Source organism: Amycolatopsis sp. (genome assembly GCF_035276945.1).
Lineage (GTDB): Bacteria > Actinomycetota > Actinomycetes > Mycobacteriales > Pseudonocardiaceae > Amycolatopsis_E.
In genome coordinates this window covers 56876-114546 of sequence record NZ_DATELF010000185.1, presented here as the reverse complement: position 1 = coordinate 114546, position 57671 = coordinate 56876, and the positions used below count along the sequence as shown (strand labels likewise).

The following is a 57671-nucleotide window of genomic DNA, read 5'->3' as shown; positions in this document are numbered from 1 at the left end:
TTGCGGAGTCTCAGAAGCGGTCGGCGGTCCACGACGTCCTCACCAATCCCACCAGCGTCACGGTGGACGTGGCCTGACCAGAGCCTGCCGTCGGTCTACCCGGCCCGGACTCTCCCCCGCTCCTCGACTCCGCACGCCGGCCCGAGCCCGCCCGCACCTGACCCGGCACTCCACCGTGGCTGGGAAGAAATCTTCGGTCACGCGCAGCCGCCGCGGTTCGCGGCTCATCCGATCGTTCGACTGTTGGCCGGGTGATCCTCGCCCCGGCACTCCCGGCAGGTATCCATTCAGCTCCCGGTCCGCGTGTTCGCGGCGCGATCACGACGCTTTGTCGCCGCGTCAAAATGTTGCGAGTAATCCGCTTACCGAATTTGAGCGTGTAACGGTGAGCACGGACCTGACGACATCAAGCCGAACTGAGGCATGGTCTCGTTACTAACGGCGTTGACAGGGAGTCGAACATCTGATGCCGCCATTCGGGCGAGGTTTGCGAGAAAGGAATTCGGCGATGTTCCAACTGGAGATCGGACCAGGGGCCCGGGGGTCTCTCGTGGAGACCCTCCACAAGCTCAACGACGTGGCGGGACTCGTGATCACCGTCCAGGGTTCTGGCAATGTCGACGAGACGATCGGAGACATCGTGGGGGTGGCCCCGCGTCTCGCCGAGGACCACACTGTGTCCGCCGACGGCTTGATCGTCAGCCGCGCGGGGAGCTACCGGGTGTTGTGGGGTGTTGTCAGCTGGCCAGGTGGCAGCCTGGCGATGCTGACCCCGCTCGCCGGACACGAAGGGCAGGAGATCGGCGACTGGACGCGCCACTTCATGAAGGAGGTGCTCGACCCGGTCCGCGCCTTGTCCGGCCGCGGCTACTCGATCGGCGGTGGCGGCAACGGACAGGTGGGTGAATCCGAGTTCGCGCAGGCGTTCAGGGAAGCGTACGTCTGAGCGTTCGGTCTCGGTGCACCCGAACCGACCGAGGGCGAGAAGTTCCCGTCATTACCGCCCGGCGGTGACCCACCTCACGACTGACCAAATGCGGGTCGAGGACGGGTGTCCGGGGCTTGTCCCGGCTTGTCCCGGCTTGTTCGGGGCTCAGCGTGCCCAGCCTGGGGTCCATACGTCATCGCTGGATGTCGCCCGGTACCTGGTCCGGAGGTACTCGAGGAAGTTCGCGAGAACGGGGTGTGGATTGTCCGCTCGCCAGATCACGGAAAGTGGATAGACCGGGGTCGGGTTGACAACGGGGATCCGGCGGAGGTCGTAACTTTCCGGCCAAAGGTATCGCGAGCCTTCGCCGACGAAGGTGGCGAGCCTGGTCGAGTCAGCGATTTCGGCGATGAGCGCTTCGACGCCAAAGCTCGGCCCGATCGTGTCGATGGTGAGCCCGAACGCTTGCGCCAGATCGTCGTAGTAACCCATCGGCTCGGCGTCGGACATGCCGGGCATCCAGATGGGGTGGTCGGTGAGTTCGGTCAACGTTACGGTCTTGGCGTTCGCCAACGGGTGCCGTGGGCCGACCAGCAGTTCGTGCCGGTCGTCGATGACACGCGCTGACCGGAGCCCGGTCGGGACTTTGCGGGCGGAGGCGCGTAGGGATCGGAAGGTGGCGTCCAGGGTGCCGGCGCTGATCTCGGCCAGCGCCGACGCGGCGTCAGCGTTGGCCAGGGCGACGACATCGAGCTCGATGCCGGGGTGCTGCTGGTAGAAGGCGTGAAGGACGTTGGAGGGTGCGATCCTGCGGTTGACGACATCGATCCGAAGGGCCCTGCGCCCTGGCGTCACGGCCGCCGTGGCGCGCTCGGCGGCGCGGAGAAGTTCGCGCGCATGGGGCAGCAGTGCTTGCCCGTCGACGGTAAGCCGGACGCCCCTGGCCATCCGCGCGAAGAGCTGCACACCGAGTTCCCGCTCCAGGGTGGCTACTCGTTTCGATGCTGCCTGCTGCGTGACTCCCAGATCGTCGGCAGCGGCTTGGAACTGGCCGGTCTCGGCAACGGCGACGAAGGTACGAACCGCATCGAGATCCATGAGGCAGAACCTACTCGCACAACGATGGGTTGTGACACGCCGCTCGGCCTGTTGTTGGTGCCGGCGTCCCTCAACCGGCTTCCATCTCCCCTGACAGCAAAGGGTTCCCTGAGGGGTGAAGCGGAGTGCCGAAGATGTGGCGGAGGGTGCGCCTGGGCCGGTCGTTCGGGTGGTTGTGGGCCGCCTACGCGGTCAGCGCCTACGGGACCGGGCTCGGGTTCGGAGCGTTTTCGGTCGTTGCCATCAAGGTCCTGAACGCCAGTTCGGCGGAAGTGGCGGCCTTGTCGTCATCCGGGCTCGCGATCGGGGCGCTGCTGGCGGTCCCGCTCGGACCGTGGATGGAGTTTCGCGCCAAGCGGCCGGTCATGATCGCCATGGACGTGGTCCGCTTCGCGGCGTTGACGTCCATACCGCTCGCCTACTGGCTGGGCACGTTGTCGTTTGCGCAGCTCTTGGTGGTCTCCATCGTCGCCGCGGCAGCGAAGATCGCGTTCACGGCCGCCAGTGGCGCCTACCTCAAGACCATCGTCCCCGCCGACGGGCTTCTGGTGGCCACCAGTCGTTTCGAGTCGACCACCTGGTCGGCCACGGTCATCGGCCCGCCCGTGGGTGGCGCCGCTATCGGGCTGTTGGGGCCGGTGACCACCATTGTGGTCGATGCGGTGAGCTACCTCCTCTCGGCGCTCGGCATCGCCGCGATCAGGAAACCCGAGCAGCCCCCGAAGCCGAGGACGACCCGAACGCGTCGGCGGAGCGACATCGTCGAGGGGTGGCGTTACATCCTCACCCACCACACGCTGCGCCGGTTCTTCTTCAACGTCATGCTGGTCAACGGGCTGATCATGGCTACGGAGCCACTCTTGTCGGTGCTGATGCTCTCCCGCCTGGGGTTCCCGGCCTGGGAGTACGGGCTGGCGTTCGCTGTCCCGTGCGTCGGTGGCCTGATCGGGTCACGAATCGCCCGTCGCGTCGCGTCCCGCTGTGGCGAACAGACGGTGCTACGGGTCTGCGGCGCGCTACGTGCCTGCTGGCCCCTTGGGCTCGCGTTCATCCGGCCGGGCCTGGCCGGGCTTGTGATCGTGATGGTCACCGAGCTCGGGCTGATCATCTGCGCGAGCATCTTCAACTCCGTCTTCGCCGCTTACCGGTTGAACAACACCGCTACCGACCGCCACGCCCGGGTGCTCGCCGCCTGGTCGATCACCACCAGCACCAGCACCGCCGTGGTCACCGTGTCGTGGGGTCTCCTGGCACAACTCACCAGCCCGCGCGCAGCTGTAGCACTGGCAGGGGTTCTGCTCCTCGGCACGCCGTTCCTGCTGCCACGGCAGGTCACCACGCCAGAACCGGCCGGCCCGATTCCGCCGAATGAAGAGCCGGTTTTCCCCGGCGACAGGGCACGAGCATGACCCACGACGACATCGTCGGCGACCAGGGGGTGGCAGGCCCGTGACCCCGGCGATTTCGTCGGCGATTCGCTCCGCGATCACGGGCGGGGGCTTGTGGGTGGTGTCGAGGGTGAGCAGTGGATGGAAATGGTGCAGGGCAACGCCAGATCCCCCCGAACCGGCCAACCTCCGCCCACCTCGGCGAAACCGCCGCTGCCGCGCATACCGGACTGGAACGCGTCGGCAGCAGCCACTTACCTCTGCGGCATGGACCATACCGGCCTTTCCCGGTGCCCCAAACCTCACTCGAATACTGGGAGATCTTCAACTCGTCCAGCACGACAGTGCGCAACAACCGGAATTGCCGTCGAGGAAGGGCAAGGGATCGCGCGATCTTCTTGGCCGCGCACGGCGTCAACGTCCACTTGGCACAGTTGCGCGATCGGCCGCCGGCCCGGTCGTGTAATGCGGGGACGAGGACTCCCAAGGAAGGAATCGCGCAAAGTGGGCGAGTAGCGGAGGCGTCCGCGCGGAAGTGGCCACGGGCGCCTCCGTCACCGAACTGTCAGCTGGGCAGGCAGTCGTCCACGAAGGTGCGCAGGTCGGCGTTGAACAGGTCCGGCTGTTCGAGGAACGGGGTGTGCCCGGCGGCCTCGTAGACGTGCACTTGAGCGCCGGGCATCAGGTCGGTCAGGTGCGACGACGACGCCGGGCGAATGATGCGGTCAGCGGTGCCGTAGCCGATCGTGGTGGGTTTGCCGAAGCCTCGCCACACCTCGTCGTTGTCCTGCTCCCGCGCCAGCATGCCCGCCCGCACGTCCGGGCGTACGGACAGTGCCGCACCCAGGCGCTGGTCGGCTTCGGCGACGGGCCAGGCGTCGTTGCGGCAGAGGCCGACGAACTCCTTGCAGGCGGCCAGCGAATCGTCGACCTCGGTGGACAGCAGGCCCGGGACAAGACCGAGGAAGGTCTCGCCCAGCAGATCGAGCGCCTCCGCCGTGCCGATCTTGCGCAGCGGAGCGACCAGGAAAGCACCTGCGATCTTGTCGCTGCCGTAGCGATGCAGGTAGTCCGCCGCGACCATGCCCGCATAGGACCACGCCACCAGGATCGCGCTGCGCAAGCCCAGGTGCGTCAACACCGCGTGCAGGTCGTGCGCCCAGGCGTCGGGGTCGCTGTAGCTACCGTCGCGGGGTTCGTCGGATCGCCCGTGCCCCCGGAGATCGACCGTCACCGTCCGCTGCGCCGGGGCGATGGCCGCGACCTGCCGCTCCCAAATCAGGCCATTCGACGACAGGCCGTGCAGGAAGACCACCGCGGTATCGCGCTCGGGCCCGTACTCGGTGACGTGCAGCCCGCAGCCGCCGTGCCCGGCCACCCTGTGCTCACGGACCGCCAGTGGAGTAGACAGCATCACTGTGCCCGCGCTTCCTCGGCGAGCCCGATCCCCGCCGGGCCGTCCTCCCCGCGCATCTGCCGCAGCACGGTCTCGGTGTCGAAGTACACGCGTTCGGCGAGCAGCTTCCCGGCCTCGTCACCGTCGCCGAACAGATAGAAGGCGGCGAGTTCGAACGTGATCGGCCGCCCCTGCGGGGCGATCCCCAGGAATTCACCCTGATGAGTACCGGTCAACGTGACCTCGCGGATGGAACACCCGGGCACGTCGTACTCATGGGTGACCGTCAGCGTGAAATCCGGCACCGCGGCCTCGAAGGCGGTGTAGAAGTCCTGCACGCCGGAGAACCCCGAGTACCGGGTGGCGAACGGCATGACGTCGTACCAGGCTCGCTCATCCTGGATGAACGTGTCGTACACCTTGTCCCAGTCGTGCTCGTTCTCCCCCGCCATGTGCTGTGCGACTGTGTCCCGCTGCAGCTTGATGCGCGCGTCGTCGGTCAACGTCATTGTCGAACCCTTCCTCCTCGGTGCCGGCCTTGGCGGAGACCAGCGTGAGGCACGACCTGAGCTGCGACAATGGTCAAAAGGTGGAACACCTGGGCCGCCGTTCGGGGATACGATGGGCGCTCCGGGGAATCGGTCGAGGTGGATGTCATGTTGAGCGCACAGGACTACCGCGGGGTGCTGGACGTACTGCGGACCTGTGCCGAGGCCGACGGCACGGACGACGATTTCCGCGCCGTGGTCCTGCGCGCGATCTCCGAGCACCTGGGCTACGAACGGTTGACGTTCTTCCTGGGCCGGCACCCGGCAGCCCAACTCGGCTTGCGCAGTCCGGTGACCGTCGGCCTTCCCTCCCCGCTGATCGACCGCTACCTGGCGAACTACGCGCCCGACGACGTGTTCGCGGCCGGCCGCGCGCGCGGTCTGCTCCGCCTTCACGGTATGGCGTGCCTGCCGGAGCTGCTCGACGCCGCGCTCGCCCCCACGCAGGACGCGTACGCGGACGAGTTCCTGAACGGCAACGGAATCACCGACAAGGTCATGGTGTGGTTCGACACCGGCCTGCCCGTCCATGGTTTCCTGGGCGTCATCGCCACCGGTGAACGCGCTTTCGACGAGCGCGACCGTGCCCTGCTCAACGAACTCCGGCCCCACCTCACCTACCTCCTGCGGACCCACCTGCGCCAGGCGGGCCGGGTCGACACCGGTCCGCTCACGGTCCGCGAACACGAAGTCGCACGCCTGGTGGCCGACGGTTGGTCGAACCGCGCCATCGCCCGCCACCTCCGGATCGGCGAATGGACCGTCAAAAAGCACGTGACCCGGGTCCTGACCAAATGCGGCGTGCGGTCCCGCACAGAGCTCGCGGTGGTCTGGCACGGAACGAACCAAGCCGGTGAGATCGCCGTCGGGCAGCGACCTCACGGGCTCCCGGTCGCCTGACCACGGGAGGGCCCCGGCCGGATCGTAGCGGTCGTAAAAGCCGGTTTCCAGGTGTCGTGCCCGGCATCAGACGGTGAGCAAAGCGTCGATGGTGGTTTCACCGCGACGAACAAAGATCCGGCGCTTGCCGACCGCCCGCTGACCGAGTTGTCCGAAAAGGACGGAATCGCCAGCACTTGGCTACCCGGTGAAGGGACCGGTGTCACGCCCGCCAGAACACCGTGCGTCGCCGCTGGTCGTCGCGAACATCGATACGGGACACGATGACAGGCCGGGTCACGATGCGGCTGCGTGCTGTAACACCCTCGCGGAGCCGGCGACCCAGTGGTTGCTACAGGTTCAGGTTCTGTCGGGTCAGGCGCGCCGCCAGGAAGACGGCCGTCCCGAGCCTGGCCCACGGCCACTCGGGCTGCTGGTGTGGAAAATGGCGGGAGGAGACACGTGACCGATCCAGGCACAGCCGTGCATGTCGGCGGGGACGTGCGGGGGCAGATCGTGGTGGGGGACAACAACGTCACGGTCTGGGCCGAGCAGTCCGTGGTCACCGTCGTGTCCGGCACGCGGCGCCAGCCGAGCCGTCGTGACAAGGTTTTGTTGCTGCCGCGAGGGTCCACGCAGCCGATCGGCCGTGAGCGGGACGTGGACGCGGTGCTCCGGGCGGCCGCGAACGATCGTCTGGTCCAGATCTACGGCCCGGCCGGGTCCGGCAAGAGCACCCTGCTCCGACATGTCTGCACCGCGGACGGTGGCGACCGGACGGTGTTCCTCTCCGCCGCCGGCCGGGATGTTTCCGATCTTCTCCAGGACGCCTTCGAGGCGTGCTACGACACCGACGGATACCGGCCCGGCCCGGTGGAACTCCGGCGGTTGATGGCTGAGGTCGACGTCCGCCTGTGGCTCGACGATCTCAACGTCAGCGGCGAGGAACGCGACACCTTGCTCGACGGCGTGCCGGCCGCGTCCGTGGTGTTCACGTCCGTGGACCGGGCGGCTTGGGCGAACGGCCGGTCGCTGCAGTTGAACGGGCTCGATGCCGAGTCCGCACTCGCACTGCTGGTGCGCGCGCTGGGCCGGCCGTTGAGCGAGCGCGAACAGGTGACGGCCCTGGATCTGTGGCGAGTCAGCGCCGGTTCGCCGATGGCGTTGCTGCGCGCGGCGGCCGCCGCGCGGCCCGGCGAGGACGGCCGATGCGTACTGCCCCGGCCCGGCGAGCTCGCCGACCTGCTCCCCCGCCTGGTGACCGCGATGAGCCCCGCGGCCCAGGACGTTGCCACCGTCCTGCTGCTGGCCGGTCCCGCGGGTGTGTCCGCGAACGTGCTGCCACGGCTGGTCACGGACGCGGCCACGATGCCCGGAGCCCTCGACGAATTGCGCCGGCTCGCCCTGGTGCTCGATGCGGGCGGGATGTTTCAGCTCGCGCCCGGCGTCGAGGCCGCACTTCCGGCCGAACCGGACGTGGCCCGGTTGACCGGTATCGCCACGGGCTTGCGCGAATGGGCTGGGTCGGCGGAGACCCCACCGCCGGCGGTCGCCGCCCACACGTCGTTGATCGCCGCCGTGGTCGACGCGGCGGTGTCGGCGAACCGTCCGGAGTTGGGAGCGAAACTGGCGAAAGCGGCCGCCCCGGCGCTGGCCTGCTCGATGCGGCTGGGTGCCTGGGGCCGGATCCTCGGACGGGGCAAGGTGGCCGCCGAACGCGCCGGCGACCGGTCCATCCTCGCCTACCTCACGCACGAGGACGGCGTCCGCAGCCTGATCACGGGGAAACGCGCGGCCGCGGTGGCGGGGATCGGCGCCGCGGTGGCAATCTGGCACCAGCTCGGCGCAACCGCGCACCTGGCGCTGGCCAAGCACACCCAGGCGGTCGCGGGGCACGCCATCGCGCAACTCGGCACTACCGCCGCCCCGGCGCACGCCGCGGCCCAGGGCCTGTCGCAGGCAGCTGGTGGTCACCTCACCGCCGGCGCCGGGCACGGGGTCGCGGTCACGGCCAAGACAGCGGGAGTGGGTGCGAAGGCAGGGGCCGGGCTGGCCACCAAACTCGCCATCGCCAGCGCGGCCACCGTAATCGTCGGTGGTGGCGGGTACTTCGCGGTGACCGCCATCCTCCCTGCCGATCCGTCGCCACCAGCCAGCAGCGTCGTCGCGGCCGCACCACAGCTCACCAGCGCACAACTGGCCCAGGCCCTCCTGCCTGGCCAAGGCTTTCCGGCCGGATACCAGGTCATCCCCAGGTGCCAGACCGACTGCGCCGCTGCGCCGTCCACCCCGCCCAGGCATTCCGACACATCCGATCTCGCCACCATGACCTGCACCGACCCGCTGCCACCACACCGCCCGCTGTTCCCGTTCGCCTTCGCCTCCGACGGGTTCCCCGCCGGATTCGGCGAGACGGCCTTCGCCGGGGACGAACAGGTAGCCTCCGACGCCTCCGACGCCACCGACGCGCTCTCGCGCGGGGTCGACGACAACCTCATTTTCGACCAGGCGATCTACCAGTTCGCCACGGCCGCCGCGGCGACGGACTTCTTCAACGGCGTCCGCAAGGTCATGACGACCTGTACCGACGCCACGGGCAAGCCGACCGGCGCGACAAGCACGGTCGACGGCCGCCCGGCGATCATCGCCGACCCGATCGTTCTCCTGCGGGCGACCGCCGCCGCCGGCAACGTCGACTTCTACAGCACCATGGCGCCGTACTACGTACTCGACGGCAGCTACGTCTACGCTCTGGCCCCGGGCGCCGGCCGCGACATCGACCCCGCCCCACTGGCGACGATGGTGCCGAACCTGCCATCACTGGCCACCAAGCTCATCGCGAACATCGCCCGGCTCACCAGTCGGACACCGGCCGTGGGAGCCGGGCAGACACCCACGGCCACCAGCGCAACGGCCACACCCGCGGGCGATGGGGAAAGCGTCGTCAGGGCCTACGTCGCGGCGATCAACGCCAAGGACTACGCCCGGGCGTGGGCGCTGGGCGGCAAGAACTTCGGCCAGGACTTCGACACGTTCAAGGCCGGGTTCGCCGGGACCGACCACGACGACCTGACCGTCCGCGCCGTCGACGGCGGCCAAGTCACCGTCGACCTCGTCGCCACCCACACCGACGGATCTCGGCGGACGTTTCACGGCACCTACACCGTGACCGGCGACACGATCACCGGCCGCAACATCCGTTAGACGCCCGAACCGAAGGAAGGACTCGATGCCAGAACCCGAGCCCGGCCGGATCACCGTGCACGTCGGCCACGACCTCTCCGGGCAGATCGTCGTCGGCAACAACAACGTCACCCGGTCCCACACACCTGCCACGGCAGTGACCGGCGAAGAACGCGCCGAGCTGAGCACACTGCTCGACCGGTTGCGTGGCCTGGTCGCCGCCGCGGCCGGCGACCAGGCCGACCCCGCGCTGGCGAAGCTGGACGAACTCGGCGAAGCGATCGACGCCGAGACACCCGACATCGCCACCATGGAGCACGTCCACGGCTGGTTCACCCGCAAAGTCACCGCACTCGCCGGAGCCGTGCGAGACCTCATCCTCCACCCCATCGTCGTCAAACTCGTCGCCAGCGCCGGAGACACCCTCGCCGCCGAGTTCCAACGCCGATTCGGTATCGGCTAACCGCCCACACCCGCCCGACTCGCACCTCGTGCGAGTCCCCACCGGCACCGCCGGGTGCCGGGGCCGACACGGTGAGTGGGTAAAGTGTCGCGGGGAGGCCTGCCCACAGGTGAACGCGATCTTCGTGAACTTCCGCAACGGCGACGACAACTACGCCGCCGGAATGCTGTATCTGGAACTGGTGGCGTCCTTCGGCGAAAATCGTGTCTTCCGGTCGACGGACTCGCTGCGGCCGGGCGAGGACTGGGAAACGTCCATATTGGACAACGTGCGCGGCTGTCAGGTGTTTCTCGCGGTGATCGGCCGGGGCTGGCCGAACGCCAGCGACGACCACGGCCGGAAACGGCTCTGGCAGCGCGGTGACTGGGTGCGCCGGGAAATCGCGCTGGCCCTGCGCGAAGGCAAGGAAGTCATTCCCGTCCTCCTCCACGGGCGGGAACGCCTGAAAACCGGCCAGCTGCCGCCGAGCATCCGCGAACTGGCCAAGCGGCAGAGCGTCCGGCTCGACCATCGCCGGCTCCGGGCCGATCTGGCCGCGCTGATCGACGACCTCGCGCGGCGGCTGCCCGCGCGTGAGGCTGGGCAGCCGCCACCGGCCCGGGCAACCGCACTACCGGTGCGACCGTCGGGCGCCGTTCACCGTCGCGACCTGCTCGCCCGGATCGAGGACACGATGGCCGGAAGCCCTTGTCCCGTCGTGGTGCTGCACGGCAGGCCAGGAGCCGGCAAGACGCAGCTCGCCCTCGAATACGCGGACCGGCACCGGGAGGAGCACCACACGACCTGGTGGGTGTCCGCAGCGCATCCCCAGTTGGTCACCGAGCAGCTTCGCGAGCTCGCCCGGTTCGCAAGCGCCGAAGCCGAACCCGAACCACTGTTCGGAAAGCTCAACGACGGGGGCAGGTGGCTCCTGGTCCTGGACGGGGCCGACGACCCGGCGGCCGTGGCGCGGGTGCTCGCGGCCCGCCCGGACCGGGTGCTGATCACCTCGCGAGACGGCCGGTGGGCGCCCCCGGCGACCCTCGTCGGCGTTCCCGGGTTCAGCAGGACCGAATCGGTGGCGCTGCTGACCGGCTGTCTCGGCGACCTCGACCCCGCCGAGGCGGGCGAACTGGCGGAAGCGCTGGACGACCTTCCCCTCGCCGTGGCGCAAGCCGCCACGTTCCTCCGGGGTTCGACGCTGACCGCCGGCCGCTACCGGGCACTGCTGGCGACCCGCACCGGCGAGATGCTGGACCGCGGCATGTCCGCCGGCCACCCCCGTTCGCTGGCCGGTGCGTGGTCCCTCGCGCTGGACTCGTTGCGGTCCACCCATCCCGCCGCCGCGGAGCTGGCCCGGCTCTGCGCGTTCCTCGCCGCCGCGCCCGTCCCGGTCGACCTGTTCGAAACCGCCGCCCCGTCACTGGCCGAACCGTTGCGTTCGGTCGCGGCCGACCCGATCGCGCTCGACGACGCGGTGACGGCCGTCGCCAGGTCCGGCCTGGTCGAGGTCTTCCCCGCCCAGCTGCGCCCACACGCGCTGTTCCAGTCATACCTGCGGGATGTCATGACCGCCGAAGAGGCCACGGCGGCCAGGGAAACCGCGCGTACGGTGATCACCGCGGACCATCCGGGGGATCCGCGATCATCCAGTTCCTGGGCTCGCCATGCCGCCCTCCTGCCACATCTGGCGGCGCTCGAATTCCCGCGCTCCACCGATCCCCGCTGCTGCCGGCTCCTGCTCGACGCGTCGCACTACCTGGTCGTGCTGGGTGACGCCGGCACGGCACACGACCTCGTCTCCGCCGCGCGCACCCACTGGAGTGCCGCGCTCGGCGAGGAGCACGAAATCGTGGTGGCGGCCACCAGTCACCTGGCCCGCGCCTGCTTCCAGCTCGGCCGGTACCCCCAGGCCCTGGCTTTCGACAAGCGGGTTTTGGCGTACCGGCGCCGGGTGCTTGGTCCGGACCACGAGGACACCCTGGCCGCAGCCCACGACGTGGCGGCCGACGCGTGGGCATTGTCGAGTCGGGACAGCATGCCCATGCACGAGGACGTGGTCCGTCGCCGCCGCGACATCCTCGGCCCGGACCACCCCGACACCCTGCGCTCGGCGCACAACCTGGCGGTGCAGCTGCGGGCCGCGGGCTCGCTGGAGGAGGCACGGGATCTGGACCGGGACACGCACTCCCGGTTCCGGCGCGTGCTGGGTGACGACCACCCGGACACGATGCGGTCCGCGCGCGCGGTCGCGGTCGACCTGCGCCTGCTTGGCCGGCCGCACGAAGCCCGCGTCCTCGACGAGGACACCTTGACGCGCCTGACGAGGGTGTTCGGCCAAGACCACATCGAAACCCTGCGCTGCGCCAACGGCCTTGTCCTCGATCTGCGGGCGCTGGGCGCGTGGGAGGAAGCGGACCGGCTGGACCGCGACAACCACGCCCGCCTCCAGCGGCTCGGCCGTCAGTCGGGGTCGCGGATCATGGTGGATTCGCCGTCTCCGGGGAACTCGGGGTCGGGTACCCAGCGCTCGCCGTCGGAGACCTCCACCGCGCCGGTTTCGGTGAACCGCCGTTCCCCCGGCGGGCCGACCTGATCATCCTCCGGTTTGGCCATACTCTTCTCCCGTACCGAACACCCGTCCGAGCAGCTTCCTGAAATCAGGGGAATGCCAGTAGGCCGAGTGGGTCCATATCCCCCAGCGCGCCAGGTGCGGCACCACCTCGTCCCGTGGCGCCGCCCCGTCGTGCAGCAGGTATCTACCCGCGGTGACGAACGCGAGCGGGTCCAGCGGCTCCCACACGTTCGTCCAGGCCGCGACCGAGGGCGGCAACCGCACGGGGCCTGCTCCGTTGTGCGGCGCCACCTGGCCGCCGCGTGGATCGACAAGGTGGAACAGCGGCCACTGGCTGCCGAACGTGACCAGGCTCCGCACCCACAGCGGGTCCCGCCCGGTCGCCAGATCCATCGCGATCACGCCGCCCAGGCTGTGCGCGAGCAGCCGGACCGGTTCTCCTTCGCTGCCAGCGCCGGGGCGCACCGCCTGGATCACGTCACGAACACGCTGCTGGATCGACGTCTGGTGCCGCTGGTACACCAGCACGTCGCCGAGGAACCGGGCGACACCGGGAAGCAACCGGATCCGTACCGACGAGTTCAGCCTGCCCAAAACGGACGTCTGGGTGGCGCCGACCATCCGGTCGAACCGCACCAGCCAGCGACGGACGAGCGCGAGGTCGAACTCGCGCACGAACTCGCCGTCCGCCGTGTCCGCGAAGATTTCCGCGAGTGCCACGCCGAGCTCGGTCAGCACCGCATCGTCGGCCTCCGGCAGGTTGTCCGCTTCCGGCCAGTACGCCTCGACCTCGGCCATCAGCAAGCCCAGCCGCCGGGAGGACGCGGCGTCGCCGAGCCTCTCGCGGATGCCGTCGGCCACCACGTCGAGCGCACGGTCGGCGGCCGGGCCACCACGGGTGCCGGCCCGTGGAAGGGTCGCCTCGCCGCGAACCTCGGCCGGCACCCGGACCGCCGGCACGACCGACTGGACATCGGCTTCCTCGGCGGCCAGGTCACCCCAGTACACGGGTTCCATCGGCAGGCCGGTGGCCGCCGCCAGCGCGGCGACGAGCGAGCGGAACACGGCCTCCCTCCCCCGGTTGCCGACCCCGTGCAGCACGAAGACCGTGTCCGTCACAGCGCGTCCGCCCGTTCGACGGTGGCCGCGGGATTCCCGTAGATCGTGTAGGCGAGCCAGGTGGGATCGCCTTCGTCGGCCATGACGGCCGCGCGCGCGGTCGTCGACGCCTCGCCCAGCGGCTGCTTCCGGCTGATCAGGGCGTCGTAGAAGGACTCGGCGAACACCCGTGCCGAGGACGACCGGACCGCCCACAGCGCGCCGACGAACGCGGCGGCGCCGGACCGCATGAACCGGGTCGCCCACCCGCTGGTGCCGGTGAGCGTGGCGACTTCGCCCGCGCTGCGGCAGGCGTTGACGAAGACCAGCGGCCCGGCCTGTTCGAACGCCCTCCGCTGCACGGCCCGGTCGAGGTCGGAGGGGCGGAACGGGCCGCCGTCCAGCGACACCGTCGAGCCGGCACCGGGCCGGAAACTGTTGTGGCAGGCGAAGTGGAGCAGGTCGAAGTCCCCTTCGTCGATGAGCTCGCCCAGCCGGCGGCACTCGGCGATCACGCCCCGGTCGGCGACCGCCGGGCCGACCTTCCGCCGGATCGCGGCGATTTCGCCGTCCGCCTCCGGGGGCGAGTCAGGCGGCACCACGTAGCCGGCGTTGGACAGCCGGAGCCGGCGCGGGTGATGGTCCTGCCCGGCCACCCTGCGCACCACGGGAAACCGCTCGACCAGGAACTTCCCGCTGTCGTGCTGGGCGGTGTAGAACAGCTCCCACGGGCTGGTGTCCAGTTCGCTCATCACCGAGAACGACGTGATGGCGGGCAACTGGTCCCAGAACTGCTCCTGGATCGCCGGCGGAACGACGTCGGTCCACATCCCGGCGCCGAGGTTGACCAGCCGGCGGTGGACGAGCTTGGGGTCGTCGAAGACGGGCTTGTTCCCCACCAGGTTCCGGATCTCCGCCGCGACCTGTTCCACGACCGTCGTGACGTCGGGACCGGACCGCCGCGAGATCACCCGCTCGTACGGCGTTTCGCAGACCAGACGGAAGGCGTAGCCTTCGGCGCAGGCCGACACCTCCATGGTCACCTCACCCGGTTCGCGTGCTATCTCCCGCAGCTCCGCGGTGCGCACGCCGGGATGCTGGGTCGGCGCCCCGTCCTCGACGGAAACCTCGGTGCGGAACTCGCCGAGGCAGGTCCCGCCGAGAAACGCCCGCACGGTGACGGTGTGCAGGCCGGGCGCGACCAGCGTGAAGGCGAATCGCAACTGGTCGGAGTCGGCGCCCACCGGAACCACGAGGTCCTGGTCGAGATCGCCGAGCCCCTGCAGGCCGGGACCCGCGGACACGCTGATGTTCACGGTCTCGGGCTTGGCGAGCACGAACGGCTTCAGCGGCGCCGAGCTCCCGTCGGCCGGGGCGCGCACGATCTGCACGATCAACGGGATCCGCGCGCCGAGCGAAGCCTGGCCGGGAAAGTCGACGGCCAGGTAGCGCTGCGCGGCCGTCTCCGGCCGCGCCGTGACCCGGTACTCGCCGCGGCGGAGGTCACGCTGCCTCCTGATCCACCTCTTCAACGCCGCGTGGTCGGTCAGGATCCGGCGCAGTTCCGCCTTCGCCTGCCCCGGCGGCAGGGCCAGCGCGGCGGCAAGCTCGACCTCGACCGCCGCGGCCGCGTGACCGTCGAGCAGGACGCGCAGATGCGGCGCGACCGCCGCCGCCCATTCGCGCCATTCGATTTCGTCCACCGTGCCTCCCGTGCTCAGACGCCGATGTGCTGGAACGCCGCCCACCGGTGGATCGGCGACTCGTCCCGGTCCGCCTCCTCGCGCAGCGAAAGTTCGTCCTCGAAGTGCTCCAGGACCTCCGCCGGCAGTCCCGGCATGGTCCGCCACATCGTCAGCTTGTCCTCGTTGGTGCTGTCGCGAATCCACCGTTGCGCCTGCCGTAACGCCTCCGCCGGCTCGTCGCCGTCGAGCCACCGCCGGTAGAAGTCGGTCATCGTCATGGCCGTGGACAGATCGTGCACCGCCCAGCCGGAGGCGACCACACCGGCCGCGCCGGCCTGCAACAGTCCCGTCGGCAACCCGAGCACCTCGTCCGGCAGTTCGGTCCCCGGCATGGCGGTTTCACACGCCGAGAGCACGGCGAGCCGTGCGTCCACCTTCAGCGCCAGCAGGTCCCGCAGGGTCAGGCGCGCTCCCCCGGCCAGCACCAGATGACTGTCCAAAGGGGACACGAGGTCCGCGAAACCGTGGCAGGCGAAGTGCAGGACCTCGGCGGAGGCCAGTTCGGCGCGGACCCGGCCGGCCGTGGCGTCCTCGCCGGCCAGTGCCACCGGCCCGGCGGGCAGCGCGGTCGTGACGGCGTCCGCCTCCAGCCGGGCGAATTTCAGCGGCTCCATGCCCTCGGGCAGCGGCTGGGGATCGGCCACCGCGAGCAGGCGGCGGGATCCCACGCGGGCCGCCCGCTCCCGGGCGGCGGTGAGCGATCGCGCGTTGGGAACGTAACTGATCGCGGCGAGGTCGATCGCGTACCGGCGTCCGGTCACAGTGGACTCGTCCGGGCACCAGGCCGCGTGCAGCGGGAGCAGACCCAGCAGCCCGCCCGCGATCACCGTGATCTCGGTGATCTTCGTACCGGCGCCCGCCCGGCCCAGCACCGGTTCCATCGCTGCGTCCCACAACCAGCGCATGTGCTTGTCGAGTTCGGCGGCCCACGGCTCCGCGGCCGCCTCGCCGCGCGCCCGGAAGGCCCGATAGCCGTCCAGGTGGGCGGAAACCGCGGCGTACACGGCGTCCGTGGTCAGGCGGGGAAGCGGGATCGACACCACGCGGTCTCCGTCGACGACGAGGGCCAGACCGTCGTCGTCCGCCGCGGTGAGGTAACACAGCGTCCGGTCCCTCGCGGCGAGCGCGATGTCCTCGAACGTCGGTTCCGCCAGGAAGTCGCGATGGCCGGGCACCTCCCGGATCTCCGCGACGACCTCGTCGAACTCCCGTCGCGCCGCCCGGATCTCGTCGAACGGGTTCGGCTGCCCCACACGGTCCTCCCCTCTTGTTCCGGCCAGGTCGGCCGAGTCGAGGGCGAGTGCCTCGGCCAGCACCCGCGCCCGGTTCTCTTCCAGTGCCAGCACGGCGTCCTCGCTCGTACCGAGCCGCACGGCGGTCACCGCGCTTTCCACCGCCAGCCCCGTGGCCTGACGAAGCCAGGTTTCCTTGTGTGCCAACCGGTTCTGTGTGGTGAACAACAGGTTGACCGCATTCCGGCCGAACCGGTGCGCCCGCGCGGCCCCGGCCCAGTCCTGGCGTTCCATCGCCCACCGCCCCCAGTTACGTGCCGCCATCAGGCTCCACCGCGCGTCGGTCTCCGCGCCGAGCGTGCAGGCCGCACGGTAGGTCTCGGTGGCCTCGGCGAGGTCGGCCGGATCTCCGTGCAGGTGGTACCGGGCGGCGACGGCCACCGCAAGGTTGTTCAACCACCGGGCACTGCCCGACGCGGTTACGTCGCTGTGCGCCAGCACCTCGCGAAAGGTGTCTATCGCGGACTCGAGGTCGCTTTCGTCGCGATGTTCCGTCCAGCGATGCCAGCGTGCGCCCGCGAGGTTGGCCTGGACACGGGCCCGGCCGGGCGTGGATCCGGGCAAGGCGGTCAACGCGGCGGTGAAGGTCTCCACGGCTTCGTCGAGCAGGGCCGGATCACGGCCGGTGCGGTAGCGGTCGACCAGGCAGTTGGCCAGGTTGTCCAGATAGGTCGCGCGGGCCGGAGCGCTCGGCGGGACAAGGCCCAGCGCCCGCCGGAAGGCCACCGTCGCCTGGTCCAAATCGGACTCCGATCCGGTGTGCTCGAACCTCACCCGCAAGGCGTTTCCCAAGTCGTTGACCAGTCCTGCCCGCGCGGGAGCGTTCGGCGGCGTCTCGGCCAGTGTTTCCCGATACTCCGAAAGCGCTTCCTCCAAGTGCTCGAGATCGCCGCTTCGTTCGAACTTCTCGAGTAGCAGGCCCGCGTGGTTGGGCGAACCGGCTCCGGCCTGCCCCGTCTCCGCGCGCAACGTCGCCGCCCGCACGAAGGTCCGGATTCCCTCGTCGAGATCGGCGGCCAGGCCTGTGCGGGCGTAACGGAGGCTCAACGCATGGCCGAGGTTGTCCAGGTACGGCGGCAACCGCGCCTTTTCTCCACAATGGACCGCCATCCGCAGGTGGCGGACGGACTCGTCGAGATCGGCGGGGTCGCCGGTGTGCTCGTAACGGTCCCGCAGGACGACCCCGTAGTCGTTGGACGCGGTGGCCGAGCCGGGCGTGCCGGTGTTCTCCGGGGCGCCGGCCACCGCCGCAACAGCCTCGACGGAGGCGTGCAGATCGGCCGGATTTCCCAGCGCGTACCAGCGGTGCGCGAGGGCGGCACCGAGGTGCCGCAGCCGCCCCGGGCGCGCCTGGTCCGCCGACGGCGTCCGCCGCGCGGACTGCCCGGCCACGTCCACGGCTCGGTGCAACGAATCGAGATGCCCGCCGTGCCGGTACCGTGCCAGCCACGCGGAAGCCAGGGTGTCCTGGCACAGTGCCAGCAACGGGGCGCCGTCCGGCAGGCCCGCGACGGCCCGCTCCGCCGCCTCCACGGCCAACTCCAGGTCGCCGGACCGGCCCTGCCGCTCGTACCGGGTCAGACAAGCCAAGGCCAGGTTGTTGTCGCGCACCGCACGGGTGTGCGCGGAGGGCTCCGACCCCGCCCTGCGGTAACACTCGATCGCCCGGTCGATGTCGGCGACCTGCACGGTCGCGTCGTAGCGGGCGCGCAGGGTGTCGCCAAGGACGCACAGCCGTCGCGGCAGGTCCGCCGCCCCGGGCGGGCTGAGCCGGACCGCGCGCTCGGCGAGCTCCACGATGTCGTCGAGATCCACCGACCGGTCCCCGAGGTCGTACCGGTCGTGCCACGCGCCCGCGAGGTTCGCCAGCCGCATCGGTAGTTCGGGAGCACCTTCCGGGGTGTGGTCCACCGCCGCCTGAAACGCTTCCGCCGCACGGGCCAGGTGCTCGTCATCTCCCGACCGTGTGAACATCTCCAGTGCGCAGCCGCCGAAGTTGTTGTGGAACAGCGCGAAGTTCTCGTCTTCGGGCGACACACGGGCGACTACTTCCTCGTGCAGTCGGCACGCCCGCCACAGGTCGGCGAACGAACCCGACACGGCGAACCGCTCGGCCAGGACCAGGGCCAGGTTGTCCTGGTACACCAGTCGGTCCTGATCGTCTTCGACGGTCCGGCTCACCGACTCCTCGAGCACGTCGCACGCCTCGCCGAGCGCGCCCGGGTCGGCGAGATCGCTGTGGCACAGGCGCAGGCAGTTGCCGAGGTTGTTCAGGAACGCCGGGTCGCGGTCCTGCCGCACGGCCTCCGTACAGGCATGGCGGGCACGGCGGAGATCTTCCCCGTCGCCGCACACCTCGTACCGGTCAAGCAGTGCGTCACCCAACTCCGCGAGGTGATCGGCTCGTGGATCGACCGCGACCACGGCGTCCCACAACCGCACCGCCCGGTCAGCCGCCGCTGCCGCACCCGTGCGCGCGTAGTCGGCACGAGCGGCGTCGGCCTGGCGGATCACCTCGGCGCGGTCCGGGGGCACCGCCCCCACATCCCCGCTGAAAACTCCCTCGAAATCGGCTCCGGGCACGCCGTCATCCTTCCCTCCATGTCCGCGGATGTCGCGCGGGCACGCGCCGCGCCCATTTATTGTCCATGGTTTGTCAACCGGGCTCCGGCGTGTCCACTAATTGCCCGGCGCGGATTCTGACGACATTTTTTACTACTCGCCGGTAGGACTTGCCGGATCGATTCCCGATGAACGAGAGTGCTCCGTCGGAGCTTGCCCTCCATTGTTTTCGCAAACCGGCCGGAAAACAACCGCCACAAGGACCAGACCATGTCGCGAAACCTGTTTCAGGTGCTGCACGAGCGCGTGCCGCCGCAGGAAGCCGACGCGCTGGTCCGCGCCGCACGCGAAAAACTGGCGGGAGCGGGCTCCCGGCGAGCACAGCGCGCCGCCGCGCTGGTCGACCTCGCGGGCGTGCTGCTCGTGCGGTACCAATACACCGGATCGCGAACGGACCTCGACGAGAGCGCGGAACTGCTGGCCGAGGCGGTGCACACCACCCCGCCACGGCACCAGCTGCACTTCTTCGCGCAACGCATGCTCGTCGGGCCGCTGCTCGCCCGCCAGCGGTCCCACGACCTCGCCGAGGCCGTGAAAATCCTGCGTGAGCTGCACGAACGGAAACCCCTCGATTCGGTGCGGGGCGCGACGCTGTTGCTGCAACTCGGGCTCGGGCTGCTCGCCGAATCACAGCGGACCGGGCAGTCCGCGTTGCTGGACGAGGGGATCGAGGTGCTCGAGCGCGCCGCCGGCCGGTTCCCCCCGGCCGGGCCTGGGGCGCGCGGGATGACGGCCGAACTGGTTTGGTCCGGGCTCGCGATGGCGCTGACCGCCCGGCACTCGACACGCTCCTCCGTCGACCCGCAGGACGCAGAGCGTGCCCGTGAACTTTTCGCGAACATCGATTCCGGCGCATTTTCCGAGCTGGTTCCCGAGTTCGCGCGAATCCGCGACCAGGCGAAACTCCTGCTCAGCGAGGAATGGGGGAAAGTACCGGCCGCGCCCGCGACGGCAACACACGGTGAAGTGTCCACCATTGTTCCGATCAGGCAGAAATTCCAGCACGCCGAGGTCGGCGCCGCGATGCTGCGCCACGCGGTCTCCTACGGTTCCAGTGGCGATCTGCGGTTGATGGACGAGCAGATCGAAATGCTGCGCGTGGATCTCGCCGGTATACACGATGACGATTCGCTCCACAAGGTCACGGTCATCAGCCTGGCACAGCTGCACAGCATACGGTTCCGCACGCGTCAGCTCGCCGGCGTCGCCGGCGCACAGGAGGATCTCGACGAGGCGATGCACCTGGCGCGGGCGGTCGGCGAGACCTCGGACAGCGAGCTCGCCGGGCAGGCGGGGGCCGTCGCCGGCCAATGCCTCCTGGACCGCTACGGCCTCGGCCTCGGCACCCGGGCCGACCTCGACGAGGCCGTCCGGCAGCTGCGACGGGCGATCGCGAGGTTCGGCGATACCAACCGGCACGCACTGGCGATCACCACCTGCCTCGCCGAAGCCCTGGTCGCCCGGGGCTCGGCCGAGGGCGATCCGGCCGACCTGGACGAGGCCGAGGACATCCTGATCAGGCTCCGTGAACGGCTGTCCGCCCCCGAGGTCCGGGCGATCGCCGCGGCCCGGCTGGCGATGGCGCTCCAGCATCGCGCTGTCCTTTCCGGACAGACCGAGGACCGGCTGCGCGCCACCAAGGCGGCCCGCGCGGGCGCGGAGGAGACCGCTTCCAGCGTGGTGTGGGGCTACGACGCCGCCCTGCTCTGGGCCCGCTGGGCCTGGGCGCACGGCTCCGCGAAGGACTCGGCGGACGCACACCGGCTCGTGATCAGCCGCCTCTACCGGCTGGCCGGCGCCCAGCTCGACCGCGGCTACGCCGAACTGGCCCTGCGCAGGGCGTCGGGCGGGATTCTCGGCAGAGCCGTCCGCGCGCTCGTCGGCGACCACCGCGTCACCGAGGCCGTCGTCGCCGCGGAGGCCGGCCGCGGGGTCCTGCTGTCCCTCGCGCTCCAGCGTGAGCGGCAGGCCCTCGACGAGGGCGTCCCCGCGGGGCTGCGCGAACGGTTCGAGCGGGCCCGCGACCGGCTTTGCGCGGCGGAAGCGTCCGCGGCCGAGCTCGCCTCCGGCCGGCTCACCATCAGAACGAGGAGGAACCCGTGACCGAGGCGAGACCGACCCGCCGGGACGCGCCACCCCAGGCGGCGACCCGACGCGACGACCCGGGCTCTCCGGGCCCGCGACCCACCCGCCGCGATCACCCGGACTTGTCCGGTCCCCAGCCGACGCGGCGTGACCTGCCTGGCGAGCAGCAGGAGTTCGACACCCCGGCGGACACCGGCGGCTTGCCCGCGCCCGTCTTCGAGCGCTACGAACCGCTGGAGGGCGGCAACATCGGCACGGGCGGCGAAGCGCACCTGGTGATGAAGGTCCGCCACCGGGAGCACGGCACGACCCACGTCGTGAAGCTGTACAACAGCGCCATCCGCCCCGACCCCGAACTACTGACCGCGTTGCAGGGAGCCGACGAGCGGCACCTGATCAAGATCACCGACTGGGGCGAGCACACCAACCGCTACGGCACGTCGGTGAGCTGGGAGGTGCTCGAGTACGCCCCCGGTGGCTCGCTGCGCGACCTGATCAGGAACGAAGGGCCCAAGCTGCCCGGGGAACTGGTCCGCGAGATCCTCGTCGAGCTGACCGGCGCGCTCGACCACCTGCACACCGCGGTCAGCCACGGCGCCTCGGCGGGCCTCGCGCACCGGGATGTCAAACCGGAGAACATCCTCGTCCGCGAACGGGATCCGCTGGACCTCGTGCTGTGCGACTTCGGCCTGGTCGCGGAGATCAGGGCGACCCGGTTGTCCACCCGGCGCGCGGGCACCGCCGAATACCAGGCTCCGGAAACGTGGTGGGCGAAGAGCCGCGACGCGGCGCAGGACTGGTGGTCGCTCGGTGTCGTCATCGCCGAAGCGCTGATCGGGCACAACCCCAACGCGGGGATCATGAACGAGTCCCTGGACGACGACCGCGCGCTGTTCGATCACCTCACCCAGCACGGGGTCGATCTGTCCGAAGTGGATGACCCGCGGTGGCGCATGCTGTGCTCGGGCCTGCTGACCTTCGCGCCCGATTACCGGTGGGGCTCCGAACAGGTCGGGGCCTGGCTGGAGGACGAGTCCCCGGCGGTCCACAGCGGCCGGTTCGCCGGCGCCAAGCCGCGGCGCATCGCGCCGCCGATCGAGATCGCCGGCAACGCCTGCCGCTCCCCCGGCGAGATCGCGCTCGCGCTGAGCGAGAACTGGGTCTCCGCCGCCCGGCTGTTCGGCAGCCGGGACGACCGGCTGGCACTGGCGGACTGGCTGGAGGACAACTTCACCGACGTCGACCTGCCGAAGGACCTGTTCCGCAAGGACCCGGCGGACCGGGCGGAGGCGAGCCTGCGGGCGGCACGGTTCGTCTCCTGGGTGACCCCGGAGCTGCGGCCGGGCTTCCAGGGCTGGGCAGCGGACGCGGCGGGCATCACGGCGCTGGCCGCGGCCGCGGCAGGTGGCGGGGAAGCCGCCGACCTCCTCGCCCGGCTGGACAGCACCCACCTGCGGGTGTTCGGCAGGCACCGGTGCACGGCACATCCCGCTTGCGCCACCGCGGAAAACGGCTGTGCGGTGCTGGGCTCGGCCGCGGGCCGGATCGACACCGCCAGGCACCTGCTCGAGCAGCGGGCCGTCGCCCTGCGGTCCGCGGACGTTTCCCCGGGCGGCGACCTGACCACCGCGGGCGCCGCCCTGGTACGGACGCTCGTCGACGAGTCGTTCGCGGCCACGCTGCGAAGACAGGTGGCCGGCGACCGTGTCGCGGCCGAAGTGGACTGGTGGCGGAAGCTGCGCGACGAGGGCCTCGAGGGCGAGCAGCCGAGCCGGCTCGTCGCGCTGGTGCTCGCCTCGGCGACGGCCAGGCGCGCCCAGGCGGCCGGCGCAAAGGCTCGAGCCGCCAAGAAGACCGAGGCCGCACAGGCGCGGGAAAAGGCACGCGAGCAGACCCGTATCGCGCTCCGCGGCGCCGCCACACGCACCCGGCAGATCGGCCGCGAGTTCGCCGCATGGCTGCTGGCGCTCGTCCTGACGGCGGCGAGCACGTTCGTCGCGGTCCAGGCGGTCGTGCTGGGAAAGCAGATCGTCGCCAGTCCGGTCGCGCTGGCCGCGTTCACCACGAACCTCCAGCTCCGGATCCTGTTCCCGGTGGCGGTCCTGCTGGCCTGCGCCCTGTTCCGGCCGCGCGATCCGGCCCTTGCCGGCAGGCGCGCCCGCCTGATCGCCGTGGGCGCGGGTGTCTTTTTGGCGGTCACGACGGCGGCCGGGCGCGCCGACCTGATCGGCTTCCCGATGGAATGGCGGACCGGCGCCGAGGCCGGTCTGGCCGCGCTCAACGGCCTGCTGATCAAGAGCCAGGACGGCATGGTCGTCACGGTCGTCATCACCGGCCTGGCCGGCCTGTTCCTGGCCAACCGGGTCGCGGCCATCGCCCGCCGCGGCACCGCGGCCGGTACCGGCAGGCTGGGCACGAACATCAAGCGGGCGGCCGTGTTCGTGGTGCTCGCTCTGCTCGTCCTGCGGTCCGGGCACCTGCTGGGCGGCTGGCAGCTGCCGTCCTGGTTGCCCGACCCGATGACCACCTGGCTGTCCATCTGAGGGAAGGATCCCGTTGAGTTCGATCACCGCCGTCACCTACGTCGTCGAAACCGCCGAGGAACGCCACCGCCGTGAGCAGCAGGAAGCATGGGAGGTCTATGCCGCGCAGCGGGCCGAACTGACCGCCCTGCGCGCGGAAGCGCAGGCCTACCGTGACGTCTTCGGCGAGGAGATCGTCAAGATCCCCGCCTGCCCCAGGGCGTCCACCCGCTCGGCACCCGCCAAGATCACGGCGGCCGCCGGGCAGGCACGGCGGATCGTCGACGAGTACTCCAGGCTGCTGCGGGAGTCGGTCGCCGAAGCCGCCCGGCGGGACACGCTGCGCGCCATCGCCGGTGCCGTGGACTCGGCACCCCAGGCGGCCGGCCGGGCGAAGCCGGCGCGGGAGTTCACGCGCAGGCCGACCACCGAAGAGCAGCAGGAGATCGAGTTGCGCCAGCGGGCCGAGGAGGTGCGCCGCAGGCTGGTCCGCCGCGCCACCGAAACGCTGGCCCTCCTGCCACCGCAGGCACCCGCGAAGACCCGGGCCGCCTGCCGCGAAGCGGTCGCGGAGATCTCCGCCACGGAGTCGGAGGCCAGGGCACGCCTGCTGCTCGCCGACCTCACCCGGCGCGTCCGCCGGGAAGCCGACGCGGAACAAGCGGTTCGCCGCACGCGCGTCGCGCTGGAAGAGCTTTCCGCCAAGCTGGAAACGGTCGCGGGGGCGGAAGCGACCGCGGTGCGGCAGGAGATCGCACGGCTCTCCGAGTCCCGCGCCCGGCAGTTGCCCGAGGGGCTGGCGGACCGGGTGATCGTCCTGGTGGAGCGGGCGAACCGCGCCCACCGCCGCAAGGCGGTCGCCAGCGCGATGCGGCTGAGTCTGAACGACCTCGGCTACACGGTGAGCGAGGGCTTCGAGACCGTCCTGGTCGACCAGGGTGCGGCGTACGCGAGCGCGCCGGATCTCCCGGGGTACGCGGTGAAGGTGCTCCTGGACACAGAGCAGGCGGCGCTGCGGACCCAGGTGGTGCGGTCCGACCAGGTCAAGGCGGACGCGAGCACGGACATCGACGCGGAAAAGGGATTCTGCGCCCATTACCCGGACCTGCTGGCGAGGCTGCGCAAGCACGGCATCACGTCGGGCATCCCGAACCTCCGGCCGCCAGGACAGGGCGCGGTCGCGGAAGTGGCCGAAAACCTGCTCCCCGTCGCCGCCGCGGGCGTCCGCCGGCAGAACGCGCGGGAGATGCGGCGATGACGGCACCGGAGGCGGACTGCCGACCCCCGTGGCTACGTGAGGTCGACCTGGCCCTGTGCGCCCACCCGCAGATCGTGCTCGCCGGGAACGTACACGACCTGTACCGGCTGCCCGACCCGGCGGCCGGTGGCGCCGTGCGGTTCATGAACCTGGCCGAGGGCCTGTGGAGCGTCCTGCGGAGCCACGAATACGGCGCGATGCTCACCTACACCTCGGGTGTCGGGGTGCGGCTTTTCGCCCCGGCCGGCAAGCAGCCGCCCGAGGTCGCCGCCGCCCTGCGCACGGCGGGCGCCGAGCCCGGGCGTCAGCTCCCGTTGTCGATGGTTCGCGACGTCCTGACCGCGGTGGTGGACCCCGAGCGCGAACGCGCGGGCCTTCCGCCGATCGCCCTGGTCATGGCCGACGCCGCCCGGCTGTGCGTCACCGAACTGCTGGCCTCCCCCGAGGAACGGCTGCTGATGGCCACGGCGGACCGGCTGTCCTATACGGCGACGCCGGTGGGAGCCGGATACAACACGGTGTTCTGGGTGGTCGACGGCAAGCACGACCTGCCGGCGTGGTTCGTCACCGGCAACCACACGCTGCGCGTGACGGCGATCCCCGAACCAGACCTCGAAAGCAGGGAAAAAACCGCGGCCGATCTGGTCGACCTGCTGCCGGGCGCGCCACCGGACCCGGAAGAACGCGCCAAGCTGGCCAAACGGTTCGCCGACGCCAGCCATGGGATGCGGTTGCGCAGCATGCGGGACGTGGTGCGGCTGGCGACGGCATCCGGGCTCAAGGGCGACCGGATCGAGGACGCCATCCGGGCGTACCGGGTCGGCGTGCCCGACAACCCGTGGCAAAGCGCGGCCCTGCGGGCGCGCCTGCTCGACGCGGAAGAGAACCTGGGTGCGCGGGTCCTCGGCCAGTCCGACGCCGTGCACCGCGTGCTGGACATCCTCGCCCGTTCCGTGACGGGACTCGCGGGGGCGCACACCGGCAGCCGGAACGCACCCCGGGGAGTGCTGCTCTTCGCCGGGCCGACCGGGGTCGGCAAGACCGAACTGGCGAAGGCACTGGCCGAGCTGTTGTTCGGCGACGACAACGCCTACCTGCGGTTCGACATGAGCGAGTTCGCCGCCGAGCACACCGAGGCACGGCTGATCGGCGCGCCCCCGGGCTTCGTCGGCCACGACGCGGGCGGTGAGCTGACCAACGGAATCCGCCAGCAGCCGTTCCGCGTGGTGCTGTTCGACGAGATCGAAAAGGCCCATCCGCGGCTGCTCGACAAGTTCCTGCAGATCCTCGACGACGGCAGGCTCACCGACGGCCAGGGCGGCACGGTCTACTTCACCGAAGCGCTCATCGTGTTCACCACCAACCTCGGCATCATCGTGCCCGACGACGAGGGTAAACCGACGGAAAACGTGACCGCCGACTTCGAGCTGCCGGAAATCGAGGAGCGGGTCCGCGAGTACATCGAGGTGTTCTTCCGGTACCAGCTCGGCCGTCCCGAGCTGTTCAACCGGGTGCGGCAGAGCATCGTGGTGTTCGACTTCCTGCGCGAGGAGGTGGCGGCCGAGATAGCGGCCAGAGCCATAACGCGGGTTGTCAACACGGTTTTCCGGCTGTACGGCGCGAAACTGGAGTTCTCCGGGGAAGCGCGCGAGGAACTGCGCGAGCACGCCACCTTCGACCTGTCCAACGGCGGCCGCGGGATCGTGTCCGCGATCGAGAGCTACCTGGTGAACCCCTTGGCCCGGGCGCTGTTTTCGACCCCACCGGAGCCGGGCGACACGATCACCGTCGAGCGGTTCGAGCAGGAGGGCCAGAACTGGACGGTGGTGGTGAAATGAAGCTGCGCCTGGCCCGGATGCACCACCCGGTGACGGTGCTCGGCCCCGGCAGGAGAATCGGCATCTGGACACAGGGGTGCACGATCGCCTGTCCCGGCTGTGCCGCCCGGGACACTTGGAAGTCCATAAAGGACAATGAGATCGAGGTGGCCGAGGTACTGGACCGGTGCGCGTCCGTGGATCCCGAACTCGTCGACGGCGTCACCATCAGCGGCGGCGAACCGTCCGAGCAGCCCGGAGCGCTGACCGAGCTGGTGCGCGGGCTGGACGGGTTCCGCCGCGCCTACGGTTGGGACGTGCTGTGCTACACCGGCACCGAGTACGGCGAGTTCGCCGGCCGGTGCCCGGAAGTGCCGGCGCTGATCGACGCGATCATCACCGGGCCGTACCGCGCCGGCGAGCCGACCGGTCTGGTCTGGCGGGGGTCGGCGAACCAGAAACTGGTGCCCTTGAGCGAGCGCGGGCACGAGCGCTACCGGCGATGGGTGAACGCCGAACCGGACCGTCCCGCCCTGCAGCTCCAGGTCGACGACGACCGGGTCTGGCTGATCGGCGTGCCACGCCGCGGCGACCTGTCCCGGTTGCGGCAGGCGCTGGCCGAACGGGGCGTCGGGCTGGAGGAGGCGTCATGGCGACCCTGAGCTGTCCGCAGCATGGCCCGCAGGAGAACGCCGACCAGCGGTTCTGCCCGGTGTGCATGGAGTTTCTCGTGCCCTGGACCGAGCCGATCGCCCCGGAACCGGATGCCGATCCCGGCCGCTGCGGTGCGCCGGGCTGCGACATGCCGCTGGTCGACGGCAGGTGCGCGGTCCACGCGGTCGGACCGGCACCGGGAGCGGCCAAGACCACCCGGGACCCGGGCACGGATGCCATGGGAGTTCTACAGTTCCCGTGGGGACCGGTGCTCGTCGGCGCCGGGGAAGTCCTGATCGGACGGTCCGACGAATGTGGCGATCTCGCTCCGCTCATCGACCCGTACTCGAACGTCTCACGCCGCCATGCGGTGCTCTGGCGCAAGGGCGAAGAACTCTGGGTACGCGACCAGAACTCGCTCAACGGCACCTACGTGAACGACCGGAAACTGCCGACCGGGGACGCCCTGCGGCTCGTCGACGGCGACGTGGTCAGGTTCGCGGCCGACCTGAACGCGACCGTCCGAATGCGACCGGATTCATGACCACGGCGCGAGCGGTGGCCATGACCGCGCGCGGGCGGGTCCGGCCCGGCAACCAGGATGCCGTGGTGGTGTTCGAATGGATGAGCCAGACGCCGCGCCCGCAGTTGGTGGAACTGCGGGCGGACGTCACGACGCCGGCCCTGTGCGCGGTCGCCGACGGCATGGGCGGTCACGCCGCGGGCGAGCTGGCGAGCTCGCTCGCACTCGCGCACACGGTCAGCCGGTACCACGACTGGACGGACGTGGAGACGTTGCGCGCCGGGCTGGTGGCGGTCAACGACGCGGTCTTCGAAGCGGCCGGCCGCGATCCGCGCACCACCGGCATGGGCACGACGATCGCCGGAATCACCGTCGCCGCGGACCGGATGCGGTGCTTCAACGTCGGCGACAGCCGGGTCTACCGGATCACCGACGGCTACGTCGAACAGCTCAGCGTCGACGACACCGCGAAAGCACCGGACGGCACGGCGACGAACAGGCTCACCCAGGCGCTCGGCGATCCGCCGGGCGGCCGTTTCCGTCCGCACGTCACGGAAGTCGAACTGGACGGTCGGCCGGCGAGGTTCCTGCTGTGCACGGACGGGGTCACCGCCATGCTCGACCCGGCCCTGTTCCGCAAACTCTGCCGCACGGCCGGACTGCACGACCTCGTCACCGGCCTCCGCGACGCGGTGTACGACGCCGGGGCCGAGGACAACCTGTCCATCGCCGCCGTCGAGCTGGCCCGAGCCACGTAGCGGAAGCGGCGACCCGGCCGTTTCCCGTTTCCGGCTTCCGGCCCGCACGGGAAACCGGCGCATCGGCTTGCCGGGCGGCGAGAGAATGGAGCACACCACCGATGGTCGTCCGATCGCCGGTGGCGGAGAGAAAGGCGGAGCGTCGATGTCGTCTCTTCCCGAGATGTTCGGTCCACGGCTGCGCGCGCTGCGCACCGCGCGGGGAATTTCGCTGAGCGAGTTCGCGCGGCGGCTCTACTACAGCAAAGGCCATGTGAGCCGGATCGAGACCGGCGCCCAGGCCCCTTCGCCGGAGTTCGTCCGCCGGTGCGACGCGGAACTCGACGCGAAGGGAACCCTGGTCGCGATGATTAGGCCGGCTGCGTCCCAGGGCGCGCCGGAACCGCCACCCGACGCCGGCGAAGAGGAGGTTTGGCTGATGTCGATGACACCCGGGGGCGGCAGTTCCTTCGCACGGATCGGCAGGCGCGATGTTCTGCTGGGCGGCGCGGCGATGCTTGCGGGACTGGGGATTCCCGCGGCGTTGCCCGCACCGGTGGCGAACGCCGGCGAGCAGTTACGGCACCACCGGCGGCTGTTCGACTCCGCCCGCGCGCTCGGTCAGGTCGCGCCGCCGTCGGCCGTGCTGCCGATGCTCGTCGGCCAGGCGCAGGCTCTGCGGTCGCTGTCGAGGCAGGTGCACGGCCGCGAGTCGGCCGAAGTCGCGTTGCTGGCCTCCCGCACCGCGGAGTTCGCCGGCTGGATGGCCCAGGAAGCCGGGGACGTCGAGGCCGCGGAGTGGTGGACTGGCAAGGCGGTCGAGGCCGCGACCGCGGCCGGCGACGACTACATGGCCAGCTATGCGCTGGTCCGGCGGGCGTTGATCAGCCTGTACCGCGGGGACGCCGCGACCACTGTGGCCTTGGCGCGGCAGGCGCAGGCACGGCCGGACATTCCGGCGCGCATCCTCGGGCTCGCCGCCCAGCGCGAGGCGCAGGGGCATGCCCTCGCCGGCGACTACGACGCCTGCCTGCACGCGCTGGACCGCGCCGGGCGCCTGCTGCGGGACGGGCGGACGGACCAGCCGGACGGGCCGGTGATCGGCACCTCGCACGTGTCCGATCCGGTCGCCATCGTCACCGGCTGGTGCCTCTACGACCTTGGCAGGCCGGTCGCCGCAACGGAAGTGCTGGACCGGGAAATCGAGCGGATCCCGGTTGCGGCGACACGGGCGAAAACCCGGTTCGGCGCCCGCCGGGCGCTCGCGCACGCCGCTGCCGGTGAACTCGAGCATGCCTGCGCGCTGGCCCGGCCGATCCTCGGCCAGTTTCCGCAGGTCGGGTCGGCGACCATCCTCACCGACGTCCGGAAGCTCGCCGTCACACTGCGCCGGTGGAGCTCCCATCCCGCCGTCCGCGAGCTCGAGCCCGCGCTGACCGCCGCACTGCACCACCGCTGAGGGAGAGTGACCAGCCGCTTTCGTGCAAACGAGGGCGCAGGTCCTTCAGCCGCGCGACCACAGAACACTCATGGCGTGCTCGCGAGCAGGGCCCGCAAGCTTCGCCCGCAACGCGAAGAACAGTTCTTCCGCCGCGACGCCCTCCCAATCGGCGGGGAGGGCATCGAGCGGCAGGCCCGGATCCAGATACGGCAGGGCGCGCCAGACCGTCACGAGGTGCACGAAGTCGGCGACTGCGCGGCTGACGTCTTCGACCCCGGTCAGCACGAACGCCACGGTCGCCGGACGGTCGGACTTGCCGCGCCAGCCATGCCGTCCGCCGAGCGGCACGATCGTGTAGCCAGCATCTTCACTGGCAGCTCCGTAACAGTTGGCAGACTCAAGACCTGCCGACCAGGGACGCCGCTTCCTGAGCGCCGCGATCGGACCAGCGGCCGCGAGCACCCGAGGTGACTCGACAGTCAGCAGAGTGCGGGATCGTGCGGTCCATTGCCGCACGATCGATGTGGACCTCGCCTCCCACAGCCCGCAGATGGATCCGCTACGTGACGACCTGATACCGGCGCTTGCCGATAGAGAACCGCGCCCCGGCCGGACTCCGGTGCATTCGACAGTCACCAACGCGAGCACCGACGGCAGCGGGTTCGACACGGCGTACTGGAGCCGCAACCCGCGGGACACGGTGCGTTTCTCTGCCGCCGTGCGTTCGCTACCGGCCGACGGGGAAACGGTGCTCATCGAAATAGGCCCTCACCCGGTACTGGTCAACGCGATCAATGAGATCATCGAAGGCTCGGCACACGGTGGTATCGCGCTGCCCTCACTGCGCCGGGACTGCCCGGACCGGGTGACCCTGCTCGAGTCGGCCGGCGCCGTCTGTGCGACCGGGCACGAACTGGACTGGACAGCATTGCGAGGCTGCGTGGGCGGTCCTCCGTCGATCCCGACCTATCCGTGGCAGCGGCGCCGGTACTGGCTTGGCAAAGTGGCAAAGCACTCGACAACTCGCCCGAACACCTCGGCATCGCAAGGGGTGGCCGGAGGCTCCTCACCGGCGGCGCCCGCCCGGCGCGAGCGCACCAACCCGGTTGTTCAGGCCATGCCACAACCATCCCCGAAACCGCCAAGGGCACGGGAACAGTCGCAGGAACACCTCACCGGTCCGGCCGCCACGATCCTGGGCTTGCCAGCGGCCGACGTCGCTCGCACCAAACCGCTGACAATTTGCGGGCTCGATTCGCGGCTGGCGGCCGAACTCGTCCAACGGATCAAGCAAGAATTCGCCATTTACACACCGATATCCCTCCTTTTGCGTAATATCACGCTCGAAAAAATCACCGAAAACATCTTGCCCCAGGCCGGTAAGATCTACGATGCGTTAACCGTAATACAGAGCAAACACCGCCGGGCGACTCGGCGGAGAACTCCGACCCGGCGAAATCGCCACTCCCGCCGCCATCGCACACCCCATCAACTACGACCTGGCACCGGTTGGCTGAACGGTCCTCGCCAGTACTCACCGAGAATGAAACTGTGCGGCGAGCGGTGTTCCCGGCCCGCCCCGGCGGGCCGAGGTCCGGCGGCGCGGGCCCCGCGAATTGGAGAGGCTTGGTTGGCGGGTCTTGGTTGAGCGCCGCGCGGTCGGGCAGTGCCGCTGCGCGCATCCTGGCACCAGGGCGCGCGGCGAGCCGAGAGGACGGCACGCGCTCGCCAACCTCGCCGTCACCGAACGGCACGGCCGCCGCCGAATGTGAATCCAATTCGAGATCCGCTGCCCAGCGGAACCCCTATTGTCAACGGGAGGTTTCGAACAAGCGACGATGGTTCGTCGTGGTGAAACCGGCGAGTTCCGCACTCTAACAGTCACGCGCGCCGCGCAGCCTGATCCACCACGTCCACCTCGCGCCAGACCGGCCGCGACACACCAGCGGGGAACCAGACCGCGGGAAAAGCTGGCAGCATCAGTTAACGCGTAGCTCATCGATCAGACTTGAAAAAATGACACAACGCGTCGCTGGAATCACCCACCGTCGGCCGCCTTGACAATTCCGGAAAGGCTGGGACAACATGCGTCCATGGGGCTAACTGGGGGAACCGAACGAAGACTGCTGGAACTGAGTCACTTTCTCCGGACCAGGCGGGCGAGGTTGTCGCCCACCGAGGTCGGCCTGTCCATCTCCGGCCGAAGGCGGACTCCCGGACTGCGCCGGGAGGAGGTCGCCGTGCTCGCCGGGGTCGGCACCTCGTGGTACACCTGGCTCGAACAAGGCAGAGACATCAAGGTCTCGGAGTCCGTCGCGCGGGCGATCAGCAGGGCGCTGCGACTGAGCGCATCCGAGCACGTCTATTTCTACCGGCTACTGAAGATCGCCACGATCAGCGATCCCACGCAGCTCGGCAAGCTGGACACCGAATCCGATCTGCGCGACCTCGTGGACGGCTGGCTACCCAGCCCGGCGCTGGTGCTCAACGAGTTCTGGGACATCCTGTCCTGCAACCGCGTGGCGCGTGAGGTCTTCGGTCTCGACGTATCCGACGACAACTTGCTGGTCGCCTTCTTCACCAACGAGAACTGCCGTTCCCGGTACGTCCAGTCGGAGATGATCGCCAAGCTCATGGTCGCCCAGTCCCGGGCGACCATGGTGCGCAACCTCGACAACCCGCGATTCACCGAACTGGCCGCGTTTCTCTCCGGCCGCAGCGAGGAATTCTCGCGGCTGTGGAACAGCCATGAGGTGCTGGAGATGCGTGGCAGGCGAAAGGAAGTGCAGCATCCATGCGTGGGGCGGATGACGTTCCAGACGCACGTGTGGCAACTCTCCGGGCGCGAGGACATTTCGCTGTTGCTCTACCTGCCCGAGGCGACGGCGGACATCGACAAGTTGCGGCGCCTGATGCAGATGCCGGAGGGGCCGGCCGCCACGCGGCGGCCGGCCCAGGACAACGGGCGACCTTGACAGGGGGAAGGAAAGGTCACCCGCCGGTGGTGGCTCCGGGGTCCACGACACGCCCGGCTTTGCGCAGGAAGTACCCGATGAGGAGCGCGCCGGCCAGCACGATGACCGCGTCCACCGCGATCGCGTAGCTGGTGCCGCCCAGCACCGACTGGGCCTGCGAGTGCGTGGGAGACATCCCGTTGATCCGCGCGGTCGCGACCGCGCTCAGGATCGGGATCCCCATCGTGATGCCCACCTGCTGAGTCAGCGAGGTCATCGCCGTGGCCAGGCCCTGCTCGTGGTCGGACAGCCCGGACGTCGCGGTGACCATGAACGACACCACGCTGAGCACGTGGGCGAAGCCGCCGACCGCGGTGGCCACGATCATCAGCGTCAGCCACTGCCGCCCGTCACCCAGCGCGAACAGCGCGCCGGTCGCCACGGCCTGCAACAGCAGCGCCCAGAACAGGGTCGTCCGGCTGTTGCCGAAGCGGCCGATGATCTTCGGGGCGAAGATGCCCGCGAAGAACGCGGTCACCCCCTGCACACCGAAGGCCAGCCCGGTGACCAGCGGCGAGTAGCCGAGGACGCGTTGCAGGTACAGCGTCATCAGGAAGATCACCGCACTGAACATGGTGAAGGTGAGCAGGCCACCGCCGTTGCCCCACTTCACCGTCGGCGTGCGCAGCACCCGCAGCGAGACCAGCGGCTGCGGCACCCGCAGCTCGATCAGCCAGAACGCCACGAGCAACACGACGCCGACGGCCAGCGAAACCACGGTCAGGGCGTGACCCCAGCCGTTGGTGCCCGCGGAGGTGATTCCGTACACCAGGGCGAGCAGGCCCGTGGTGATCGTGACCGCGCCCCCCGCGTCGAGCCTGGCCGGCTCGCGCCGTTCCCGCCCGCTGATCAGGATCGGCGCGACCACCAGCACGATCACGCAGGCGGGCACGTTGATCAGGAACGCCCACCGCCAGCTCAGCAGACCGGTCAGCACGCCGCCGAGCACCGCGCCGATGGTGAATCCGGCGGACAGCATGGCGCCACCGAGACCGAGTGCCTTCTGCCGCCGCGGCCCCTCGGGGAAGGTGGTGGTGAGCAGCGCCATCGCCACCGGCGCCACGATCGCCGTGGCCAGGCCCTGCAGCACCCGGGCAACGAGCAGGACCGTCACGCTGTTGGCGAGCCCGCCGAGCAGCGACGACACACCGAGCAGCACGATGCCGGTCAGGAACATCCGGCGCCTGCCGAGCAGGTCGGCCACCCGGCCGAACAGCAGGGTGAACCCGGCGGAGGTGAGCGCGAACAGGGTCACCACCCACTGCAGGTCGCCCAACGCGAGATTGAGCCCTCTGCCGATGTCCGGCAGCGCGACGTTGAGGATGGAGAAGTCGAGGGCGATCGTGAACTGGGCGACGAGCAGCACGGCGAGCCGCAGCGCCCCCCGGCGGCCAATCCGTTCATCGCCCGTCACCGAGGGCACGATGTCTTCCGACGTCGTCATGATTTACCCCGTCCGGATCGGAGAAGTCGTTGGAATGCGACGGATACGATGTCCGTCCGCTGCCCATCGTCGGCGCCACGACCGGGGGTAACCAGGCCGGATTCTTCCTGGGTTGCGCAATCATAGGTTCCACAGGACCACAGTGGCCGGCGGCGGTTTGGTGGATACTGACACACATGGACCAGCGCGGTGAACTCCGGGAATTCCTCCGCTCACGCCGGGCGCGGCTGCGCCCGGAGGACGTCGGCCTGCCGGGCTCCGGCGCGCGACGGCGCGTGGCGGGCCTGCGTCGCGAAGAGGTCGCCCAGCTCGCCGGGATCAGCAGCGACTACTACGTCCGGCTCGAGCAGGGCAGGACCCAGCAGGTGTCGGACTCGGTGCTGGGCGCCGTGGCCGACGTACTGCGCTTGGACGCCGACGAGCGGGCACATCTGCGCGACCTGGTGGCCGTCCGGCCGTCCCGGCGCCCCCCGGTCGCGGCGGCCGGGTTGTCGGGCAGGCCGGTGCGGCCGGCGCTGGCGCGCATGGTCACCGGCATCGACGGCGGCCCGGCCTACCTGCTCGACCGGGCCATGAACCTGCTGGCCTGGAACCGGCTGGCCGGCATCCTCTTCGAGGACGTGGTCACCGAGCCGGTGGAGCAGCGGAACATGGCGCGGTTCGTGTTCCTGGACGAGGGGGCCAAGAAGGTCTTCGTCGACTGGCCGGAGATCGCCCGTACGACCACGGCATACCTGCGGCTGCACACCGCCAGGCAGCGAGACGACGCTCAGCTGACCACCCTGGTCGGCGAGCTGTCCATCAAGAGCGAGGAGTTCCGCCGGCTGTGGTCGGAACACCTCGTCGCCGACCGCACGTACGGGACGAAACGGCTGCGCCACCCGCTGGTGGGCACGCTCACTCTCAACTACGAGACGCTACGCCAGTCCGACGAATCGGGGCACCTGGTGATGGTGTTCAACGCCGAGCCCGGCTCGGAGACCGACGACGCGCTGCGCCTGCTTTCCAGCTGGGGCAGCGACCGGCAGCGCGCCGCGAATGGCCTGCCCAGGGACGCCGACCCGGTCACCTGACGGGAACGGGCGAGGGGCCGGGGGCCCCTCGCCCGACGACACTCACTCGGTGAACGCGACCGAGGCCGCGTAGCTGTCCTCGAACATGTGGTAGGTCCGGATCAGCCCGTCCCGCACCGCGACGTGCAGTGCGAACGGCCCAGCGAAGATCTTGCCAGTGCGCAGGATCCGGTGCGCGAACGAGCCGAGCACCACGCAGCCGTCCCGCTCGACGAGGATGCGGTCGATGTCGAACCGCTCGGTCTTGACGTCGTTCAGCACGCTGTCGAGGAACTCGCCGATCTCGGCGTGCCCCCGCCTGCGACCGGTCCACGGCACGATGCCGGCGCCGGCCACCATCAGGTCGGCGTCCTCGGCGAACAGGGCCAGCATGCCGGCCCGGTCGCCTGCACCGAACCGGGCGAAGAACTCGTCGATCGTCTCGCTGGTCCCGCGCGTCGTCTGGGTTTCGGTCATTTCCCGCTCCTCACTATGTCGAAATCGTCTGTCCATCGGGGACTTCTGTCAGCCTCCGGCCGGGCGTGGCGACGCCGGCCGTTGTCTCGTTCGGCACCGGGCGCAACGAACGCAGGAACTCCACCAGCGCACCGGCGTCGGCGGGTGCTGCCCGGTAGGCCAGGTGCCCGTCCGGGCGCACCGCCAGCGCGCCCGCCGCGCCGCCCAACAGCTCGCGCAGTGCCTGTCCGGCTTGACCGAACACAGTGGACAGATCGCGCACCGGGCCATGGCCGGCCAGGGCGGCACGCAGTTCCGCGCCCACCGTCCGCCATCGGCCACGCGGGATGTTTCCCGGCCAGAGCAGCACCGTGTAGTCGTGCGGGTCGAGGCTGGGCAGCCCGGGCGCGACGGCCGGCGGAGCGAACAGCGGCAGCCGATCCCCGACCTGGGCCGGCTTGCGCACGCCCCAGAACAGCGACCCGGCCGGCTCCTCGCCATAGGTGAAGTCCGTCTGGGCCAGCAGCGGGGCGAACCGCCGCTGCAGCACGCCCAACCGGTCGGCGCAAACGAACACGGCGTCCCGCACCAGGACCCGTCGCCAGTTGCTGGCGGCGCCGAACCGAATCTGCGCCGCGGAGGTGTCCGCCACTCGCCGGGCGGCCGAACTCCGCTCGGGCTCGTAGGCGTCCAGAATGGACTCCGTGAACCGGCCGCGCGTCACGCCGCCCAGCTTCCAGCCCAGCTCCACCGCGTCCTGCAGGCCGATGTTCATGCCCTGGCCACCGGCCGGACTGACCACATGGGCCGCGTCCCCGGCGAGGAAGCAGCGCCCGCGCCGGTACTGCCGGACCACACCGCACCGCGGCCGGAACGAGTTGGTCCACGCCGGTTCACCCAGCCGGATCGGCAGTTTCGTTCGCTGCGTGAGCATGGTCTGGAACATCTCGGCGGGCGGCCGCGGGTCATCGGCCGCCCGGTGCGGGATGTTGGCCGCGATCCGGTACATCCCGTCGCGCAACGGCACGATCACGCCGATGCCGGTGCGGGAGTAGTAGTACTGCACGGTGTCGGGCACGTCCCCGGCCACGATGGGAAAGTCGCCGATGCCGTAGGTCACGTCGATCGGGTCCTGCGCGAACTCGATGCCCAGCAGCCTCCTGGTGGTGCTCGCCGGCCCGTCCGCGCCGACCAGCCACTGCGGCCGCACCGTCTCGGTGTCGCCGTCGGCGTGCTTGAGCACCACCCGCGGCGCGGTTTCCGGATCGTGGATCTCGGTCAACTCGACCCCGGTCTCCACCTCACCCTTCAACTCGGCCAGCCGCTCGCGCAAAATGGTTTCGGTGTCGTTCTGCGCCAGGGTCAGGATGAGTGGGTAAGCGCTGTCGGGCAGCCGGTCGATGTGGACGGTGCCGCGCAAGCGGCCCGACGAGAAGTAGCTGACCGTGGGCAACGCGTGTCCGGCGGCCACCATCCGATCGCTGACCCCGATGCGCCGCAGTTGTTCCAGGATCCTGGGCCAGATCAGGATGGCGCGGGACTGGTTGCTGCCGGCTCCCTCGAAGCGTTCCCGCCGGTCCACCAGGCGCACTCCGACGCCCTGCTGGCGCAGTTCACACGCCAGCACGAGACCCACCGGCCCCGCGCCGACGATCAGCACCTCGGTTCGCTCGGTCATGTCACACCTCCTGCTCGCCGGCAACCGAAAGCACGATCTTTCCTGTGGTGCGGCCGGATTCACCCAGCTCGTGCGCCTTGGCCGCGTCGCTGAGCGGGAACACCTGCTCCAGGTGCACCCGCAGCAGGCCGGACTCGACAAGGCCGGTCAGTCCGGCCAAGCCGACCTGGTCCGGTTCGACGATGAACGGCCGCACCCGCAGGCCGCGCTCACGGGCCGCCTCGACGAGTTCATCGCGCAGCGGACCGATCGCGGTGATCAACAGTCCGCCGGGACGCAACGTGTCGAGCAACGGCACGGTGTGCGGCCCGCCGAGCACGTCCAGCACGACGTCTTGGCCGCCGACCTCCTTCGCGACATCCACTTCGGTGTAGTCGACGGGGTGGTCCACGCCGACCGAGGCGAGGAACTCGTGCTTGGCCGCGCGGGCGGTGCCGGTCACGACGGCGCCACGGGCCTTGGCGATCTGAGCGGCGAGATGGCCTACCCCGCCGGCGGCCGCCGTGACGAGCACCTTCTGTCCTGATTGGACATCGGCGATGTCGACCAGCATCTGCCATGCGGTCAGCCCGGCCAGCGGCAGCGCTGCGGCCTCGGCGAAGGTCAGCCTGGCGGGCTTGCGGGCGAGTTGCCGGGCGGGTGCGGTCACGTATTCGCCGTATCCTCCGCCCTGGCGGGGAAACCGGATCAGCCCGTACACCTCGTCGCCCGGAGAGAAGCGGGTCACTCTCGGGCCGGATTCGACCACCCCGGCCACGTCCCAGCCCTGCACGAACGGGACCGCGCCGAGCCCGCCGTCCGGAAAGGCACCCGAGCGAATCTTCCAGTCCACCGGGTTCACCCCGGCCGCGCGCACCTGGACGAGCACTTCGTTGGAGAGCGGTACCGGTCGCGGCACCTTCGCGGGCACGAGCACTTCCGGCCCGCCTATCTGTGTGGTCTGAACCACTTTCATCTCTGTTCCGGTCACTTCGGTTCCTCTCGGTGCTTGGTCGAGAACCCGGTTTCGTGGCGAGGCCAGCCGCCGCCAGCCCCGGCTCGCGCCGAGCTCGTGGAAGGCCGCGGCGTCGCCCGCCACAACCGGGTTACCGACCAGTTCCAGTAACGGCAGGTCGGAAAGGTCGTCGCCGTATGCGGCACATTCGGCGAGCCGCAGCCCGCGCGCCGCGGCCAGCTCACGCGCCGCCCGTGCCTTCGCCTCGCCCACCATCGGCTCCACGACTTCGCCGGTGCACCGGCCGTCACGCAGGACGACACCGGTGCACATCGCGATGTCCAGCCCCAGGAACCGGGCGATCGGCGTGACGCAGGGCGGGAACGAGCCGGACACCAGCACGGTGAGGTCACCGGCCGCTCGGTGCCCGCGCAGCGCGGCGACCACCTCGGGCCGGAACAGCCCGCCCGACGCCCGTTCGGCCTCGAACCACCGCTCACCGGCCGCCATCAGGTCGGCTATCGGGCGGCCGGTGAAGGTGCGATAGAAGGCCCGGTTCGTCTCCTCCCGCGCGGCGCCGGCGGCCTTGCGGGCCAGTAGCTCCGCCATGGCGCCGGAATAGGCCTCTTCGGGCAGACCTCGTTCGGCCATGTCGAAGGCCAGGAAACGAAAGATGCTGGTCACCGTGATCAACGAGCCGTCGAGGTCGAAGAATGCCGCGCGGGAGGGTCGAGAAGCCATCGCCGTCAGCGCATCCTTCCGTCGAGGTACGCGATCGCCTCGGCCACCGTCTGGTCCAGCCGCAGGTCGCCCTCGGGGACGGGGTTGCCGTAATCACGCTGCACGGACATGGCCATCTCCATCAGGTGCAGCGAGTCGAGGCCGATCTCCTCCAGCGTCTCCTCGAGCGTGATCTCGGACAAGGACAGGTCGACCTTACCGGCGATCAACTCAAATGCGGCACTCGTCGTTTTGGCGTCCATTGTGCTCACTCCTGTTTCGTGGTCTTTCGCTGTTGGACAAGGAAGATCAGCTGGGGTCGACGGCCGGCCACGTCAGCGTGGCGGCACCCCAGCTCGCGCCGCCACCGAAGGCGGTGAGCAGCACCCGATCACCGGCGCGCACCGCACCACTGGCCGCCGCGTCCGCCAGCGCGAGCGGAATCGAGGCGGCGGCGGTGTTGCCGTACCGGTCGAGGTTGACGAACGCACGCTCGGCCGGCAGGCCGAGATCCTCGGCCACGGCGTTGAGAATGCGCACGTTCGCCTGGTGGCCGACCAGCAGACCGACCGTCTCGACCGGCCATCCGGTACGGTCGAGCACCGCGTGGCAGGACTGGGTCATCCGCACGATCGCGTTGCGGAACACGGTTTGTCCCTGCATCTTCATGAACTGGTCGCCGGGAGCGGGCGGGTGCCCGGAGGTCCGCTGCCGCGACCCGCCGCCGGGCACGATGATCGCGTCGGCGAGCTCACCGTCACTGCCCAACTCCATGCCCAGCAGTGCGCCCGGCTCATCGCGCCTTCCCGCGCGCAGCACGACAGCGCCCGCGCCATCGCCGAAAATCGGCGCGGTGCCCCGGTCATCCGGGTCGATGATGGTGGAGAACGCCTCGGCGCCGATGACGAGCAGGGTCTCCGCCTGGTCGATGGCGATCAGGCCCGCGCCGGTGGCCAACCCGTAGAGAAATCCCGAGCAAACCGCTGAGACGTCATGGGCGGCGACGGTGCCGAGACCGAGGCGGCTCGCCACAGTCGGCGCGGTCGCCGGGCATGGATGATCCGGTGTCGTCGTGGCCAGCACGACCGCGTCCACCCGGTCCAGCGCCGCGGACTTCAACGCCCGCCGGCCCGCCTCGACGGCGAGGTCGCTGGTGGCCGTGCCCTGCTCGACGAGCCGGCGCTCGACGATTCCGGTCCTGGACCTGATCCACTCGTCGGAGGTGTCGATCCGCTGGGCGAGCATCTCGTTGGTCACCACCCGCTCGGGCAGCGTCGACCCGATTCCGGCGAGCACCGCGTGGCGGGTCATGCCTGGCCCCCCGGCGACACCGCGGCGGGTTCCTGCGAGTGGGTCGCCCACGCGCGATCGGACTCGATGGTCATGTCGACTGCGCGGTATTCGTCTTCAGCGCGGGAAATCGCCCCGTCCACCGACATCAGCCGCGGCAGTTCGAACAGCTCGACGATCGTGGTCAGTCGCTCCGGAAGGCTGCCGCCGACGACATGGCGTTGGATGCCGAGCGCGTCGATCTCCCGGGCGATCGCCTCGTCGGCCATGGACCGGAACCGCTCGTTGACCGGCCGGTGCCCGTCCCTGGCCAGAGTGAGTTCGTTGGGTAGGTGCACGAACGCCTCGTAGGTGTCCGCCACATGTTGTTTGATGGCCACACCGAGCTGGGCCATCACCTCCTCGAAGAACAGGATCTCGCCAGACCGCTCGACGCTTTCCAGTTCGCCGAGGTGGACCGAGTCGTTCGGATTGATGCCGACGATGACCCGCACCGAACCGTAGATCCATTCCTGAAGCGAGGAACCGTCGGAAATGAAACCGGTGGTGAGGTGGCTTTCGTGCACGCAGCGCTCCACATGCCGGCGCACGATGAGTTGCACGAGTTCGGCCGCCGTGCACTCCTCCAGCGTCTTGCCGGGCACGGCGAACGGCAGCAGTTCCCGCATGGTACGCGCGCGGGTGCGGGGGATGCCGGTGAGGTGGGACAGCGCGTACGAGGTGAGGGTCTTGCCGGACGAGTAGGTGCCCGAGATGGCCAGTTTCATGCTCAGCTACCTGCTTTCTGCAGCGGTGGAAATGATTTCGGACGGTATTGCCGTGGCGCCGGGCGGCAGCGCGTGCGCGACCGCGCAGCGCAGTGTGATCCCACCAAGGCCGGCGTGGATGTCGGCGGTCCGCCATGGCGCGCCGTTCATGGTGAGCAGGCCGAGGTCGTGCAGCTCGGTGCGCAACGGCATCGCGCCACCGAAAGTCCGATGTGGACTTTCCGCGGTGAGTTGCGTGCTGCGCATCCACAACGTGTTGCTCTCGCCCCGGCTCATCGAATCCGTTTCGTACAAGAGGATCTGAGCCAGTTGCAGCGAAGTGGCGAACAGGTCGACGAAGGTCGGTGCCGGCTGGTAGGCACCTTCGAGGCCGCTGTCGCCGCCGTCACCGGCGCACGTCACCGCCGCGGTGGCCCGTCGCCGGGGAAGGTCCAGCGACAGGTCTCCCAGCCGTTGTTCCCGCCCGGTGAAACCTGTTCCGTAGTAACGGTTTTCCGCCGGGCCGAGCAGCTGTTCCGGCCCGGAGTAGGTAGTCGTGCCAACGTTCGGTTCCCCGGTGACACCGGCGAACTCACACTGTGTCCGCATCGCCCCGATCCTGCTTTCCAGCACCACGACGGAGGAATCGCCGCTCGCCGCGACCGGCCGTGTGCTCACCGGAACCTGTTCCAGTTCTTCGTCTGGACTCGCCCCCGCCTTGATCTTCAGCTTGCGTATCCAGATCCGTCGCCGCGCCTGTTCGTCGAGGTGACAGGCATGCGTCAGGTACAGCTCGCCGAGCTGCCCGGCAAGCAGGATCGCGTCGATGGTGCTCAGATGTGGCCGTAGCGCGCCGCGCGCCGCCTTGTGCGACCAGCCGTCCGGGCAGCTGAGCCGGATACTCGTGGCCAGCAGTCCGCGCCGGTCGTCCCGGACCTCGGCCACGATATCTCCGAACCGGTACGCGACGCGCCGGTATCCGGCCGCGAAGAAACGCTTTTCACCCTCTCCCAGGTAGTCTTCGACAGATTTTTTGGACACCGTTGATCCAGACATGGTCCACCCCAACCAAGATTATTGCGCCCCAGAAAGGAAAGTGCCGGAAAGAACTCGCCGTCGAGCGGTCGGCACCCCAGCGGATTCACCGCACTGCGTTCGTCCGCAACAGCAGGCTAACACCCCGGGCAGACCGGGTACCACGGGTCGTTTATGCGGGTACCACCACCACCACGGTGTGCTGACTCACACCGCGGCCGGTCGCGACCGCGACTCGATAGCCTGGAAGGAAAATCGTCGTTATTTTCCAACAGAGCGAGGTGGATAAGGTTGACTGTCCACATGTCCGAGTCCGAGTTGCTGGTGCACAAACTCGGTATCCGGATTGTTTCCCACGAATCGGGCGTACTGGTCGCGGAGATGCCGGTCGCCGGCAATCGGCAACCGGTCGGCATCCTGCACGGCGGGGCGAGCGCGGTGCTCGCGGAAACGCTCGGCTCGCTGGCCGCACTCGAGCACGCGGGCCCAAGAGGCCAGGCCGTCGGGCTGGACCTGTCGTGCACACACCACCGTTGGGTCGCCTCGGGCACGGTGACCGGCGTGTGCCGGCCACTGCACGAAGGCCGCGGCAGCGCGACCTACGAGATCGTGATCAGCGACGAGAACGGGCGGCGGGTCTGCACCGCCCGGCTGACCTGCGCGGTGACCAGGCGCAGACGCGCGGCCGTTCCTGGTACTGGCCGACCCAGGAACGGCCGTACTACGGAAGAAGCGAACCTGGTTGACCACGTCGGCCGCCGCTAACTTCGACAGTGGATCGACCAGCTCACGCGGTCAACCGACAACGCACGAAAGGGAAACGCCGATCATGTGTCACAGTACCGACAGCAGGCCCCCCGCAGCCCCCGGCGGCGGCACCGTCGCCGAGCACGGCGGGCTGGAACTGGCGTCAGCGGACGGCACCGCGTTCTCCGCCTTCCAGGCCACCCCGGCCGAACCGAACGGCATGAACGTGGTCATCCTGCCGGACGTTCGCGGGGTGCACCCCTACTACCAGGACCTGGCCAAGCGGTTCGCCGAAGCCGGGTTCCACACTGTGGCGATCGACTACTACGGTCGCACCGCGGGCGTCGGCGAACGGGACGACGAGTTCGACTGGGAGGCCCACCTGCCGAAGGTCGAGCCGGGGCAGGTGGCGGCCGACGTCAGTGCGGCCGCCGCGCATCTCGCCGAGCGCAACCCAGGTCCCGTTTTCACGGTCGGCTTCTGCTTCGGCGGCAGCCAGTCGTGGCGGCTGTCGGCCGCCGACCTCGACCTCGCCGGGGTCATCGGCTTCTATGGCCAGCCCAAGCACGTCCGTGACGTGCTGGACAAGTTCAGCAAGCCGGCGCTCCTGCTGATCGCCGGCAACGACGTCGCCACCAGCAAGGAGGAGTTCGACGAGTTCACCGCGGCGCTGGACGCGGACGGCAAGACCTACGAGAAGTACGTCTACGACGGTGCCCCGCACTCGTTCTTCGACCGCGCCTTCGGCGAGTGGCAGAGCGCTTGCGAGGACGCCTGGCAGCGAGTCCTCGACTTCACCGAACGATACGGCGCCAAGGCCGAGGTCGCCGCCGGGGCCTGAGCCGGCGGTTCCGGCGCGGAACGGACGATCATGACTGTGACCAACTCCCACGAGCGGTTCGAGCGCGGCGTCGCGGCGATCGACGGCCTCGGCGGCGGGTACGAGGCGATCTTCAAGCCCATGGCGGACATCGCCCCGGACCTCAGCCGGTTCGTGGCCGAATTCGCCTTCGGCGACCTCTACAGCAGGCCCGGCCTCGAACCACCGCAACGGCAACTGCTCACCATCGCGGCGCTGGCCGCTCTCGGTGGTGTCGAGCCGCAACTGAAATTCCACATCAACGCGGCGCTGAACGTCGGCGTCGAGCCGGCCATCATCGTCGAGACACTGCTGCACTGCCTGTCCTACGTCGGGTTCCCCCGCACGGTGAACGCCGTGACCACCGCCAAGGCGGTGTTCGCCGAACGGAACCTGCTGCCGGTCAAACCGGTGTCCCAGTGATCGCCCGTTCGCACCGGCAGCTGACCGCCGGCGCCGGCCTGCCCAGCCGAGTGGTGACGCTGTTCGCCATCGCGGCCGGCGTCGCGGTCGCCAACATCTACTACGCACAGCCGCTGCTCAAGTCCATCGCCGCGGATTTGCGTGTGGGCAGCGGGACGGCGTCGATGGTGGTGACGGCGACCACCATCGGCTACGCCGCGGGCCTGGCACTCGTCGTGCCGCTCGGCGACGTGGTCGGTCGCCGGCCGCTGGTGGTCACCCTGCTGCTGGTCACCATGGTGTCGCTGGCCGCGTCGGCGGCGGCGCCCTCCGCCGGGATCTTGATCGCCATTTCGCTCGTACTGGCGATCAGCGCGGTGGTCGCGCCATTGCTGGTGACCTTCGCGGCGACCCTGGCCACGCCCGGGGAGCGGGGCCGGGTGACCGGCCGCGTGATGAGCGGGGTGCTCATGGGGGTGTTGCTGGCCAGGACCGGTGGTGGACTGGTAGCCCAGTGGGGTGGCTGGCGCGCGGTGTACGCCGTCGCGGCGGTGCTGATGCTCGTGCTCGCCGGGGTGCTCGCACGCGCTCTGCCCGACGTGCCGCCGGCCCAGCCGGGACTGCGGTATCTGCCGCTGCTGCGGTCGGTGGCCACCATTGTCCGCGAGGAACCCGTGCTGTGGCTGCGTTGCGTGTACGGGTTCATCTGTTTCGCCGGGTTCAGCGCTTTCTGGACGTCGGTGGCGTTCCTCCTGGCCGGACCGCCATATTTCTACGACGAGGCGATTATCGGGTTGTTCGGCCTGCTCGGTGTGGCCGGTGCGTACGGGGCACGGGTGACCGGGCGGATGGTGGACGCCGGGCGGGACCAGTTCGTCACCGGGGCGCTGCTGATCACGGTCCTGCTCAGCTGGGTACTGCTCGCCCTGCACGGTGGCGGATGGCTCGCCGCGCTGATCGTCGCGGTGATCACGCTGGATCTGGGTGTGCAGGGGATGCAGGTGACCAATTTGAACATGGTCTACCGTCTCCGCCCGGACGCACGGAACCGGATCACCATGGCGTACATGACGACGTACTTCCTGGGCGGCGTCGCCGGTTCGGCCGCTTCCGGCGCGACCTACGCCGCATACGGCTGGCCGGGCGTGTGTGCGGTCGGCGGCGGCCTCGCCCTTGTCGCACTGGCAATATGGGTGATCGAGAATCTGGCACGGCTTTCGTCCAGAATTGGCGTCCGAAAGGTGGAAACTCCGGCTGCCGCCCCATCGCAGCGCACGACGAAGGCCACCGGCCACGTCACGCGCTCACGGCGATCGTCATGGCGTGGGTAGGGCAATCGCGACAGCACTCCTGGCGGGGTCGGTGGCGCGACGAGCCGTCACCCGAACCCGACGAGCACCTCCTCGAGATCCGCGATGTCAGCCACGTGAACATCGTCCGGATCCGGGCGATGAGGCGAGTCCACCACAGACCCGCAGGCACCTCCGGCGCCAACAGCGCAGCGACGAGCGGCAATTGCTCCACCCGCGTAGGCCACGGCGGAGCAGACACCCACGAACCGATACGGACGAGGCTCGGTCTCGCCTTGCTCTGAGACCGAGCGGGCATTCTCGCGTCCTGCACGGAATTCCCTCTGAGAACCAAGCGGTATCGCAAGAACCCGACCCCATCTCTGTACTCGCGCCAGTTCTTTCCGATTCCACTCGAACGGGTTTATCGAACTTCATGTGGGGTTCCGACCCATCCGGCCTAGTGGCGAGCCGAGCGACTGCTATGAGCACGGCCGAGATCGGTGATCGCTCCACGATTTCTTGTGTCGCAGTGCAGGTTTTCCACCACGATGATGAGGCGGACCGTTTCCCCGAGCAGCCCCACACATCGCCGACGTATGGGGTGGCACAAGCCGGACTCGCCGCACTACGAGCCGGGAACCCCAGGATTGTCCCGGCATACACTCTTCACGGCTGAGCTGACCACCCGGACCGCGACATTCGTGCCGATGCGCCCTGGTTCACCGCGGCCGCGGGCCGGAATTGGCAGTTTCGTCGTCTTCGTCGTCGGGTACGGCGGGCATGGTGAACGCGTACCGCCAGAAAGCCACCGCGACCATGCGGTAACGGTAGGCGGCGGCAGTGAGCAACATCAGGCCGCTCGCGGCTGACACGGTTCCGCTGAGCGTCTGACCGCGGACGGCGGTCTGCACTCCGTCGACGACGCACGGAATTCCCAGCAGGCACATGGCCGTGAACAGGTCGACGGCTTTGCGGAAGGACAGTGCGATCGCCAAGGCGAGCAACAGAGCGGGAACAATATCGGCGGCGGCCAGGAAGAATCGATGGTCGAACACGGCGACCACGCCGAGCGACGTGTACAGCAGAGCCAAGCTGGCCAGGACTGGTCGCAACGAGGCGAGAGTCACTTCCTGGAAGGAATCGTACCGGCCCGTCAGAACTGTTCCGATCAGGATGCCGCCCAGGCCGAGGCTGCCGAAAACCCAGGCCACGAGTTCCGCAGAATGACCTGAGAACAGAAGAACCAGGGCGATGGTGAGGCAAAGTACGCCGACGACGACCAACGCGACGCCGGCAGCTCGTAGCCATCCCCGCAGCAGTAGGCAGCCGACAACGATGCCGGCGGCCCCGAATCCGATCCGCGTCATGGCGGCGAGACCGCTTTGCCCACCGGTGAACACCGGACCGAGGAAGGCGATGCCGCCGCTGACGAGCACCGTTCCGCACAGCATCATGCCGGTGTGCTTCATCGGTGCGGCGATCACAGCCGCCGCGCCAAGGACGATCGCGGCAATGACCAGGTATGATCGCCAGCCCTGCGGAGCGAGCAAGGACGCCACGCCGGCGGTGAACGAGCCGGCCGCGGAGGTGAAGACGAACCACCGCGCCGCCGGCAATTTTCCATTGGACTGACGAAGCCACCAAGCGCTGAACAGCACACCGAGCACCACCCAGCCGATCGCCGTCCACCGATATCCGGCGTCGTTGCTGACCACATTGATCGAAATACCGGCCAGCGAACTGGTCGCAGTAGCGAAGAACCAGAAAGTCGCCCGCCGCGGCAGGTTCTTCGCGGCCTGTCTGTCTCCCACCATGGTGGCCATCGAAGCACGGCCGGAGCCGAACACCAAGCACCGAATCGGTTCGCCGCGCGAGCTGAGCTGCCCGGGCGCGGTGACGCGATCGCATGCGGGCATACCGGCAAGCCCCGACAAACGACGGGCCCGGTATCACGGGCAGGTGAGCAGACCGACTAAAGGTGCATCCCTTTCTGGCAGAGTACTCCGAAAACGATGCTCGGCCACCCCTGGATACCACCCGAACCCACTTCAGCCCGAGAGAACAACCACCCGTCGACCCACCGACGGGCAACCAAGCCTGCACCTGCACTCCGGCGAGCAACGAGCCCAAGCCAGTAACCGCTGAATGTTCACCTTGATCGGCTTGTTCTGGTCTGTCCTAACGCGCCGGATGAGTGCCATCGCGACCGCATCGTTCAAACCAGGATGGTTTCGCAGGATCCGGGCCGGCCAACGGCGTGCACCGGGCAGCGGAAGCAGGCCGGGAAAGCGCTCGAAGATCGCGCGGAGGCCGAATTGGCCTACCTCGGGACTCCGTCCGGGCGAGTTCGGCGTCGAGAGCTTGCCGGAGGACGCGGAGGCCGAATTCGAACTCGGCCTCGGGACCGGCAAAAGCCACCTCGCGATCGCCCTGGCCATCCGCGCCTGCCAAGCCGGACACCGGGTCACCTTCGCCACCGAATGGGTCGCCCGCTCGCCGAAGACCACCACACCGGACGACTCAAGCAGAACTCGTCAAGCTCTGCCACATCCCCCTACTGGTGATCGACGACGTCGGCTACACCCCGTTCGAGCCCGAAGAAACTACCGGATTCGTCGATTTTTGCGCATGACCATTGAGTAGCGACTTTCGCCGCCGCACGTGGACGCATGTGGGACGCATGTGTGAGAGCGGGGCAAACCCGACCATCGTGCACGACACCGCGGCGGTCAGCGCGCGGGCCGGCCGGGCGGCCTGTTCCGCACGGCCGCACCCGCACCACGCCAAGCACGGTCACCACAGCGAGCACCGCCCGCAGAAGGGCAAGTACGACTTGGTCAAGTGCGCGAGCACGTACTGCGGGTGACCTCCGCCTCCTGCTGGCCACCGCTCGATACCCGGAGAAAGAACTCAACCCTGGCGACGATTCTCGTCGAGGTGCCGGCACCCGCCCGGTTCCGCGCCGACGTGGCGCCGGTCAGGCGGTCGGCAGCCGGCGTCCGGGGCTCCGGCCCGGCGGCTTCCCGGCTCCCACCGGCGGGCCCGCGGCGATCACCGCCTCGGCGGCGAGCCGGTCCAAGATCCGGTCGAGCGCGCTGACCACGGTGCGCGTTTCGTCCTCGGACAGATCCATCACCACCCGCTCGGCCAGCTGGCGGTATCCGCGTTCCAGCGTGTCGAGGGTCGTCACGGCGGCCGGCGTGAGCGTGATCAGCGTGACGCGCCGGTCGGTGCTGTGCGTGCCGCGCCGCACCCAGCCATCGGCCTCCAGGCCGTCGACCAGGCCGGTGATCGTGCGCGGGGTGACCTCCAGGCGCGTCGCCAGCTCGCGCATGGAGATCGTGCCGCCGTAGCGCAGGATCCACAGCAGGCGGGCGCGGGCGGCGCTCATCCCCAGTTCGCGCGCCGCGTAGTCGGTCAGCGAAGACATCACGTCCGCGATCTCGAAGAGGCGCCTGAGCAGGAGTTCGGCCAGGTTCGGCTCGGTACCGGCCGACGCCGGGGGGTCGGTCATTTGACATCCCAAATTGTGTGGTGACTACACTATCCGGTAGCCTCACAACATGGTATCTGGAAGCCGGCAGCAGGTCGCGGAAACCGTGACTTGTGACGCGTTGGCAGTTGAACGGGGGGGCGCAGCCGGGGTCCGAGTGCGTGGGCTGGTCAAGCGTTACCCGAAGGCGAGCGTGAACGCGGTCGACAACGTCAGCTTCGACGTCGAGGCGGGCACGATTCTCGGGCTGCTCGGCCCCAACGGCGCCGGCAAGAGCACCACCATCGGCGTGCTGACCACGCGCGTCCGGCCGGACGGCGGCCAGGTGTCGATAGCGGACATCGACGTGATCCGGGAACCGGAGACCGTCCGCCGCGTGCTGGGCGTCGTGCCGCAGCGCGACAATCTGGAACTGGCGTTGTCGGTGCGGCAGAACCTGCTCTTCCACGCCGCGTACCACGGGATCGGGCGGAAGGCCCGGGAACGGCGCACCGACGAACTCCTCGAGCAGTTCGAGCTCGGCAACCGGGCGAAGGACAAACCCGGCCGCCTTTCCGGCGGCCAGTTTCGGCGCGTGATGATCGCGAGAGCGCTGATGCACGACCCGGCGGTGTTGTTCCTCGACGAGCCGTCCACGGGCCTGGACCCCGCCGCACGGCAGTTCGTCTGGCAGAAGGTAAGGGAGATGCGGGCGCGCGGCGTCACGATACTGCTGACCACACACGACATGGAAGAGGCGGCCGCACTGTCGGACCGGGTCGGCGTGATGGACCACGGCAGGCTGCTGGTCCTCGATCGCCCGGAGGAACTGGTGCGAACCCTGACGGATGGCTCGACGCTGGAGGTCTCGGCCGAGATCGCCGAGGAAAGGGTGCCGCCGCTGGTGCGCCGCCTGGGAGAGCTGGACGGAGTCGAGCGGTGCGAGCGGACCGGCGGATCGCCGCCGGCGCCGACGATCCGGCTCCAGCTCTCCGGCGCCGCCGCGCGACTGGTCGCCCCGGTCGCACTCGCCGTCGAGGAGTTCGGCGGTCGGCTCACCGGTGTCGACATCGGTGGCGCCACACTCGAAGACGTCTTCATCCATCTCACCGGCCGGAGGCTGCGATGACCTCCGCCATCAAGGACCGGACGACAGCGCCGACGGCCCTGGGCCGCCGCCCGTCCTGGCAGCTGCGGGCCAGGGCGTTCGGCGCGATGTTCCGGCGCGATTTCACGGTAACCGGGAAGGAACTGCCGTTCGTCCTCGCCCAGGTCCTGCTGCAACCCATCTTCTTCATGTTCATCTTCGGCCGGCTGCTGACCTCCATCGGGTTCACCGCGGGCACCTACGCGAGCCTGCTGTTTCCCGGCCTGCTCGCGCTGACCGTGGTTGTCACGGCGATCCAGGGAACCGCTTTCCCCCTGGTCGTGGAATTCGGCTACACCAGGGAGATCGACGACCGGCTGCTCGCCCCGTCGCCGGTGTGGGCGCTCGCCGTCGAGAAGATCCTCTTCGCCGCCGCGCGCGGGTTGCTCGCCGGGCTCGCGCTCTTTCCGGTAGGCATCTGGGTTCTGGGCTCGATCCCGTACCAGGCCTCCGGTCTCGTCCTCCTGGTGACAATGCTGCTCCTGGCGTGCCTGGTCGGCGCGACCTTCGGGCTGGTGCTGGGCACCTTCATCACACCGGACCAGATCAACATCTTCTTCTCCCTGCTGTTCACCCCGCTGGCATTCCTCGGATCGGTCCAATATCCCTGGCCCCAATTGGCCCAACTGCGTTGGTTCCAGATACTGACCGCGTTCAATCCGATCACGTATGCCAGCGAGGGGATGCGCGCCGCACTAATACCAGGCGTGCCGCACATGCCCGCGTTGGTATGCGTGTCGGTACTACTCGCCGGAATTGTCCTTTTCGGGATTCTCGGGCTTGTCGGCTTCCGTCGGCGGGCGGCTGACTGACTCCGCCCATCGGCATACGGCAGCACTGCACGCCGGCCCAGGCCACGTCCCGTCGCGCCGGTAATCGTACTCTTACCTTTTCGACCCTGGAGCGACCGGTCGGTTGATGGTAATCTGCCTCAACGTGCACGGCAGCTGGCGGGAGAATCGACTATTTTTCGGTTCATGTTTTGCGCTGCGCGGCCAGAGGTACGGCGTGTACAGGTATGTCCGGACAACGACAATCGAGCGCATCCGAACCTTGCGTCATACGAAGGAGTTCCGATGACCTGGGACCACTCCAGCCGGGATCTCCGAGCGCGGCCACGATTTCGCACGAAACTGAAGTTATTATGACGCACGTCCACTGACATGGCGAAGATTCTGGGGGCAGAATGGCGTACCGTGCGGGAGATATCGACGAAAGCGAGCGTTCCGATGAAACGATCCATGGCCAGGCCGGCGCCTCGGCCGACAGGGTACCGATAGACCTGCTTCTCCCCGCGGACTCGCCCCGCCGGAACGGCGAGGAACTCACCCACGCGCAAATGCTCGCACAAAGCGACGCCGAGTTGCCGCCGATTCTGGTGCACCGCGCGACAATGCGCGTCGTGGACGGCATGCACCGGCTGCTGGCCGCCAGAATGCGTGGCCAGCAGGAAATAGCCGTTCGCTTCGTCGACGGCAGCGAAGACGCGATCTTCGTGCTCGCCGTCAAGGCAAACGTCCAGCACGGCCTGCCGCTGAGCCTGGCCGACCGCGAAGCGGCCGCGGCCCGCATAGTGGCCGCCTACCCCGAGTGGTCCGACCGGGCGGTCGCGACCGCGACCGGAATCGCGGCGAAGACGGTGCGAGCGATCCGGCTCCGTTCGTCCGAGCATCTTCCGCAGTCGAACATCCGGATCGGCCGGGACGGCCGGGCCCGGCCGATCGACGGGGCCGAAGGGCGCCGGCGGGCAGTCGAGGTGATAGCCCGCCGGCCGCACGCGTCGCTGCGGGAAATCGCCAGGGAAGCGCGCATCTCGCTGGGAACCGCGCACAACGTCCGGAGCCGGCTCGCCGCCAACCAAGACCCGTTGTGCGGCAAGACCCGGGTCCCCGAGGGAACGCCCGCCGCGCAGGAACGGGAGGTGCCGCAACCGCCGCCGGACGAGCGCGAGCCGGCACGCCAGCAGACCGAAGACGAACACGTCGGGGCACCCGACTGGGCCACCGTTCGCCAACTGCTGCGGAAGGACCCGGCGCTGAAGTATTCGGAATCGGGTCGTGCCCTGCTGCGCTGGCTCGACGTCCACGCGATAGAACCGGAGGAATGGAAACACCTCCTCAGCGCGGTACCCTCTCATTGGGGGGACGTCATCGTCGCCGTGGCCCTTCGCCGGGCGGAACAGTGGCGTCGATTCGCCGCCGAACTCCGGTAACGAAAGGCCACGAGCCACCATGGCAACAGGAACGGCTGTCGGCGTGCGTTTCGGCCGGCGACTGCTCGCCCATGTCGAGATCTGGCGCCTGGACACCGTTTTCTACATCGGACCGGTCACGCTTTCCGGCGCGCTCTTCGCCGGTGGCGGCCACGGGACCGGGTGGCGGGTGGCGGCCGCGTGGCTGGCCCCCACGCTCGGCTGGGTGGCTTCGCTCTACGGCGGCGACTACTTCGACCGCGAGTTGGACGCGGTCGCCAAGCCAGGAAGGCCGATCCCGTCCGGCCGGATGAGCCCGCGAACGGCATTCGCCGGAATGGTGATGACCATTGTCGCCGGAACGGTGATCGCCGCGGCGCTCAACCCGCGCAACCTCGTGCTGGTGGTCGCCTCCACCGTGATGGGCGTGCTCTACGCCAAGGTGTTCAAGGCACGCGGCCTGGCCGGAAACCTCATCCGCGGCGGGCCTACCGCGGCCGCGTTCGCACTCGGCACCATGGCCGTGCGGGCACTCCCGCCCTGGCCGGTAATCGTGCTCGGCCTGATCTTCTGGCTGCACGACTCCGCGTCGAACCTCGTCGGAACCATCTGCGACCGGGAAGGCGACCGGGAGGGCGGCTACCGGACGATACCGGTGCTCCGGGGAGACGCCTCGGCGCTTCGGACGCTGATCGTGCTCGATCTACTGTGGATCGTGGCGGCGGTCGCCGCTCCGGCGGTGTTCCCGGCTCGTGCCGGGCTGCGCTCCTATTACTCCCTGCTCGCGGTGGCGATCGTGCTCACCTTCGTTTCGGCCGCGATGCTGCTGCGGGCCCCCCGGCCGATACCGCGCGTCCGCGCGTTGCCCGCCCACGAGGTGATCGTGATCGAACGACTGATCCTCGCCTGCGGTTTCCTGGCCGCGGCGGCGAACCTCGGTCTGGCGTTCGCCGTCGGTGTGCCGGCCGTCCTGGCGACGTTCGGTGCCCGGTTCGTCATGCGACAGCGAGACCATCCCAGCCTCGCCCGCCGGTGGTTCCGGAACCGGTCCACGGTCCGCTCCTGACAGGTTACGTTCAAGGCGCCGGGAACCACCTTCGCCCGAAACCGGTGCACAATAATTTCGCACCGCGTCCTTCGAAATCGAGGAGGACCACGTGAAAGCCCACGTGGCGATTATCAGTCTGCCCGAGAGTGGCCATTGCAACCCTATTCTAGGGCTCATCCCGGAATTGCGACGTCGCGGTCACCGCGTGTCGTTCGCGGCGACCGAGAAGTTCACGTCACGGGCGCGCGGCTACGGCGCGAACCCGGTCTCGTACACATCGAGCCTGTCTTCGGTGCAGCCACACGCATCGGACCCGGTGGAAGATCTCCACCAGATGCCGCTGTTCCTGCTCAACGAGACGATGCTGGTGCTCCCCCAACTGGAGGCCGCCTTCGCCGACGACCCGCCCGACCTGGTCCTGTTCGACGTGACGGCCTGGGCCGGCTGGATGCTCGCCGAGAAACTCCGGGTCCCCGCCATGCAGGTGTGGCCGGTTTTCGCATCGAATCCGGAATTCTCCCTCGACTCCAGTTACACGGTCTTCGACTTCAGCCATCCGGCCATGGTCGAGTTCGCCGAACTGGCCCAGCGGTACCTGCCCACCGCGGGCTTTCCCGCCATGACCGTGGAGGAGTTCTTCAACTACAGCGCCTCACGGCACCTCGTGCTGCTGCCCCGCGAATTCCAGTTCGCCGGTGGCAGCTTCGACGACAGCTTCCGGTTCGTCGGACCCTGCCGGCCCGATTCACCCGCATCCGGCTCCTGGCGGCCGCCGGCCAACGGCGCCCCGCTGGCACTCATTTCGCTGGGTACCTCCTACAACGACCGCGCCGACTTCTTCGCCAGCTGCGTCAAGGCGTTCGCCGACCCTTCGTGGCAGATCGTGATGACGGTGGGCGACCGGATCCGGATCGCCGAGCTCGGCGAGTTGCCGGGAAACATCCGGGTCGCGCCGTACATCCCGCATCTCGACGTGTTGCCGCACGCACAGGTCTACGTTTCCCAGGCGGGCATCAGCGGCGTGCTGGAGGCACTCTCGTTCGGACTGCCCCAGGTCCTGATCCCGCAGACGCTGGAGCAGAACGCCACCGCGGACCGCGCGGTGGCACTCCGCCTCGGCGTCCGGCTGCCCCCGGACTGTGACGGGGCGCGAGTGCGCGACGCCGTGCTCGCGGTGGCGCACGACGAGGACATCAGGGCGAACGCACGGGAAATGCGGTCCGCGATCGCCGCCGCCGGCGGATCGCGCGGTGCCGCCGACGAAATCGAATCCTGTCTGGCCGAAAAAACCGAGGTCTGACCATGCGTTACGCGACGTATTTACGGTACGAAGGCTCGTGCTGGATACTGATCGGGCTCATCATGGTGATTTCCTCCTGGCCCGGTCTGCTGGTTCCCGAAGAATCGGTGGCGGCCTCGTTCGTCATGGGCCTGGTAATCTCGGTGGTGTGGCTCGGCGTCGCGCTCCGGATCCGCCGCACACCGTTCCGGCGCGTGGCCAGGTGGATGGCCGGGGGCCGCGCACCGAAACGGGAGCGGGAGGGCAAGCCCATGACGAATGCCGCCATTCTGCTCGGGCTGACCCGCGACGTGCTGTTCTGGGGTGGTGGCACGGTGTTGTTCTACGTGCTCTGTCAGATCGTCCAGGCGTCGCCGGAAGTCTCCAACGGCGCGGTGAGCCTCGGCATCGGCGCCGCGGTCATGGTGTTCGGCCTGCTGGAAGCGATTCCGGCCAGCAGATACGCCGCCGGTGAAGACTCGTCGCGGGGAGAGGCCACCATCGTCCTCCGCCACCAGATGATGGCCTTCGCCGGTCCGATCCTGGTCCGCGGGCAGATCGCGGAAGGCGCCGCGCGGTCACCCGGCGGCGGTTCCGGCAACAGAAGGGAGAGCCGCGCGACATGACGCTGGCTTACGTCCTGGGCGGGCTCAACGACGGATCGGGGCTCGGTCTGGACCTTTACGAAAAGTACTCACGGGTCCGGAATAGCTTCGCCGAGATGGCGACGTGGACCGGCGTGGACCCGCGGGAGCTGATCGGCGTTCCGCTGTCGGCGGCCGACTCCCTCAACGGACTCGGGCAGTACCGCCAGGCGGCGCTCGTCTTCGCGATCGCCGACGTGCTGCGCGACCACGGCATCGAACCATCGGCGGTGGGCGGGCTGAGCCTCGGTTCCTTCATCGGTGCGGCCCTGTCCGGCGCCGTCGAACGGTCCGACCTGCTGTCGCTGCTGCTCCGGCGCCGGGAGATGCCGGACCCGGACCCCGGCGAACGCCGGCAGGGCATCGCGCTGATGCTGCTCGAGCCCCAGATGCGGCTGGGCGAGCTCTGCCGCGACCGGCCCGGCCTGTATCCCGCGGTGGACATGGGTCCACTCGCGACCGAAAACGGGCGGCTCGGGGTGATCTCCGGCTACCGCGACGCGCTCGAAGCGCTCGCCGCCGAACTGCCCGGGGAAACGGTCAACATCATCGGGGATCGCGACGACGCGCCGCACAGCCCCTTGCAGCAGCCGCTGGCCGACTTTCTCGCCCCCCACATCGCGGCGATGCCGTTCTCCGATCCCCGTATCCCGGTCAGTTCGTGCTTGGAAGCCAAGGTGCTGACGACGGCGGGCGAGATCAAGGACGTGTTCCGGCGGATCATCACCAGCCCGGTCAGCGCCGTTCACCTGCAAGACGGGCTCCAACGAACCGGTACCGAACTCGGGCTCGTGCTCGGGCCCGCCCCGGCCGACCGGTTCGTGCACTGGCCGTTCCCGGTCGTGCACGTCGAGACCACCGACGACCTGACCATCGCGCTGGAGTCCATCATGGACATCGGGATCGACCCCCTGCCGGTGAAGCGGCCATGACCGGCACCCTGACGCACGACCGCCGCAGCCCGGAGGAGTGGCTCGAAGTCGACCTCGACGCGTGGACCAGACAGGTCGTCCGGCGGCACTTCGATCCCGAGCAAGGCGCACCGTACTGGCTCCGGCGCCGGGCGGAACTCGGCTTCGAACCGCGTGACGTGACGCGGTACTCCGAACTCGCCGCCTTCGGCCCGTTCCCGCTGCACGAACTCCGGACGCTCGATCCCGCCGAGCTCGTGCCCCAGGACGTGCCCCGGCCGCTGATCGGGCGGGTATGGGAATCCGGAGGCACCACCGGTGACCCCTGCCGGGTCTTCTACACCCCGGAAATGCTGCTCTACCGCGGAATCTGGCGCCGATGGTCGTTCGAGACCGAGGGGTTCCGGTCCCACCGCAGCTGGCTTCAGGCGACTCCGACCGGGCCGCATCTCATCGGCGGCAGCGGTATCTGGGAACTCACCGACCTGTTCGCCGCCCGGGTGTACACAGTGGACATGGATCCGCGGTGGGTGAAACGGCTCGTCCGCGACGGCCGCCTGGCCGACGCGCAGGAATACTCGGCGCACGTCGTGGCTCAGGTGGCGGGGGTGCTGCGCACCCAGCCGGTCGACTACCTCAACACCACGCCCGCGTTGCTGCGTGTGCTCCTGCGGGAGTGTCCCGAGCTGGTCGGCCGACTCGGCGGCGTGCGGTTGAGCGGCACGCAGATCAGCCCGGCCATGTACCGTCAGTTCCGCGAAGCCCTGGGCGAGGCGCCGATCGGGCGGTCCTACGGCAACACGTTCGGCAACGCGGCCGGGTGGCCCGTCCCGGACGACGGCCGGACCCTGCCGTACGTGCCGAACTTCCCCCAGGTCACGATGACGGTGGTGGAAAACACGCCGGATTCGGCGACCGGCGGGCGGTTTCGCCCCGTCGGCTACGGGCGAGTGGGCCGGGTCATGCTGACCGCCCTCTACGACCACCTGTTCCTGCCCAACATCCTGGAGCGCGACCAGGCCGTGCGGTACGACACGGGCGGCCGCTGGCCGGCCGACGGGGTGGCCAACGTCCGTCCC

At 69.4% G+C, this 57671-nt stretch carries 47 protein-coding genes (1 of these 47 cut by a window edge); 30 read left to right on the top strand and 17 right to left on the bottom strand.

Annotated features, from left to right (window positions below):
• Positions 1-508 precede the first annotated feature (508 nt).
• On the top strand, positions 509-946 hold the full coding sequence (locus VJT49_RS34675) for a hypothetical protein (RefSeq protein WP_324169226.1): 438 nt from the start codon (positions 509-511) through the stop codon (positions 944-946).
• Positions 947-1093: 147 nt separating this feature from the next.
• Here the strand turns inward: VJT49_RS34675 and VJT49_RS34670 are convergent, their stop codons facing one another.
• Complete coding sequence (locus tag VJT49_RS34670; protein ID WP_324169225.1) at positions 1094-2026, bottom strand: LysR family transcriptional regulator; 933 nt, start codon at positions 2024-2026, stop codon at positions 1094-1096.
• A 134-nt stretch (positions 2027-2160) separates the two neighbouring features.
• On the opposite strand from VJT49_RS34670, the gene VJT49_RS34665 reads away from it, so the two are divergent.
• Complete coding sequence (locus VJT49_RS34665; RefSeq protein WP_324169282.1) at positions 2161-3435, top strand: MFS transporter; 1275 nt, start codon at positions 2161-2163, stop codon at positions 3433-3435.
• A gap of 544 nt (positions 3436-3979) precedes the next feature.
• Here the strand turns inward: VJT49_RS34665 and VJT49_RS34660 are convergent.
• Together VJT49_RS34660 and VJT49_RS34655 are read right to left on the bottom strand one after the other, a co-directional pair.
• The gene (locus VJT49_RS34660; RefSeq protein ID WP_324169224.1) at positions 3980-4828 is read right to left on the bottom strand and encodes an alpha/beta hydrolase; all 849 of its coding nucleotides are present in this window, start codon (positions 4826-4828) and stop codon (positions 3980-3982) included.
• Positions 4828-5319 carry an ester cyclase gene (locus tag VJT49_RS34655; RefSeq protein ID WP_324169223.1) on the bottom strand — a complete coding sequence of 164 codons (492 nt, stop codon included), beginning with the start codon at positions 5317-5319 and terminating at the stop codon, positions 4828-4830. Before VJT49_RS34655 ends, VJT49_RS34660 begins: the two co-directional genes overlap by 1 nt.
• A 147-nt stretch (positions 5320-5466) precedes the next feature.
• Here VJT49_RS34655 and VJT49_RS34650 point away from each other — a divergent pair, with 147 nt between their 5' ends.
• The 4 genes from VJT49_RS34650 (at position 5467) to fxsT (ending at position 12458) form a co-directional block, all read left to right on the top strand.
• Positions 5467-6258, top strand: a complete 792-nt coding sequence (locus tag VJT49_RS34650) for a helix-turn-helix transcriptional regulator (protein WP_324169221.1) — start codon at positions 5467-5469, stop codon at positions 6256-6258.
• A 441-nt stretch (positions 6259-6699) separates the two neighbouring features.
• Complete coding sequence (locus VJT49_RS34645; protein ID WP_324169220.1) at positions 6700-9441, top strand: hypothetical protein; 2742 nt, start codon at positions 6700-6702, stop codon at positions 9439-9441.
• A 25-nt stretch (positions 9442-9466) separates the two neighbouring features.
• Positions 9467-9883, top strand: a complete 417-nt coding sequence (locus tag VJT49_RS34640; protein ID WP_324169219.1) for a hypothetical protein — start codon at positions 9467-9469, stop codon at positions 9881-9883.
• A gap of 109 nt (positions 9884-9992) precedes the next feature.
• Positions 9993-12458, top strand: coding sequence for an FxSxx-COOH system tetratricopeptide repeat protein (fxsT, locus tag VJT49_RS34635; protein WP_324169218.1), 2466 nt, complete (start codon positions 9993-9995; stop codon positions 12456-12458).
• On the opposite strand, the gene VJT49_RS34630 is transcribed toward fxsT, so the two are convergent.
• From VJT49_RS34630 to VJT49_RS34620, 3 genes are read right to left on the bottom strand one after another with little or no spacing between them, the layout of a single operon-like run.
• Positions 12459-13556 (bottom strand): hypothetical protein, encoded by a 1098-nt coding sequence (locus tag VJT49_RS34630; RefSeq protein ID WP_324169217.1) that lies wholly within the window; start codon positions 13554-13556, stop codon positions 12459-12461.
• Positions 13553-15238: a CHAT domain-containing protein gene (locus tag VJT49_RS34625; RefSeq protein WP_324169216.1), complete on the bottom strand. Its 1686-nt coding sequence runs from the start codon at positions 15236-15238 to the stop codon at positions 13553-13555. The genes VJT49_RS34630 and VJT49_RS34625 overlap by 4 nt, the downstream gene beginning before the upstream one ends.
• Positions 15239-15252: 14 nt before the next feature.
• Positions 15253-19155, bottom strand: coding sequence for a CHAT domain-containing protein (locus VJT49_RS34620; protein WP_324169215.1), 3903 nt, complete (start codon positions 19153-19155; stop codon positions 15253-15255).
• Between the two features lie 249 nt (positions 19156-19404).
• Between VJT49_RS34620 and VJT49_RS34615 the strand changes: the two genes are divergently transcribed.
• From VJT49_RS34615 to VJT49_RS34580, 8 genes are all read left to right on the top strand, one after another.
• Entirely contained in the window at positions 19405-21297 is a 1893-nt protein-coding gene (locus VJT49_RS34615) for a hypothetical protein (RefSeq protein ID WP_324169214.1), read from the top strand.
• Positions 21294-23822, top strand: a complete 2529-nt coding sequence (locus VJT49_RS34610) for a protein kinase domain-containing protein (RefSeq protein ID WP_324169213.1) — start codon at positions 21294-21296, stop codon at positions 23820-23822. The genes VJT49_RS34615 and VJT49_RS34610 overlap by 4 nt, the downstream gene beginning before the upstream one ends.
• Before the next feature lie 13 nt (positions 23823-23835).
• Positions 23836-25059 (top strand): hypothetical protein, encoded by a 1224-nt coding sequence (locus tag VJT49_RS34605; protein WP_324169212.1) that lies wholly within the window; start codon positions 23836-23838, stop codon positions 25057-25059.
• Positions 25056-26897: an AAA family ATPase gene (locus VJT49_RS34600; RefSeq protein WP_324169211.1), complete on the top strand. Its 1842-nt coding sequence runs from the start codon at positions 25056-25058 to the stop codon at positions 26895-26897. Before VJT49_RS34605 ends, VJT49_RS34600 begins: the two co-directional genes overlap by 4 nt.
• Entirely contained in the window at positions 26894-27538 is a 645-nt protein-coding gene (locus tag VJT49_RS34595; RefSeq protein ID WP_324169210.1) for a 4Fe-4S single cluster domain-containing protein, read from the top strand. The genes VJT49_RS34600 and VJT49_RS34595 overlap by 4 nt, the downstream gene beginning before the upstream one ends.
• Complete coding sequence (locus VJT49_RS34590; protein ID WP_324169209.1) at positions 27526-28074, top strand: FHA domain-containing protein; 549 nt, start codon at positions 27526-27528, stop codon at positions 28072-28074. The genes VJT49_RS34595 and VJT49_RS34590 overlap by 13 nt, the downstream gene beginning before the upstream one ends.
• Positions 28071-28811: a PP2C family protein-serine/threonine phosphatase gene (locus VJT49_RS34585; RefSeq protein ID WP_324169208.1), complete on the top strand. Its 741-nt coding sequence runs from the start codon at positions 28071-28073 to the stop codon at positions 28809-28811. Before VJT49_RS34590 ends, VJT49_RS34585 begins: the two co-directional genes overlap by 4 nt.
• Before the next feature lie 145 nt (positions 28812-28956).
• Complete coding sequence (locus VJT49_RS34580) at positions 28957-30249, top strand: helix-turn-helix transcriptional regulator (protein ID WP_324169207.1); 1293 nt, start codon at positions 28957-28959, stop codon at positions 30247-30249.
• A 45-nt stretch (positions 30250-30294) separates the two neighbouring features.
• Here the strand turns inward: VJT49_RS34580 and VJT49_RS34575 are convergent, their stop codons facing one another.
• Complete coding sequence (locus VJT49_RS34575; protein WP_324169206.1) at positions 30295-30693, bottom strand: PaaX family transcriptional regulator C-terminal domain-containing protein; 399 nt, start codon at positions 30691-30693, stop codon at positions 30295-30297.
• A 25-nt stretch (positions 30694-30718) separates the two neighbouring features.
• On the opposite strand from VJT49_RS34575, the gene VJT49_RS34570 reads away from it, so the two are divergent.
• Complete coding sequence (locus VJT49_RS34570) at positions 30719-31879, top strand: acyl carrier protein (protein WP_324169204.1); 1161 nt, start codon at positions 30719-30721, stop codon at positions 31877-31879.
• A gap of 445 nt (positions 31880-32324) precedes the next feature.
• Entirely contained in the window at positions 32325-33206 is an 882-nt protein-coding gene (locus VJT49_RS34565; protein WP_324169203.1) for a helix-turn-helix transcriptional regulator, read from the top strand.
• Positions 33207-33222: 16 nt separating this feature from the next.
• Here the strand turns inward: VJT49_RS34565 and VJT49_RS34560 are convergent, their stop codons facing one another.
• Positions 33223-34689, bottom strand: coding sequence for an MFS transporter (locus VJT49_RS34560; RefSeq protein ID WP_324169202.1), 1467 nt, complete (start codon positions 34687-34689; stop codon positions 33223-33225).
• A 176-nt stretch (positions 34690-34865) separates the two neighbouring features.
• On the opposite strand from VJT49_RS34560, the gene VJT49_RS34555 reads away from it, so the two are divergent.
• Positions 34866-35762 (top strand): helix-turn-helix transcriptional regulator, encoded by an 897-nt coding sequence (locus VJT49_RS34555; RefSeq protein WP_324169201.1) that lies wholly within the window; start codon positions 34866-34868, stop codon positions 35760-35762.
• Between the two features lie 42 nt (positions 35763-35804).
• On the opposite strand, the gene VJT49_RS34550 is transcribed toward VJT49_RS34555, so the two are convergent.
• The 7 genes from VJT49_RS34550 to VJT49_RS34520 are packed head-to-tail and all read right to left on the bottom strand — an operon-like array spanning position 35805 to position 42606.
• Entirely contained in the window at positions 35805-36218 is a 414-nt protein-coding gene (locus VJT49_RS34550) for a nuclear transport factor 2 family protein (protein WP_324169200.1), read from the bottom strand.
• A gap of 13 nt (positions 36219-36231) precedes the next feature.
• Positions 36232-37875, bottom strand: a complete 1644-nt coding sequence (locus VJT49_RS34545) for an FAD-dependent monooxygenase (RefSeq protein WP_324169199.1) — start codon at positions 37873-37875, stop codon at positions 36232-36234.
• A gap of 1 nt (position 37876) precedes the next feature.
• Positions 37877-39550 carry an HAD-IB family hydrolase gene (locus tag VJT49_RS34540; RefSeq protein ID WP_324169198.1) on the bottom strand — a complete coding sequence of 558 codons (1674 nt, stop codon included), beginning with the start codon at positions 39548-39550 and terminating at the stop codon, positions 37877-37879.
• Positions 39551-39555: 5 nt separating this feature from the next.
• Complete coding sequence (locus VJT49_RS34535) at positions 39556-39792, bottom strand: phosphopantetheine-binding protein (protein ID WP_324169197.1); 237 nt, start codon at positions 39790-39792, stop codon at positions 39556-39558.
• A 46-nt stretch (positions 39793-39838) separates the two neighbouring features.
• Positions 39839-40840: a beta-ketoacyl-ACP synthase III gene (locus VJT49_RS34530; protein ID WP_324169196.1), complete on the bottom strand. Its 1002-nt coding sequence runs from the start codon at positions 40838-40840 to the stop codon at positions 39839-39841.
• Positions 40837-41586: an AAA family ATPase gene (locus VJT49_RS34525; RefSeq protein WP_324169195.1), complete on the bottom strand. Its 750-nt coding sequence runs from the start codon at positions 41584-41586 to the stop codon at positions 40837-40839. The genes VJT49_RS34530 and VJT49_RS34525 overlap by 4 nt, the downstream gene beginning before the upstream one ends.
• Positions 41587-41592: 6 nt before the next feature.
• Positions 41593-42606, bottom strand: a complete 1014-nt coding sequence (locus VJT49_RS34520; RefSeq protein WP_324169194.1) for an AvrD family protein — start codon at positions 42604-42606, stop codon at positions 41593-41595.
• A gap of 297 nt (positions 42607-42903) precedes the next feature.
• Here VJT49_RS34520 and VJT49_RS34515 point away from each other — a divergent pair, with 297 nt between their 5' ends.
• The 4 genes from VJT49_RS34515 to VJT49_RS34500 all read left to right on the top strand — a co-directional run bounded on the left by VJT49_RS34515 (position 42904) and on the right by VJT49_RS34500 (position 45939).
• Positions 42904-43365 carry a hotdog fold thioesterase gene (locus VJT49_RS34515; protein ID WP_324169193.1) on the top strand — a complete coding sequence of 154 codons (462 nt, stop codon included), beginning with the start codon at positions 42904-42906 and terminating at the stop codon, positions 43363-43365.
• Between the two features lie 64 nt (positions 43366-43429).
• Positions 43430-44188, top strand: a complete 759-nt coding sequence (locus tag VJT49_RS34510) for a dienelactone hydrolase family protein (protein ID WP_324169192.1) — start codon at positions 43430-43432, stop codon at positions 44186-44188.
• A gap of 36 nt (positions 44189-44224) precedes the next feature.
• Positions 44225-44629 (top strand): carboxymuconolactone decarboxylase family protein, encoded by a 405-nt coding sequence (locus VJT49_RS34505; RefSeq protein ID WP_324169191.1) that lies wholly within the window; start codon positions 44225-44227, stop codon positions 44627-44629.
• Positions 44626-45939, top strand: a complete 1314-nt coding sequence (locus tag VJT49_RS34500) for an MFS transporter (protein ID WP_324169190.1) — start codon at positions 44626-44628, stop codon at positions 45937-45939. The genes VJT49_RS34505 and VJT49_RS34500 overlap by 4 nt, the downstream gene beginning before the upstream one ends.
• A gap of 680 nt (positions 45940-46619) precedes the next feature.
• Here the strand turns inward: VJT49_RS34500 and VJT49_RS34495 are convergent.
• On the bottom strand, positions 46620-47567 hold the full coding sequence (locus VJT49_RS34495; RefSeq protein WP_324169189.1) for a hypothetical protein: 948 nt from the start codon (positions 47565-47567) through the stop codon (positions 46620-46622).
• Between the two features lie 1013 nt (positions 47568-48580).
• Here VJT49_RS34495 and VJT49_RS34490 point away from each other — a divergent pair.
• Positions 48581-48766, top strand: coding sequence for a hypothetical protein (locus tag VJT49_RS34490; RefSeq protein ID WP_324169188.1), 186 nt, complete (start codon positions 48581-48583; stop codon positions 48764-48766).
• Positions 48767-48877: 111 nt separating this feature from the next.
• On the opposite strand, the gene VJT49_RS34485 is transcribed toward VJT49_RS34490, so the two are convergent.
• Positions 48878-49414 carry a MarR family transcriptional regulator gene (locus VJT49_RS34485; protein ID WP_324169187.1) on the bottom strand — a complete coding sequence of 179 codons (537 nt, stop codon included), beginning with the start codon at positions 49412-49414 and terminating at the stop codon, positions 48878-48880.
• Between the two features lie 136 nt (positions 49415-49550).
• On the opposite strand from VJT49_RS34485, the gene VJT49_RS34480 reads away from it, so the two are divergent.
• The 8 genes from VJT49_RS34480 to VJT49_RS34445 form a co-directional block, all read left to right on the top strand.
• Positions 49551-50501 (top strand): ABC transporter ATP-binding protein, encoded by a 951-nt coding sequence (locus VJT49_RS34480; protein WP_324169186.1) that lies wholly within the window; start codon positions 49551-49553, stop codon positions 50499-50501.
• Positions 50498-51331 (top strand): ABC transporter permease, encoded by an 834-nt coding sequence (locus VJT49_RS34475; RefSeq protein ID WP_324169185.1) that lies wholly within the window; start codon positions 50498-50500, stop codon positions 51329-51331. Before VJT49_RS34480 ends, VJT49_RS34475 begins: the two co-directional genes overlap by 4 nt.
• Positions 51332-51858: 527 nt before the next feature.
• Positions 51859-52731: a streptomycin biosynthesis protein gene (locus VJT49_RS34470; protein ID WP_324169184.1), complete on the top strand. Its 873-nt coding sequence runs from the start codon at positions 51859-51861 to the stop codon at positions 52729-52731.
• 19 nt (positions 52732-52750) lie between these two features.
• Positions 52751-53776, top strand: coding sequence for a UbiA family prenyltransferase (locus VJT49_RS34465; protein ID WP_324169183.1), 1026 nt, complete (start codon positions 52751-52753; stop codon positions 53774-53776).
• A 91-nt stretch (positions 53777-53867) separates the two neighbouring features.
• The gene (locus VJT49_RS34460; protein ID WP_324169182.1) at positions 53868-55058 is read left to right on the top strand and encodes a macrolide family glycosyltransferase; all 1191 of its coding nucleotides are present in this window, start codon (positions 53868-53870) and stop codon (positions 55056-55058) included.
• A gap of 2 nt (positions 55059-55060) precedes the next feature.
• Positions 55061-55663, top strand: a complete 603-nt coding sequence (locus VJT49_RS34455) for a hypothetical protein (protein ID WP_324169181.1) — start codon at positions 55061-55063, stop codon at positions 55661-55663.
• Complete coding sequence (locus VJT49_RS34450) at positions 55660-56613, top strand: hypothetical protein (RefSeq protein ID WP_324169180.1); 954 nt, start codon at positions 55660-55662, stop codon at positions 56611-56613. The genes VJT49_RS34455 and VJT49_RS34450 overlap by 4 nt, the downstream gene beginning before the upstream one ends.
• A protein-coding gene (locus tag VJT49_RS34445) for a hypothetical protein (protein ID WP_324169179.1) crosses the window boundary here: on the top strand, positions 56610-57671 show its 5' portion. Its footprint extends 39 nt past the window's final position; 1062 of the gene's 1101 nt are visible here — the first part of the coding sequence; the start codon lies at positions 56610-56612; its stop codon lies off the right edge, out of view. Before VJT49_RS34450 ends, VJT49_RS34445 begins: the two co-directional genes overlap by 4 nt.

What these genes read in the sequence shown, in the direction of transcription:
- VJT49_RS34670 (WP_324169225.1), bottom strand. Translation starts at nt 2,026, where the DNA reads ATGGATCTCGATGCGGTTCGTACCTTCGTCGCCGTTGCCGAGACCGGC.
- VJT49_RS34465 (WP_324169183.1), top strand. Translation starts at nt 52,751, where the DNA reads ATGGCAACAGGAACGGCTGTCGGCGTGCGTTTCGGCCGGCGACTGCTC.
- VJT49_RS34490 (WP_324169188.1), top strand. Translation starts at nt 48,581, where the DNA reads ATGTGTGAGAGCGGGGCAAACCCGACCATCGTGCACGACACCGCGGCG.
- VJT49_RS34585 (WP_324169208.1), top strand. Translation starts at nt 28,071, where the DNA reads ATGACCACGGCGCGAGCGGTGGCCATGACCGCGCGCGGGCGGGTCCGG.
- VJT49_RS34485 (WP_324169187.1), bottom strand. Translation starts at nt 49,414, where the DNA reads ATGACCGACCCCCCGGCGTCGGCCGGTACCGAGCCGAACCTGGCCGAA.
- VJT49_RS34660 (WP_324169224.1), bottom strand. Translation starts at nt 4,828, where the DNA reads ATGCTGTCTACTCCACTGGCGGTCCGTGAGCACAGGGTGGCCGGGCAC.
- VJT49_RS34650 (WP_324169221.1), top strand. Translation starts at nt 5,467, where the DNA reads ATGTTGAGCGCACAGGACTACCGCGGGGTGCTGGACGTACTGCGGACC.
- VJT49_RS34535 (WP_324169197.1), bottom strand. Translation starts at nt 39,792, where the DNA reads ATGGACGCCAAAACGACGAGTGCCGCATTTGAGTTGATCGCCGGTAAG.
- VJT49_RS34560 (WP_324169202.1), bottom strand. Translation starts at nt 34,689, where the DNA reads ATGACGACGTCGGAAGACATCGTGCCCTCGGTGACGGGCGATGAACGG.
- VJT49_RS34600 (WP_324169211.1), top strand. Translation starts at nt 25,056, where the DNA reads ATGACGGCACCGGAGGCGGACTGCCGACCCCCGTGGCTACGTGAGGTC.
- VJT49_RS34475 (WP_324169185.1), top strand. Translation starts at nt 50,498, where the DNA reads ATGACCTCCGCCATCAAGGACCGGACGACAGCGCCGACGGCCCTGGGC.
- VJT49_RS34540 (WP_324169198.1), bottom strand. Translation starts at nt 39,550, where the DNA reads ATGGCTTCTCGACCCTCCCGCGCGGCATTCTTCGACCTCGACGGCTCG.
- VJT49_RS34530 (WP_324169196.1), bottom strand. Translation starts at nt 40,840, where the DNA reads ATGACCCGCCACGCGGTGCTCGCCGGAATCGGGTCGACGCTGCCCGAG.
- VJT49_RS34555 (WP_324169201.1), top strand. Translation starts at nt 34,866, where the DNA reads ATGGACCAGCGCGGTGAACTCCGGGAATTCCTCCGCTCACGCCGGGCG.
- VJT49_RS34675 (WP_324169226.1), top strand. Translation starts at nt 509, where the DNA reads ATGTTCCAACTGGAGATCGGACCAGGGGCCCGGGGGTCTCTCGTGGAG.
- VJT49_RS34640 (WP_324169219.1), top strand. Translation starts at nt 9,467, where the DNA reads ATGCCAGAACCCGAGCCCGGCCGGATCACCGTGCACGTCGGCCACGAC.
- VJT49_RS34595 (WP_324169210.1), top strand. Translation starts at nt 26,894, where the DNA reads ATGAAGCTGCGCCTGGCCCGGATGCACCACCCGGTGACGGTGCTCGGC.
- VJT49_RS34470 (WP_324169184.1), top strand. Translation starts at nt 51,859, where the DNA reads ATGCTCGCACAAAGCGACGCCGAGTTGCCGCCGATTCTGGTGCACCGC.
- VJT49_RS34550 (WP_324169200.1), bottom strand. Translation starts at nt 36,218, where the DNA reads ATGACCGAAACCCAGACGACGCGCGGGACCAGCGAGACGATCGACGAG.
- VJT49_RS34510 (WP_324169192.1), top strand. Translation starts at nt 43,430, where the DNA reads ATGTGTCACAGTACCGACAGCAGGCCCCCCGCAGCCCCCGGCGGCGGC.
- VJT49_RS34615 (WP_324169214.1), top strand. Translation starts at nt 19,405, where the DNA reads ATGTCGCGAAACCTGTTTCAGGTGCTGCACGAGCGCGTGCCGCCGCAG.
- VJT49_RS34455 (WP_324169181.1), top strand. Translation starts at nt 55,061, where the DNA reads ATGCGTTACGCGACGTATTTACGGTACGAAGGCTCGTGCTGGATACTG.
- VJT49_RS34565 (WP_324169203.1), top strand. Translation starts at nt 32,325, where the DNA reads ATGGGGCTAACTGGGGGAACCGAACGAAGACTGCTGGAACTGAGTCAC.
- VJT49_RS34515 (WP_324169193.1), top strand. Translation starts at nt 42,904, where the DNA reads ATGTCCGAGTCCGAGTTGCTGGTGCACAAACTCGGTATCCGGATTGTT.
- VJT49_RS34655 (WP_324169223.1), bottom strand. Translation starts at nt 5,319, where the DNA reads ATGACGTTGACCGACGACGCGCGCATCAAGCTGCAGCGGGACACAGTC.
- VJT49_RS34580 (WP_324169207.1), top strand. Translation starts at nt 28,957, where the DNA reads ATGTCGTCTCTTCCCGAGATGTTCGGTCCACGGCTGCGCGCGCTGCGC.
- VJT49_RS34525 (WP_324169195.1), bottom strand. Translation starts at nt 41,586, where the DNA reads ATGAAACTGGCCATCTCGGGCACCTACTCGTCCGGCAAGACCCTCACC.
- VJT49_RS34590 (WP_324169209.1), top strand. Translation starts at nt 27,526, where the DNA reads ATGGCGACCCTGAGCTGTCCGCAGCATGGCCCGCAGGAGAACGCCGAC.
- VJT49_RS34545 (WP_324169199.1), bottom strand. Translation starts at nt 37,875, where the DNA reads ATGACCGAGCGAACCGAGGTGCTGATCGTCGGCGCGGGGCCGGTGGGT.
- VJT49_RS34665 (WP_324169282.1), top strand. Translation starts at nt 2,161, where the DNA reads ATGTGGCGGAGGGTGCGCCTGGGCCGGTCGTTCGGGTGGTTGTGGGCC.
- VJT49_RS34450 (WP_324169180.1), top strand. Translation starts at nt 55,660, where the DNA reads ATGACGCTGGCTTACGTCCTGGGCGGGCTCAACGACGGATCGGGGCTC.